Here is a 57,671-nt window from a genome sequence, read left to right as displayed (position 1 = left end):
CGAAGACCGGCAACAGCCTCAGGCGTTGCCGCCTGTCCAAGCAGGATTTCGGCGACATCGCCCGGGAGCATTTCCGTCGCAAAGAAAATCGTGAAAGCCACGATCAACAGCGTAACGATAGCAACGCCGATGCGCTTCACCGCTAGATTGAGAACTGGCGAGTTCATGACAAATCCTACCCGCTTAAATTAATAGGAGAAACCGACCGCCGCGATTTTTCACGGCGATCGGGTCAAACTAGGCCTTCTTTAAGCTTCAAGCCAAGCGTATTCGGCGAAGGAATAGCCAGCCATGCCGCCAAGCGGATTGGCCACAAGGCCCTTCAGCTTCGGAGAAACCGCGTCGACGTTCGACATGAAGACCGGAATGACGGTGCCTGCTTCATTGGAAACCATCGCCTGCATTTCGCCGTAGATTTCCTTGCGCTTCGCCTCGTCGAGCGAACCGCGGGCCTCGAGCAGCATGCTGTCGAACTTCTCCGACTTGTAGCCGCTTTCGTTCCACGCCGCATCCGACTTGTAGAGCAGCGAGAACAGGATGTCGGGCGTCGGACGCGCGTTGATATTGCCGAAATGCACGGCATCCTTGACCCAGTGATTTGACCAGTATCCGTCCGACGGAACACGATTAATGGCAACCTTCTGGCCGATCTGGCTGGCAGCCTGCTGCACGACCATCGCATAGTCGAGCGAAGAGGAAGCCGCTTCGGCTGCGGTGATGCGGATTTCCTGATTCAGGACACCTGCCTTCTCGAGAAGCGACTTGGCACGTTCAGGATCGTACTCGCGCTGCTTCAGTTCGGCATTGTGGTACTTATTCGTGTCGGGAACCGGGTGGTCATTGGCGATTTCGGCAAGCCCGCGCAGCACCGATTTCTGGATCGTTTCGCGGTTGATAAGATATTTGAAGGCTTCAGCGACGCCGGTCTTGTCGCCGGGTGCCATGTCCAAACGGATGTTCAAGTTCGTATAGGTGCCGAGCTTCGAGATAAAGAGCGCGGCGGCCGGATTATTCTCTAGAACGCGCAGCGAACGCGGATTCAGGTTCGCGCCCAGCTGGATATCACCCGAAAGAACGGCGTTCATGCGCGCGGTTTCGTCGGAGATTGCGAAGAATTCGAACGAATCCAGATTGGCCTTCTGGTCCTTCCAGTAATTCTCATTGCGCTTGACGATCGAGCGAACGCCTGGCTCGAACGTTTCCAGCACAAATGGGCCGGTGCCGTTGCCCTTGGAAAAATCAGTCGTGCCATCGGCCACGATCATGAAATGATGCAGCGCAAGAATGGTCGGAAGGTCGGCATTCGGTGCTTCCAGCGTGATCTCAACGGTGGATTCGTCGATCGCCTTTACGCTGGAGATCTGCTTGGCAATCGCATTGACCTTGGAGCCGACGGCTGGATCAAGATGGCGATTGAGCGAGAAGACCACATCTTCAGCCGTGAAGGACTTGCCATCGTGGAAGGTGATGCCCTTGCGCAGCTTGACGTTCCAGACCTTGGCGTCGGAGCTTTCAATGCTTTCTGCCAGCTCCATCACCGTTTCCCCCTGTCCATTGAGGAAGGTCAGGCGGTTATAGACGTTGCAGCAGCGAACATAATCGGTCGCGTTCGACGCCTTGGCCGGATCCAGCGTATCGGCGGTGGAGGCAGCAAATCCGGCAGCCTTGATAGAGCCACCCTTGACTGGCTCGGCAGCAAGCGCCGAGGTCGCGCGACCTAGAATCGCGGAACCTGCGGTCAGCGCGATGCCGCCCATAAGCATCATCTGTAGCAGTTCACGACGGCTGGCGCCGCGACGGATCGCATTCTCAACTATTGTATCGTCGTGCGAAGTCCAATTGGTAATATCACGCATTGCAGTTCCCCTTTACCCAAACGTTCCTGGATGGCCTGTTGTTTTGAATTAGGTTCATCCGGTTGCTCCTGAAAATCAGGCGTGGGCAGCCTCTTCGGCCGCCGCGGCGAGTTCCGCCATCGATGTGAAATGGTAATCTGGCCTGGTGAATTCGGCAGGCTCAATTGTGCCGCCATAGCCCTTCTGCGCGTGACGACGCTGGATCCAGCAATTGGTCATGCCAAGTTCCCGCGAAATGCCGATATCATGATACTGGCTCTGCGCGACGTGCAGAATATCATCCTTGGAAGCGCCCTCGCTCTCGACGAAGGCAAAGACCTGATGGAAGAAGGCGGGATCTGGCTTTTCAGTCCCGGTATCGTCGGCGGTGAAGCCTCTGTAGAAGGGATCGCCCAGTTCCTTGGAAAAATACTCGAAAGCCCAACGACGCGCATTGGTCATCGCGACCAGCTTGTAACGCTCGGCCAGACGCGCCAGAGCGGCGGCGCTGTCGGGAAAAGCCTTCCATTGACGAGCATCGTCACGCAGTTTTTCGCCGAAATGCTTTTCGGCGGGCAAGCCGAGTTCCGGCGCGATGGCGAGATAGACGCGAACCAGATCATCCGGGAAAAGCTCCGCATCCTCAGCATAACGGGCCTGACGATAGAGCGTCAGCGCTTCTTCGCCATCAACCTCGACCCCGGCTTGCTTGCCGATTTCGATCAGCGAGGTCTTGAGCCCGCCCTCGAAATCGATCAACGTGCCAACGACGTCGAACGTCAAATATTTGAACTCCGGCAGACCTTTGGTCACGGTCTATCTCCTCTTTATAAACCCCTTCAAGTTCCGGTGCGGCGTGGAGGTCTTTTTGTTATTGTCGCTCGACCGAACTTTTGTCTTCTAACGAAGCAGTTTGATGCTTCTGCACTATGTGTGGCGCTGAATTGCCGATGGATGACGGCACAAAATTGCGAATCTCAACGGGCCGCGACATATGTGGCTGAGCGTCTCGCGCCTTGCGCCAGAGATGGCAGGTGCGTGACGCATAAAGTCTGAAACTAATGCGCCGCAACTCTGCATTCATACCGAAGCACCGTCTTTTTATGTCCTCAGCCCTTCAAGGCGTCCCGCACGTCCTTGTCTTCCAGTGTCTGATCGAGTGTCTTCCTGGTGCGCTCGATAATTCCGTCAATGTCGTCGTCGGTGCAGCACAGCGGCGGCGCATAGCCCAGGACACCATTGCCGAAAGCACGTATGACGAGGCCGTTTTCCCAGGCGCGATCGAAGACGCGACGTGCCGGATCGGCCGCGGCAGGAAGCGGCGTCTTCTTCTCCTTGTCCACGACCATTTCGACTGCTGCCAACATTCCGCGACCACGCACATCCCCGACCAGCGGATGATCCTTGAGCGATTCCAGGCCGGCCATCAGGCGCTTGCCTGCCTTGACGCCGTTTTCGAGCAAGCCGTTCTCATAGAGACGGAGGCATTCGAGGCCAACCGCAGCACTGACGGGATGCGCCGAGTAGGTATAGCCATGACCGACTGCGGCCGAACCAGCGCCATCGGCGATCGTGTCATACACCTTGTCGGACATGAAAACGGCCCCCATCGGCACATAGCCAGAGGTCAGGCCTTTGGCCGTGGTAATGAAATCCGGAACAACATCATCTTCCGAACAGGCGAAAAGCGGGCCGGTCCGGCCAAAACCGGTAATGACCTCGTCGGCGATGAACAGCACGTCGTTTTCCTGGCAGACCGCGTGCATGGCCTTGAGCCAGCCTGTCGGCGGCACCAGAACGCCGCCCGACCCCTGGATCGGCTCCACATAAAAGGCGGCAACACGATCTGCGCCCAACTCATCAATCTTGGAGCGGAGAGCCGCAACCGAGGCATCGATGATTGCTTGCGGATCGGTGCCAACGGGATTGCGATAGGCGTAATGCGACGGAATTTTATGCTGCCAGTCGAATGGAACACCGAAACCGGCATGGAAGGCGGGAAGTGCCGTCAGGCCCGAACCGACCGTCGAGGAGCCGTGATAGCCCTGCTCGACGGAAATGAACTGGTCTTTTTGCGGCGTACCTTTGGCATGGTAATAATAGCGGATGAAGCGCACGGTGCTATCCACCGCATCCGAGCCGCCAAGCGTGAAATAGACATGATTGAGATCACCCGGCGCGCGATCCGCCAGTTCGGCAGCAAGACGAATGGCAGGCTCCGAACCAAGGCCGAAATATCCGGTAGCATATGGCAATTCGCGCAACTGCTTCGTGGCCGCTTCAACGATGCTGTCCTGGCCATAGCCGGCATTGACGCACCAGAGACCGGCGAACCCGTCGAGGAGCGTGTGACCGGAAGCGTCGGTCACCCTTGCGCCCCTGGCCGACTTGATGACGCGCACGCCGGCCTTTTCATGACCGCGATACGACGCCACAGGATGGATCAGATGGGCTCGATCCAGTTCGATCAGCGAATTGCTCAGCATTTCAGTCTCCAAATCAACCTAGCGCCTGATTGACCAGCGCAAAAATCTTGTAGGGCGAATGTCCATCCGTCGCCTCGCCGCGACGCATGGCAATGCCACCTCCCACATGTTTCAGTCCGCGTTCTTCCAGCCAGGATCCGAGACCTGTCGACGCCGAGGTATCGACGCGAACGAAAGCTCCCTCGTGTTTCGCCAGCATGAAATCAATAAGCGCCCTGGCCTCATCTCCGTCCCTGGCAATCACGGGACCTATTACGAGGCCGCGCCCGAACGCACGGGCACCTACTGCCGCCACGACCTGGTTGCCATCGCGAATGACAGCGAACTGCGCACGCTTCCGAAGCTCGCCCATCAGACGGTCACGCCGCCAACCGCTGGCCTGTAGATCGAGCGCCGCAATCGCCGCAAAATCTGCATCCGTCGCCCAGGCCACCGCCGCTGGCACCTCTACCTTGGGCGCGTGTCCCTGATGCTGGAGGATTTCGCCCGTCGCCACGAAGCCGAGCTTTTCGTAGAGTGGCAAGCCATCCTGCGTAGCCACCAGAATGCAGATCCGATCGCCCGCCTTGTCGAGCGCCGCGTTCATCAGCTTGCGACCGACGCCGCGTCCACGCATCGATTGATCAACGATCACCATGTTTATGGTTGCGACATTATCGCCATAGGGCGTCATCATCGTGGTCGCCACGACACGACCGGATTCCAGTGCAACGGTGCCCTCGCTCACCGCGAGCACCATTTCCCAGTCTTCACGGCGGTGCGGCCATTCGGCCTGGCGCGACAACGCGACTGCGCCGTCCAGATGGTCCGGCCCCATCGTCTCCAGCACAAGTTGTTCAGTCATTTGGCTCTTCCGGATCTCTGTTATTCTGCCATTGAAAGGTAACGCAGGAGAAAAAGCATTCCCTCCCGTAGCCGCGTTCGCACCGAGGCGTTTGCGCTGTCCCTACAGCCTTGCAAAGCATCTTATGCCGCTCCGCTCTTACGCGCGCGCGTCACGCGGATTAAAACGTCGGCAGCAGGGTTGTGACAGGCGCAACTCTCTGCCAAAGCCGCAATGGCATACGGAAGAATCTGCTTTCCAATTCACCGAATGCAGCGATTAGTCGGCCCGCACTGACACTATGATTAGCAGCGCGAGGCACGAGGGTGTGCCGGAGGATTTGCAAGGATTTATGTGACATGACCCAGTTTCGGCCGAAATATATCACCTTCGACTGCTACGGCACGCTAACCAACTTCCAGATGGCGGAAGCCGCTCGCGATCTCTACGGCGATCAGCTTTCGGAAGAGAAGATGCAGCAGTTCATCAAGAATTTCGCTGCGTACCGTCTCGACGAAATTCTTGGCGACTGGAAGCCTTATAACGAGGTCGTGCACAACGCCATCGAACGCACCTGCAAAAAGAACAGCGTGGCCTTCAAGGAAGAAGATGCCCGCATGGTGTATGAGCGCGTTCCGACCTGGGGACCACATCCGGATGTTCCAGCCGGCCTTGCCAAGGTCGCCAAGGAGATCCCGTTGGTTATCCTCTCAAACGCGATGAACGAGCAGATCCACTCCAACGTTGAAAAGCTGGGCGCGCCATTCCACGCTGTTTACACCGCGCAGCAGGCCCAGGCATACAAGCCGCGCTTTCAGGCGTTCGAGTACATGCTCGACCAGCTCAATGCCAACCCGGAAGACATTCTTCACGTCTCCTCCTCGTTCCGCTACGACCTCATGTCAGCACATGACCTCGGCATCAAGAACAAGGTCTGGGTCAATCGCGGCCACGAACCGGCCAATCCCTATTACGGCTACACCGAAATCAAGGATATTTCCGGTCTTGCGGGTGTCGTCGGTCTCTGATCGAAGGTTGAGATACAATGCAGTTCAAGCCCTACTGGCATGATACCACCCCTCCCTTTACCGGCGGCCAAACCGGCTCGGTCGAAGGTCATTACGACGTCGCGATTATCGGCGCGGGCTTCACCGGCCTCTCCGCCGCGCTTCGACTGGCCAGAGAGGGAGTCAAAGTCATTGTGCTGGAGGGCGGGACTGTCGGCTCTGGCGCTTCCGGGCGCAATGGCGGCCATCTCAACAATGGGGTCGCACATAGCTTCGTCGCAGCAAAATCGCATCTTGGCGCAGAGCGCGCCAAGATGCTCTACCGTGCCTATGACGCCTCGATCGATTCCATCGAGCGCATCATTGCTGAAGAAAACATCGATTGCGCCTTCCGTCGCGCCGGCAAGCTGAAACTCGCTTCCAAGCCTGCGCATTACGAATCGATTGCGAAAAATTTCGAAGTCGTGAACCGCGAGGTCGATCCGGACACTGCCCTTCTGCGCCGCGAGGAGTTGAAGAACGAAGTAGGGTCGAACTCCTTCCATGGTGCGATGCTTTCAAAGAAGAGCGCGATGATGCACATGGGCCGCTATGTCACCGGCCTGGCAGCAGCAGCAGTCCGGCATGGCGCGCTGATCTTCGAGAACACGCTTGTGACGGAGCGTCGTCAGCTCGCGGGCAAGACAGAACTCGTCACGCCGCGCGGTATCGTGTCGGCCAAGGACGTGATCCTCGCGACCGGCGCCTACACGACCGAAAGCTTTCCCTATTTCCGTCGGCGCATTATTCCGGTCGGCAGCTTCATCATCGCCACACGTCCTCTCACCGAGGCTGAAATCGCCGCGACGATGCCCGGTAACCGCACTTATGTCACCTCGATGAACATCGGCAATTACTTCCGCCTTGCGCCCGATAATCGCATGATCTTCGGCGGTCGAGCACGCTTTTCCGCCACATCCGACCAGCGTTCGGATTCCAGGAGCGGCGAAATCCTGCGCGCCGGCCTGACGCAGCTCTTTCCGCATCTTGCCAATGTGGAGATCGACTATTGCTGGGGCGGTCTTGTCGATATGACACAGGATCGTTTCCCGCGCGCGGGCTATGCCGATGGTGTCTGGTTCGCCATGGGTTATTCAGGCCATGGCGCACAGATGTCGACGCAGATGGGCATTTTCCTCGCCGACGAGATCATGGGCCGGGGCAGGAAGAACCCCATCGATGGTCTCGAATGGCCTACAATTGCAGGCTACTCCGGCAAGCCGTGGTTCCTGCCCATCGTCGGTATGTATTACAAGTTCCTGGACAAGATCCAGTAATATCAGGCGTAAAATACGCCTAGGCAAAAAGAGGTCTCCAGAGACCTCTTTTTTTGTTTATGGAGCTTGCGCTCAACCGAGACCGCCGACATGCAGCGTCTTGACCTCGAGATACTCCTCGATGCCCAGTTGCGAGCCTTCGCGGCCCATGCCCGATTGCTTGACGCCGCCAAAGGGCGCCACTTCCGTCGAGATGAGGCCGGTATTAAGGCCCACCATACCGAATTCCAATGCTTCACCGACGCGCCAGGAGCGGGCGAGATTCTGCGTATAGAAATAAGCTGCAAGACCGAATGGCGTACCATTGGCAATCTCGATGGCTTCTTCTTCGGTCTTGAAGCGGAAGAGCGGCGCAACCGGGCCGAAAGTTTCTTCCGAGGCGAGCAGCATATCGGTCGTGGCGTCCCCCAGCACGGTGGGCCTGGCGAACTGCCTGCCTTCGGGCATCTCCGCGGCCTGCGAAAGGATGCGCGCGCCCTTCGACACCGCGTCCGCCAGGTGGCGCTCGATCTTGTCGATAGCGGCAGCATTGATCATCGGCCCGATGGCAACGCCCTCGTCGGTCCCGACGCCGACCTTCATGCCAGAAACGCGTGTCGCCAGCTTTTCGGCAAAAGCATCGTAAATGCCATCCTGAACGAGAATACGATTGGAGCAGACGCAGGTCTGGCCGCCATTGCGGAACTTCGAAGCGATTGCGCCCTCCACCGCCTGATCGAGATCGGCATCATCGAATATGATGAACGGCGCATTGCCGCCAAGTTCGAGGCTCAGGCGCTTGATCGAGTCGGACGACCCGCGCATCAGCAACGCTCCGACGCGGGTGGATCCCGTAAAGGAAATCTTGCGTACCGTCTCGTTTGCCATCAGTTCATTGCCGATCTCCGTCGGCATACCGGTAACGATGTTGATGACACCGGCCGGAATACCTGCGCGTTCCGCCAGAACGCCAAGGGCCAGTGCGGAATATGGCGTGAACTCCGATGGCTTGATAACGACCGTGCAGCCCGCCGCCAGAGCCGGTGCGACCTTGCGCGTGATCATCGCGTTCGGGAAGTTCCACGGCGTGATGATGCCGCAAACGCCAACCGCTTCCTTCAGAACAAGAATGCGGCGATCCGGCGTCGGCGACGGGATCGTGCCGCCGCCAATGCGACGTGCCTCTTCGGCAAACCACTTGACGAAGGAGGCGCCATAGCGAATTTCGCCAATCGCTTCACTGAGCGGCTTACCCTGCTCGTGTGTCAGAAGCAGAGCAAGGTCCTTCTCATGTTGCATCATCAGCCCATACCAGGCTTCCAGAAGCGCTGCACGCTCGGCATGCGTCTTCTTCTTCCATAGCTTGAAGGCTTTGCTGGCGGCCTCGATTGCGGCCCTTGTTTCGGTGTTTCCCATATCCGGGATCGTGCCGAGCACCTGCTGGGTCGCTGGGTCGATGACATCGACCGTCTTGGCCGACCGGGCTGCGATCCACTCGCCACCGATCAAACCCTGTTCGCGGAAAAGCGCGTTGTCTTTCAAGTTCATCGTCTTTCTTCCTCAGAGAGCGGCCAGAATGGCATTGGTGATAGCATCGGTCCTGTCCTTACCCGGTACGGTACCAATGCCTTGCCCTGTCGCTGCTTCGATAGCAGCCATCACATCCCCTGCAGCCTCGGCTTCGCCCAGATGCTCCAGCATCATCGCGCCGGACCAGACCGCGGCAATCGGGTTGGCGATCTTCAGATGAGCGATGTCAGGCGCAGAGCCATGCACCGGCTCGAACATTGAGGGCGCAGTGCGATCCGGGTTGATATTGGCCGAAGCGGCGAAACCCAGGCCGCCTTGAATGGCAGCCCCCAGATCAGTCAGGATATCGCCGAACAGGTTGGACGCTACCACTACATCCAGCGTTTCCGGCGCCATGACCATGCGAGCCGTCATTGCATCAATATGGTAATGCGAAACTTCGACATCCGGATACTCCTTCGAGAGCTCACGCGTCACCTCGTCCCAGAAAACCATCGAGTACTTCTGGGCATTCGACTTGGTGATGGAGGCAAGCTTCTTGCGGCGCGCGCGCGCCTGCTCGAATCCGAAGCGAAGGATGCGCTCTACGCCCTTGCGGGTGAACACGGAAGTTTCCACCGCTACTTCGTCAGCCGTTCCCACATGGACGCGCCCACCAGCACCGGAATACTCGCCCTCCGTGTTTTCACGGATACAAAGAATGTCAAACTCGGTCTTCTTCAGCGGACCTTCGACGCCTTTCAGCATCCGGTGCGGACGGATATTGGCGTATTGGACGAAGGCTTTGCGAATAGGCAGAAGTAGGCCGTGCAGCGACACCGAATCCGGCACCTCTGCCGGCCAGCCGACAGCGCCAAGATAGATGGAGTCGAACTTGCGCAATGTCTCGATGCCGTCCGCCGGCATCATGGCGCCCGTCTCGTGATAGAACTTGCAGGACCAGGGGAACGTGGTGCCGTCAAGCCCGAAGCCACGCTTATCCGCTGCCTTTTGCAAAACAGTCCAGGCTGCGTCGGTCACGTCGAGGCCAATGCCGTCACCCGGAATGAGCGCGATGGAATATGTCTTCATTATTCTTCCCTCAGAGATCGATCAGAACGCTTTTTGATTTTCGGTTGGCGAGATAGGCCTCGCGCCCTAGATCCTTACCGATACCGGAACTCTTGTAGCCGCCGGTCGGAAGGATATGGTCGCGGGATCGGCCGTAGCGGTTCACCCATATCGTCCCCGCCTGCAACGCTTTGGTGAACCGGATTGCGCGTGACAGATCGCGGGTGAAGAGACCGGCGGCGAGGCCGTAGATCGGGTGGTCAGCCAGCGTCAACGCCTCCTCCTCGGTCTCGAAGGTTTGCATCGTCAGGACCGGGCCAAAGATTTCCTCTGTCACAGCCGGGGATTTGTCGTCCGTAACGCGCAACAGTGTGGGCGTATAGAAATAGCCCTCCCGGTCCATGATCGCTCCACCGGTGATGCATTCGGCGCCGTCACGAATGCTGGCCTGCACGATGGAATCGATGCGCCCGATCTGGCGGCGGGAAATGATCGGCGAATAATGTGTGGCCTCGTCCCAGGTCACGCCGGGCCGGATATTCTGCATATGCCGCACGATCGCCTCCGAAAGAGCTTCGGCAAACTTCGCTTCAACAATCAGACGCGACCCTGCAACGCAGGCCTGCCCCGCATTGGCGAGAATCCCGCGCGAAATCGCGGCAGCAGCCAAATCAAGGTCGGCATCGGCAAAGACGACCTGCGGACTCTTGCCACCCAGCTCCAGCGTCATCGGCTTGATGCCGGTGCGAGCGATGTTCTGCATGATGGCAGCACCAGCGCCGGTCGATCCGGTGAAGCTCACCTTGGAAATATCCGGATGACCGGTGATCGCATTACCGGTCGTCGGTCCATCGCCGAGAACGATGTTGATCATACCAGCCGGAATACCCGCCTTGATCGCCAATTCCGCCATGTAGAGCGTCGAGAACGGCGTCATCTCGGATGGTTTCAGCACCACCGCATTACCAGCCGCGAGCGCCGGGCCAAGCTTCCAGCCGGCCATGGATATCGGGAAATTCCACGGCGTGATCGCGCCGACGACGCCGTAGGGTTCTGTCAACGTCATGCCGAAGCTATTCGTGCTCGTCGGCACGACGTCCGAGCCTTCCTTGTCGGCAAATTCTGCGAAGAAGCGTATCTGCTCCGCCGTGACGGCAATATCGCCTTCGATCAGCTGGGCGATAGGCCGGGTAGAGGAAACGGCTTCGAGCTGTGCCAGCTCCAGCGCATTCTCCTCCATCAGATCAGCCCAACGCTGCATAGCCTTCACACGCTCGCGCGGGCGCGCATCCGCCCAGCCGCTTATCTTCGCCGCCTTCTTCGCAGCTTGCACGGCGCGGTCCACCAACGCCTCGTCCGCCACCGGACAATCGCCGAATACGCGGTCGTCGGAAGGGCGACGCATTTCCAGCCCGCCGCTCGCGGCAACCCGTTCACCATCGATGAAATGGTAGAAAGGTAGGGCGAGCTTTTCCGGATCGAAGCTCAAACTCATGGAACACCTCGTGCTGTCAATATTCAGCGCACTAGCCGAGCGCCCACCCTCCTTCAGGGAAGGCGGGCAACCGGCTTGCAAGCTCTGAGATCAGTCGTAGACGCAAACGTAGATCTTGCGCACGGTTTCGATCGTACGCCATACGCCAACGAAGCCAGGCTTCATGACAAAGCTGTCCCCTGCCTTGAAGGTCTGCGTTGCACCGTCCTTTTCCTCGATTTCTACATGCCCTTCGAGGATGTGGCAGAATTCGAACATCGTGCCCTTGATTGAATGCGTTTCGCCGGGCGTTGCTTCCCAGATGCCGGTCTTGACCTTTTCATCGCGGGAATCATCCTGCGCCCAGGTCTTGAAGGAGGGATTGCCGGAGATCAGGCGGTCCGGGGTCGGCAGCGCAGCTTTTGGCTCGAAGGTGGGGTTCGGGTCGATTTTGACGAGAAGCGACATTTCATTTTCCTCTAGAGTTTCAATATCCACGTGTCCGGTCGATGAGACCGACCAGTTCTTCCCCGGCACGGTGACGCCGGATGTTTTCGATGACGGCCTTGGCTGCCGTATGCGGTTGGGTGACGCTGGCAATATGCGGCGTGATCGATATTTTGGGATGCGCCCAGAGCGGATGTTCGCGCGGCAGCGGCTCCGGATCGGTCACATCGAGCACCGCGCCTGAAAGCTGTCCGGAATCGAGCGCTTCGATGAGCGCTTCCTGGTCGAGTTGCGGACCACGCCCGACATGGACCAGCGCTGCCCCCTGCGGCAACTTCGAAAAAAGGTCGGCGTTCAGAATGCCGCGGGTCTCGTCGGTCAGCGGTAGAAGACAGACGAGAATGTCGGACTGCGCGAGAAACGCGTCGAGCTGGCCGATGCCATCAAAGCCGGTCGCGCCATCAATATGCTTTGCCGAGCGACTCCACGTTGAGATCGGAAAGCCGAATGGCTTTATGCGTTCGATCGCAGCCTGCGCTAACATGCCCCGTCCAAGAAAGCCGACGCGGCGTTCATGCGCCTGACGAACGGGCACTGCCTTCCACAGGCCTTGCTTCTGATGCTCGCGATAGGCGATCGTCTCACGGTGAAGGGAGAGGACGCCCAGCGCCACATATTCCTGCATCATACGTACGATGCCATCTTCCACCATTCGCACGAGCTTCAGATGCGCCGGCACACTGCCCGGCTTGAATTGATCGACCCCCGCTCCGATAGAGAAAAGCACTTCGAGATTGGAATATTTCGCAATGTCGTCCGGAGCGACCCAGGTCAGGAGATAGCGAACCCTCTCCGGATCAACGTTTTCAGCGCCATGCACGAACTCCACGTCCGGCAGCTCATGCTCGAAGGCTTCGCGAAAAACCGCGGCGCGCGCTGCATCGGAGTTAAAGAGAAAAACCATGTCTGCTCCATTGTTTACACTGCAAGCCGCACGGCAAGCGCCTCAATCATCCGGTGACAGGCTTGAAGCTCGCCGCGCTCGATGAACTCGTCGGGCTTGTGCGCCCGCCCTATGTCACCGGGGCCGCAGATGATGGAATCAATACCCGCCTGCTGGAAAAGCCCGGCTTCTGTCCCGTAGCTCACCGCGGCCAGGGGTTCCGCGCCCGTAAGATCGCGCATGAGATCAACGAGCGGCGCTTCAACATTGAGCGAGAGCGCCGGATAGGACGAGAGCTGCTGCCATTCGACCTGGAAACCCTTGCCTCGAAGCGCCTCCAGATGCGCCCTCACCGGTTCAAGCAGAGAGGTCGGCGAGACGCCCGAAACACCACGCACTTCGATATCGGCATGACAACGGTCGGGAATGATATTCACCGCTTGCCCGCCGGAGATCAGCCCCACCTGCAAAGACGAGTAAGGCGGCTCGAAGTTCTCGTCGAACGGGCCGTTCTCCAGGGACTCGCCATAAGCGACCGCACGCGCGATGACACCTGCCATCGCATGTACGGCATTGAGACCCAGATCGGGGCGCGAGGAGTGTCCGGACTTGCCGATCACCTCGAGGCGCGCGGCAGCCTTGCCCTTGTGCGCGCGCACTGCCTGCATGCGGCTCGGCTCGCCTATGATAGCTCCTGCCGGTGTTGCGCACAGCTCCGGCAATGCCGCGATCAAATGCGGAACGCCACGGCAGCCAGCCTCCTCGTCATAGGAAAAAGCCAGATGGATTGGCTGCTCAAGGTTCATCGCCGCGATTTTTGGCAGCGCCGCAAGGGCGCAGGCGAGGAAGCCCTTCATATCGCTTGTGCCACGACCATAGAGCCGATCGCCGTCGGCACGCAGCACAAACGGATCGGCGGACCATTCCGGTTCGCCGGCGGGAACGACATCCATATGGCCGGAGAGAATATAGCCCGGCCTGTCGCGCGGCCCGATCGTCGCAAAAAGATTGGCGCGGTCGCCTTCCGGCCCGGTCAGTGTCGTAACCTGCGCTCCATGTTCGAGACAATAATCGCCGATCCACCTCACGATGGGTGCGTTCGGCGTTCCCACGACAGAGGGAAATCCAACCAGCCTTGCAAGTATGTCTTCGACAGTCACGGACAGCACACCATTCCTCGCGGTGCGCATGTCGCACCTTGAGCCTATACTAGATCGCCTGAAAAGCTTTCCCTGCCGAAAGCGGAAGCGGTTTGGCGCAAGATTTCGAATGAGAGCAGTTATGGAGTGGAAACTACCGCGCGCGCCATGCAAAGCTTGGCTCAAACAATATGTTTGGAGCCACATTGCGTTTGGCATCCGGATCGCAAAAACTAGTCGGTGCCAGCTTAGGGGTCACCAGGCCCAACAGGACATGAGCCAGCCATGCAAACTTCCGTACGTCTGCAATCTTTTGAGCTGTCCTCGCGCGACATAGCGGATGTCGATGTAGGGCTTTTGCATGCGCTTTCCATCGGCGTCGGCTGGCCCCATCGCGCCCATGACTGGGACATGCTGCGTGAAGCCGGCAAGGGTATTGTTGCCGTTGACGGCATCGGCCGTGTATTTGGTACCGCCATGTGGTTTCCTCATGGTGAGACCTTCGCAACGATCGGCATGGTCATCACCTCTCCACGCACGCAGGCACAAGGAAACGGTCGCTGGCTGATGGAACAGATCATGGAGCGCTGCGGCGACCGCGATCTGGCGCTGAACGCGACGCGACCCGCCGTCAATCTCTACCTCTCGCTAGGCTTCAACACGGAAGCCACCGTCTTCCAATGCCAAGGCGATGCCGCGAATGAAATCCCGCTGGCGCCTGCCATTGAGGGCGAGGTCGTCCCGCTCGCTCATGCAGATTTTGATGCAGTCGAGGCGCTCGATGGACGGGCCTTCGGAGCTGGACGCGTGCGCACGTTGATGATTCTGGCGCGCGAGGCGTCCATTCTCGGTATTCGTCGAAACGGTCGGATCGAAGCCTACGCCTTCTGTCGCAAATTCGGGCGCGGCCACGTTATCGGCCCTATCGTTGCATCGAACGATGCCGACGCCATCAATCTCGTCGCCGCACATCTGAAAACGCTTAAAGGCGCCTTTGCCCGCGTCGACACGCGCGAAAACAACGGCGCGTTCGTCACGTTCCTGCAGGCCTGCGGCCTCAGCGTCTTCGACACGGTCACCACCATGTCCAAAGGCCGCCCGTTCCTCAATCGCAAGACCGACGAACCTTGGGTATACGGCCTCTCCGTGCAGGCCTTGAGCTGATCACATAGACTCAAGATCTGTCCGGTACCCATGACACGAAAAAAGCGCCGGTTCCCCGACGCTTTTTCATTTCTCAAATCGCTGCGATCAGGCTTGCTGAATAGCCGACAAGGTCCACACACCGCCGCGCGGACGTACAAACGTCCACAATTCGGTGGTTTCGCTCGACATGTCCTCGCCTTCAACGATGGCGTCGGTCGACCGGTCTCGCATCACATCGACCGACGAGTAGCGCATTGCCGCAGTCGCATAGTCACGTTCGCCCTCGCGCCAGCTTTCGGCGATGTCGGCCTGGAGCAACTCAACGTCGCGCACATCATTGCGCAGGCCTTTCGTGGCGTTGTCAGCCAGCTCCTCGGAGAAGAAGGAGACCATTTCCGGTGTCGCGAGCTGCCGCAGGGCAGCGAAATCTTCACGCCCATAGGCTTCCTGCACTTCCGTGAGTCGCTGCTGGAAGGTTTCCAGATCGCTCTGTTCAAGGACGAAATCCTCGCCGGTTGATGCGGCCGCTGCGCCAGCCCCTACCCCTGCCCCTGTGCCGGAAAAATACGTGCTCTGCTGCTGGGGTTGCTCCTCACGCGGATTGACCACCGACCTTGGCATGCCAGCCGGAACAGGACGTTGATTGGCCTGCGAACCACGCATCAGGCGAACGACCAGATAAATTGCGCCGCCGATAAGCAGCACCTGCAAAAGCAGCCCCAGCATTCCGGCAAGCCCGCCAAAGCCCTGCCCCATCAGCAAACCAATAAGGCCGCCGAGCAGAAGCCCGCGCATCATCGCGCCACCGAAACCATTCATGAAACCGGGGCGTTGCTGGGCCGTTGCCGGGTTTTGCCGAGCGGCGGAATTCTGGTTTGTAGCCGGAGACATGGAGCGCTCGACCGGAGCGGTCTGCTGCGGCGCGGTGCGCGTAGGAGGCGGGGCCTGATATGTACGGGTGCCACGACTGCCGAAGCTGCCGCCACGACGCGCTTCAGCCTGATCGATCGCAACCAATGACAAGCTCAGGAAAAGACCAGCAAAAAGAACCGTGAGCCGGCTCCATCGCGAAGAAAACATGCAAACACTCCCCAACATAGATCCTGTCTAAACAGGCCATTTGCGCCGTTCTGGCATATATGGTCATGTTTCCAAACGCTTTTTAGTGCCGATCACGAAAGAGTTTATGATTCGGCGGGCGTCTCTTCCGGAGCGGGCAGCGTGCGCACTGGAAGTCTTGTCGGGTCGGGTCGATTTTCCTCGACAACGCGCCAGATAGTATATGCGATGGCGGAAAGAGCGATCAGTCTCAACATTGTCGGTATCCTGCGAGCTTCTTCGTTTAGTCTAAAACCTCCCGAACTCGCATTGGTTCCGGTGCCGAAAAATCAGACTCTATTAGTTTAGTGAACTCTAATACCAAGAACTTTCGATGAACATATCTAAAAATCAAGAGATCGTACCGGGAACATGATTATGGATCTTCAGATCCGTCGGTACAATAAGCTTTCACCCTACGCAGAAGTACAAATTCTGCCTTTTTATGCAGCCCCTTCGACTGATCTTCCGTACGTCCCAATGCGATAGGCGTGCAATAAACCGGAATTAACTGCAAACTCGCAGAAGAATCTCGTGTGAATAGAGGTGTGCACTTTAGATAGAGACCGTAAATTTGGATTCGACATTTAGGGCAGTCTCAAGTATTTGCCGGTGATTAAACGTTTAACCACCGCCGCAGGCGTACTCCATGCCCCGTTCAGGTCCACGTCTCTCCCGCATTGCGCAATCGCTCGGCGTCTCCGTTGCGACGGTTTCAAATGCGCTTTCGGGTAAGGGCCGCGTATCGGCGGAATTAAGCGCGCGCATCAAGAAAACCGCCGAAGAGATGGGCTACGTCCCAAGCCAGGCCGGGCGCGCCCTTCGCACCGGTCGAACTGGGGTTATCGGCTTAGTACTTGCCGACATCGCCAATCCGCTTTTCCCGCAGATAGCGCAAGCCATCGAGTTTGCAGCGTCGGAGGCTGGTTACGGCGTGCTGATTGCCGACTCGCGTGGGGCGTCCTCTCTGCAGATGGAGGCAATCGACAGGCTTCTGGAGCGTGGCGTGGATGCCATGATCGTCATTCCACGCCGCGGTACGCGTATCGGCGCACTTGGTTGTCCGGTCGCGTTGATCGACAGCCCCTCAACCCCCGGCAACTCGGTTTCCGCAGATCATTGGGAGGCTGGGCTTGCGATGGGGCAACATCTGCGAGAGCTGGGGCATCGCAAGGTCCTGCTGCTGGGATCGGGCTCTGAATCCAATGTTCAGAATGATCGTCTTGGCGGCATCAGGGCGGCACTTGGCAAGGAAGCCGTCTGCGAGACGCTTTGGATCGCCCACCGGAAACCACGCAATGGCGAGGATTTTTCCCTTGGTCTCGCTGGCTATTACGCGCGCGGCTTCACCGCATTCGCGACGACGTCCGATCTGCACGCTCTACGCGCGTTAAGCGAGTTGCAGCGCGCAGGCATCTCGATTCCGTCTCAGGCCAGCGTCACCGGCTTCGACGATCTGGCGCTTGCGGAAGTTACCTCGCCTCGCCTCACCACCATGCGCATGGATATGCCCCGTATCGCTGAGCTTGCCGTCAAGGCGCTGATCGAACGTCTCGACCTTCAGGATGTGGGTGAGAGGATGCCATCCTCATCGCCCGTCGAGGCCGCACAGGCGAAGGTCGCGATGCAGCTCGTCGTTCGCGATTCCACTGCGCCCGTGACACGCTCGCTACCCTATCAGGCAATTCAAGAAAATCCAGCAGGAGAACTCCGTCCATGAAGATCATCGCAACCGCTGCGCTCGCGCTTGGCCTTGGCACCACCGCGCTAGCCGCTCAGGAAAAGACCCTTACCATTTCGGTCTATGGCTTTGCCCAGGATGCTTATAAGGAAATCGTCTACGATCCTTTTGAAGCACAGTGCGGTTGCAAGCTCGTCGTGGAAACGGGCAATTCCGTCGAGCGTCTTGCAAAGATGGAGGCCAACAAGGCCAATCCGGTGATCGACATGGCCGTTGTCTCAATGGCGGACGCACTGGCTGCGGCGCGTTCCGATCTGATCGATACCGTCGACACCTCGAAGCTCTCCAATTTCGGCAAGCTCTACGATATCGCCAAGGACCCGAATGGCGACGGCAAGAGTGTCGGCTACACCTTCTATGCCACCTCGATCGTCTATCGTTCGGACAAGGTCGAAATCAATTCCTGGGCGGACTTGCTGAAAGATGACGTCGTATCCCACGTTGCCCTGCCCAATGTCTCGACCAATCAGGGGCCACCAACCCTTTACATGATCGGCGAAGCGCTCGGCGAGAACACGCCCGATCTCAAGAAGGCTATCGAAGCCGTTGGCGAAAAGCGCGACGAGATCGTCACCTTCTACGTCCGCGCCTCGCAACTCGTACAACTGATGCAGCAGGATGAAATCTGGGCAGCGCCCATCGGCCGTTTTGCCTGGGAAGGTTTCACCAAGCTCGACATGCCGATAAAATGGGCTAATCCCAAGGAAGGTCAGACGGGCGGCATGAATGTCATGATCCTGCCGAAGGGCGGCAAGAACCGCGACCTCGCCATGCAGTTCATGGATTTCTGGCTCTCCACGGAAATCCAGACGCAGCTTGCCGAACGTCTCGTCGATAGCCCCGCTAATAAGGAAGTCAAGGTTTCTGACGAGATCGCCGAGAATCTGACCTATGGCGACGAGACTGTGAAGGCACTCAAACTCATTCCTTCCGATGTCGCGCTCGACAATCGCGACACCTGGCTCAATGAATGGAATGCCAAGGTCGGCCAATAATTTTTGCCCCGCAGGCGGAATGGTATTTCACGCCGCCTGCTAATTTGCACTGCGACGGGAGCGTCGAATGTTTCAGAATCGCAGCGAGGCTCTCGCGCTTGCACTACCGGCAGCCGTCTTTGCCGGCGTGGTTTTTCTCGTGCCGGTCGTCGTCCTTTTGTCCGAAGGTTTTCGCATCAATGGCAGCTGGACCCTATCGGCCTATACGGACTTCTTTGCCAGTCCGCTCAATCGAACGGTCTTCTTCCGCACCCTGCGCCTCGGCTTCTGGGTAACGCTGGCCTCCGCGATCATCGGCTACGCCGCCGCGTTCGCGATCGTCAATATGGATCCACGCAGCAAGGGTCGCATGATCGGACTCATCACGCTCCCCTTGATGATCTCGTCGGTGGCGCGCACCTACGCCTGGTTGGTCATCCTCGGTCGCACCGGCATCGTCAATCAGATCCTTATGTTCCTCGGCCTCTCCGACGAACCTGTTCGGTTCCTCTTTACCGAAACCGCGGTCTTCATTGGCCTGTTGCAGCTCTTCCTGCCATTGATGATCCTGTCCCTCATCTCCGCGCTCGAGAACATGCCGAAGGACGCCATTCCGGCAGCCCGGGTGCTCGGCGCCAACTGGTTTCAGGTATTCTACAAGGTAATCCTGCCGCTGACCAAGGAAGGTCTCGTTATCGGCGGTACACTGGTGTTCGTCGGTTCGCTTACCGCCTACATCACGCCTGCAATTCTGGGCGGTTCGAAGGTACTGATGCTTGAAACACTACTCTATCAACGCGTTACTGTGGCCAATGATTTCGTATCCGCAAGCGTCATTGCCTTCATTCTTATCGCCATGAGCTTTGCTGCCAATCTCGTTCTCAAGAAGCTCGCCACCGCGAGGAACCGCAAATGACCCCGCGCCTCTTTACCCCTCTCGTCCTGACGGCTGTTCTGCTTTTCCTGATCGGACCGTTCTTCATCATTGTAGCGGCGTCGCTTTCTGCCGGCGAAACGCTCGTCTTCCCGCCGCAGGGCCTGTCATTCCGCTGGATTGTCAAGGTATTCGAGGTGCCTAGCTTCCGTGAAAGCTTTGCGATGTCGATGTTTCTGGCCATTGGCGGCACGTTTGCAGCGCTCGTTCTCGGTGTACCGGCAGCTTATGCGCTGTCGCGCTACAAGCTCCCCTTCGGCGAGACAATCCGCACCATCGTTTCCTCGCCGATCATCGTTCCAGGCATCATCGTCGGTCTGGCGCTGCTCCGCTACATTGTCGTGCCCTTCGGCGTTGGCATAACGGCGGCACTTTTCGTTGCCCACACGGCGCTCGTACTGCCCTATGCCGTGCGGGTGGTTTCTGCGAGCCTGAACAATCTGCGCTCGGACATGGAAGAAGCCGCCGTGCTGCTCGGATGTTCGCGTCTGGGCGCGTTTTTCCGCGTCGTGCTGCCCAATATTCGCAGCGGCATTCTGGCTGCCTTCATCCTCGGCTTCGTAACCAGCTTCAATCAGGTTCCTGTTTCACTTTTCCTTTCGGGACCGGGCGTGCGCACCCTGCCGATCGACATGCTTTCCTACATGGAGATCACCTATGATCCATCAGTCGCAGCCCTCTCCGCCCTTCTCGCTTTCATGTCCATGGCAATCGTGATGCTTGCCGAACGCTTCCTTGGGTTCTCCCGCTATGTCTGATGCAAACTATCTCTCGCTCGAAAAGCTGACACTCGCCTATGGCGATACTGTCGCCGTCGACAAGCTCGATCTTTCCATCGCCAAGGGAGAACTGCTGGCGCTGCTCGGCCCTTCCGGCTGCGGCAAGACCACGACCATGCGCGCCATTGCCGGTCTTCTGACGCCGGCATCAGGCACCATCCGTCTTGACAACGTCGACATCACCCGCGTCTCCGCCAACAAGCGTGCAGTTGGTCTCGTCTTCCAGTCCTATGCGCTTTTTCCGCATCTCTCGGTCTTCGAGAACGTTGCCTTCGGCCTGCGTCTCAAGGGCATCAAGGGCAGGGAACTGGAAAAACGTGTGGAGGCTGGCATCAAATCGGTCGGCCTCGCCAAATTTGTCAGCCGCAAGCCCGGCGAACTGTCCGGTGGCCAGCAACAGCGTGTGGCGCTGGCGCGTTCCATGGTGATGGAGCCGAAAGTGCTTTTGCTTGACGAGCCACTGTCCAACCTCGACGCACGTCTGCGCCTTGAAATGCGCACCGAATTGCAGCGCGTGCAGAAGGAAACGGGCGTGACCATGATCTTCGTCACGCATGATCAGGGTGAAGCCCTGTCACTGGCCGATCGCATCGTTGTCATGAATGGCGGGATCATCGAGCAGATCGGCACGCCGGAAGAAATCTACAATGCGCCCGTCTCCTCCTTCGTCGCGGATTTCGTCGGCTTCGAGAATATATTCGAACTGTCGGACGGTGCGCTGAAAACGCCGAGCGGCACGGCAATCCTTAAAACGGCAGCACCGTTCGACGCGAAAGGCCTTGCTTGGCGCCCCGCAAATGTAATGCTTGGCAGCGGCGCTTTCGAAGGCATCGTGCGCGGTACGTCTTTTGCGGGCAACACGCGCGAATATCTCCTCGATACGGACCTTGGTCCGATCAAGGCGGAAGTGCCCGCAAATCTCCCCGTCCATGCCATGGGTGAAACCGTTGCCTTCGACCTCCCGGTCAACAAGGCCGCTCCTTTGAATAAATTCGGGTAATGATGATGGGTGTGTGGATCGATACGGACATGGGTTTCGATGACATCGCCGCCATTTTGACGGTGATGCATGCGGGGCTGCAAATCGATGGCGTGTCCTTGTGCTTCGGCAACACGACCATTGATCAGGTGCAAGCCAACGCCGCCAGCGCTTCCGTAACATTCGACTGGCGCTTTCCGATTCACACGGGAAGCGCCAGCCCTGTTCTGGGTCAACTCGAAACTGCCCAGTCGATCCTCGGGTCGAACGGCATTCCAACACTTGGCGCTTCTTTTGCGTCTGCTCCGCCCTTGCGTTTCTCGCGCGCCTTTCCGGCACTCTGCCAGTGGCTGGAAAGCGAGCCGGCGGGTCCGCGCCGCATTCTGGCGCTTGGTCCGCTCACCAATATTGCAGCGCTCGCGCTTGCCCGTCCGGACCTCGCACAGACCATTGATGAGATTGTCTGGATGGGCGGCGGCGTGACCTCCGGCAATCACACGGCGTCTGCCGAATTCAACGCCTTTGCAGACCCCGAAGCGTTGGCCATCATTCTGGCAAACGGCCTTCCCCTAAAAATGATCGACCTCGATCTTTGCCGCAAGGTTCAGGCCTCTGCGGATGCTGCGGAACGCGTCCGTGCCTGCGGCGGAAAAAATGCGGAACTGCTTGCCGATCTGCTTGGCGGCTTCATTGCCATCGCTGTCCGTCAGGGACGCACCTCAATGGCCCTCTACGATCCAGTAGCAGCCATTGCATTTTCCTATCCTGATCTTGTTCGCTTTGCCGATGCACGTATCGACGCCGAACTTTCCACGGGTTTGACGCGCGGGCGCACGGTCGTTGAAACGCGTGTCCACAAGGCTGCACCCAACGCGGAATACGCCGTCGAAATCGATGGCGACACCGCGCTTTCCCACATTCTCGAAGCGCTTTGCGCAGAAGCCTCAAGATGAGCAAACGCTTTTCCGAACCCGACGATCTTGCCTCGCCGACGCTGCGACGTCGCGCCGTCGCGGCTGCTCGCGGGGAGGCGGACTTCGATCTCCTGATCACAGGCGGCACCCTTGTCGATATGGTGACGGGAGAACTGCGCAAGGCCGATATAGGCATCGTCGATGCCCTGATAGCGAGCGTTCATGAGCATGGCGCGTTTTCGCGCGCCAAATCAGTGATGAGGGTCGATGGGCAATTCATTACACCGGGTCTGATCGACACGCACATGCACATTGAAAGCTCGATGGTGACGCCGGAAACCTATGCGCGCGCCGTGTTGCCGCGCGGTGTCACAACCATCTGCTGGGACCCGCATGAGTTCGGCAATGTGCATGGGCTGAACGGTGTGCGCTGGGCTCTTGATGCAGTCGCCGACCTGCCCTTGCGTGTCGTGACGCTCGCTCCCTCCTGCGTTCCCTCCGCGCCGGGTCTTGAGCGCGCCGGAGCAGATTTCGGGCCGCGGGAAATGGCGGAAATGCTGTCATGGCCTGGCATTGGCGGCATCGCCGAAGTCATGAACATGCAAGGCGTGATCGAAGCCGATCCGCGCATGAGCGGCATCATCGATGCGGGACTAGCAAGCGGCAAGCTCGTTTGCGGTCATGCCCGCAGCCTCACCGGCTCGCGTCTCAACGCCTTCATGGCGGCGGGCATCACCTCCGACCACGAATTGACTTCTGCGGCCGACCTCCTGGAGAAGTTGCGCGCCGGAATGGCGATCGAGCTGCGCGGTTCGCATGATCATCTGCTACCGGAATTCGTGGACGTGCTGAACAAGCTGCCGCATCTGCCGCAAACACTCACGCTATGCACGGATGACGTCTTCCCTGACGATCTCCTGAACGCAGGCGGGCTGGACGATGTTGTGCGTCGCCTCGTACGCTACGGCCTGATGCCGGAATGGGCTTTGCGCGCCGCCACCTTGAATGCTGCGCGCCGCCTCAAGCGGGACGATCTGGGTTTGATAGCATCTGGCCGTCGCGCCGATATTGCGATTTTCGCTGATTTTTCCGAGTTCCAGTGCACATATACCATCGTGAATGGTCAGCTCGTTGCGCGCGATGGCCGCATGTTGCAGGCGCTGGCCGGCCACGATTGTTCGCCGTTGCACGGGAGTGTCCAGGTTCCACCGCTGGAAGCTGATGATTTCAAGGTCCGCGTGGAAAATGATCGCGCGCAAGTCGAGGTCGCGATCATCGACCGTCCGCGCTTTACGCAATGGGCAAGCGCACTCACCAAGGCTGAGGATGGCTTCGTAATTCCGCCGCCGGGCACGACGATGATCTCCGTTACCCATCGTCATGGCCAGGCAGAAGCGAGGCCAAAAACTGGTTATCTCGGCCAGTGGGGCGATTGGAAGGGTGCATTCTGCACCACGGTTGCGCATGATAGCCACAATCTTACTGTCTTCGGCGGCAACGAGGCCGATATGGCTCTGGCGGCCAACGCCGTCATCGAGATGGGAGGAGGCATGGCCGTGGCTCAGGGTGGAAAGATCCTCGCACGTCTTCCGCTTCCCGTGTCCGGACTCGTCTCAGAGGCGCCGCTCGATACTGTCGCGGAGGAATTCTCCAATATACGTACAGCGATGAACCAGGTCGTGGATTGGCAGCCCCCCTATCTGGTATTCAAGGCCTGCTTCGGTGCCACGCTCGCCTGCAACGCCGGCCCGCATCAGACGGACATAGGCATAGCGGACGTCGCGAGCGGCAAGGTTCTAGAGACGCCGGTTCTAAATTGAAGCAGCGAGGACCAGATCACTATGCATTGGGGATCAGCCCCCAGGCTTTGAGGCGAATTTTCCCCATCGCCCGAAATATGTCGATCTAGCCGGAAACCTGCTCATCAAGACGGTCGCCAGGCTTGAGTTGGACTCGAAAACCCTGACGAGCCCTTCGACACCGATGGGGACGATCGTCGTGTAACGATCTATGATCTCGCCGTTTCGTCAAAGTTAAATATCCTGATCGTCGCGCTTGAAGCAGTTGACAATGTTTGGCGAAACCAGCGCAAAATCCCGCCACGGCTCTCGCCGCGCGGTTGATAAGGAAGAAGATCGTCAGTTCCGGGAAAGCCGGTTCTCGCTTCCCCGGAAACTGCCGCATTTCATGAGGGGAAGAGCGCATGTGGCCCGTAATCTCATAAATTGCGTATGCTTCCACATGCGCTTTTGCAGGCCGGATGCGAAGATTTGTCACGTCCCGCAGCCACCGCCCACCGGAAGATCCCGGCAGACAGCTTGCCCTCGCGCCTTCGATGCCACGGGTGCGCAACCAAAGCCCCTCGACGCGTGAGAGAGATTATCCGCCAGCCATACCCGGGTGTGGACAGTTGCTGAGATCTTGCCGCGCAAGAAAACGACAAATGTTTGAATTCGTTCCAAGAATAAGTTCAAGAGAACGATTTTCATCCCCGCTTTGAATCATGTTTCCGGCGCGGCCAATTCCTGTTCGACTAGCGTCGTCCAAAATGCCACGCCATGCGCTATTGCCGCATCGTTGAAATCATAGGCTGTGTTGTGATGCAGCGCGCCATCAACCGCCGGACCATTGCCCAGCCAGACGTAGCAACCCGGCGCCTCCTGCGCAAAAAACGAAAAATCGTCACCGGCGGTAGATGGCGGGAAGCTGGTTCGCGTTTTCGCACCGAAAACAGATCGGGCCGCTTTCAGTGCACGCGCGGTCGCATCCGGCTCGTTGATGACGGGCGGAATGCGACGAATGAATTCATATTTGGCGACAATACCGAACATTTCCGCCGTACCACGTGCGAGGCGACCGATTTCTTCTTCCAGCTGATCGCGGACACGCGGCGAGTAGGCACGGGCCGTTCCGCCAATCTCGACGATATCGGGAATCACATTGAGCGCTTTCGGATCGCCCGCTTGCACAGAACAGGCGCTGACGACTGCCGGCTCCAATGGGTCCACTACGCGCCCCACAATAGTTTGGAGGCTGGCCAGAAAGGTACCCGCCGCCGTGATCGGATCCCGTCCGAGATGCGGCTTGGCGCCGTGCGTCCCGGTGCCGTGAAATGTAAGTTTCCAGCTATCGGAGGAAGCCAGCTGCGGACCTTCAACAACGGCCATCTCGTCCGGGTCGAGGCCCGGCATATTGTGCAGCCCATAGACGGCGTCGCATGGAAAGCGCTCGAAAAGGCCCTCTTCGACCATTCGTCTCGCCCCGCCCCTGCCCTCTTCGGCTGGCTGGAAAATGAAATGCACAGTGCCGGAGAAATTGCGCGTCTTCGCCAGATGACGCGCTGCGCCGATAAGCAGCGTTGTATGGCCATCATGGCCGCAAGCATGCATCTTGCCTGGAACCGTCGATTTATAGGGGCGCTCTGCCACTTCCGGCATGGCAAGCGCATCCATATCGGCGCGAAGGCCGATGGAACGGGTTCCGTTGCCCACCTGCAATGTTGCCACCACGCCGGTTCCGCCCAGACCGCGATCCACCGAAAGTCCTGCCTCTTCCATCAGTCTGGCGACGATCTCGCTGGTACGGAACTCCTCAAAACCGAGTTCAGGATACGCGTGCAAATCGCGGCGCAGTGTCGTCAGAAACTCGATGTCGTCGGCTATCATGTTTTGATCGGGCATAAACCATCCATGGGCCCGAACCTGGGTACATCCGGGCTTTCTTCTTTCCTGGCCTATCTATAAGGAATAAGAAGAGATTATGGGAGAAATTTCTCCGTTCTTTAAAGAAAATGACAGGGCGACGATGACAGAATTGCCGATGGACCCGCTCGATTTCTGGCAGGAAATATTCCCCCCGCACAGTTTCGATCCGTCAGCGTTGCATCGCAGTTTCTATCCGGCAACGCTCAATGATGCGCGGCAGATCAAATTGCCGATTCGCCCAATCGGCGACGGGCACAGTGCCCTCGCCTCTCTGATCATCAATCAGGCGAGCTTCACCGTGCAGGACGTTCTGGCGGAACAGCTCGCAGCGAAACTATCGGGGTTTCAGCCCGACATCGTGATCGGCCTGCCGACTCTTGGTCTAACGCTGGCAAGCCAGGTGGCGCGCAAACTCGGTCATAGCCGCTACGTGCCGCTCGGCACGTCCCGCAAATTCTGGTATGAGGATGCACTTTCAGTGCCGCTCTCATCAATAACCACCGCGCAGGTGAAGCAGCTCTACGTTGATCCGCGCATGCTGCCTCTGGTGAAGGGTAAGCGCGTCGCACTGGTCGATGACGTAATCAGCTCAGGTTCATCGATCCGTCAAGGAGTTGAACTTTTGCGCAAGATCGAGATCGAGCCGGTCGTGATCGGTTGTGCGATGCTACAAAGCGAACGCTGGAAGGACGAGCTGAGCGGCGTTGCGGATCGCATATGCGGCGTGTTTTCCACGCCAATCCTGTCGCGATCCGCAGACAATATGTGGGCGGCCTGAACTTTAAGCCGCATCCTCCGTGACGTCGCCACCATTCGTCCTGCCTTCGAGGGCCGCGAGAAATCCGTCCAGCCAGGAGCGGGCATCGAAATTGCGGATACTCACCATTAGATGGCGGTGACGCTCCTTGCGCTCCTCAAGCGGCATGGTAAGCGCCTTGTTGAGCTTGTTAGCCATTTCGTCAATGTCATACGGATTAACGATGAGCGCGGCGTTCATCTCTTCCGCTGCACCAGCAAATTGCGAAAGAACCAGAACGCCCGGATCCTCAGGATCTTGCGCTGCGACATATTCCTTAGCAACAAGATTCATGCCATCGCGCAACGGTGTGACGAAGCCGACCTGACTGCCGCGGAAAAGAGCAGCAAGTTTGTCGCGCGGCACGGATCGATGGATGTAGCGGATCGGCGTCCAGTTGAAATCGGAATATTTGCCGTTGATCGCTCCCGTAAGCGATTCCATTTCCTTGCGAATGACAGCATAGGCACTAACGTCCTCGCGTGTCGGCGGCGCGATCTGCAAGAAGGTGACGGCTTTTTCCGTCTGCGGAAACTTCTCAAGAAGACGCCCGAACGCCTGTACGCGCGCCGGCAATCCCTTCGAATAATCCAGCCTATCGACGCCGATGATCTGCTTTCGTCCAAGCACGCGGCGGCGCATTATGTCGATCTGCACGTCATCGGGGCTATTCTGGGCCATCTCCGCGAACACATCATTGTCAATGCCGATCGGGAAGCGGTCAATGCGCACCTCCCGCCCCTCAACGGTGATACGCCCATTCCCGTCCACCTCCGCATCGCTTGGATATTCGATGAGATACCGACGCAGATTGTGAGCGTCGGTGCTGGTCTGGAAGCCAATCACGTCATAGGCAAGCAGGCCGTTCACAAGCGCCTTGTGATTGGGAGATGCCGCCATGAGGTCCGGTGGGGGAAACGGAATATGCAGGAAATAGCCCATGCGCTGCTTGCAGCCGCGTTCTCGCAAAGCCTTCGCAAACAGGATCAGGTGGTAATCCTGCGCCCAGATCATGTCGTCGGGCTTTAGGAATGGCAGAAGCTTTTCCGCATAGAGCTGATTGACCCGGTTGTAACCATCGAAATAACTGCGACGATATTTGACGATGTCGAGCCGGTAGTGGAAGAGTGGCCAGAGGACGGAATTGGCATAACCCACGTAAAAATCGCCGTAGTCCTTCTTGGACAATGAAACGGCAATGCGTTCGACATTTCCATATTGCTCGACCTTCGGCTCTTCTTGCGCGGCCTTGTCGCTATTTTCGCCGCTCCAGCCGAACCATACGCCACCACGCTGGCGCAACGCATCGGCCAGTGCAACGGCCAAACCTCCTTGTTGGGCCGAAACCGTGAGATCGGCGACGCGATTGGAGACGACAACAAGTCTGCTCATGCGCCGATCCTCCGGCTATCGTACTCGCACGCAGATTCTTGTCCATCAGCTCGGTCGTTCATCATCGTCCCCACTTTATTTCAAATGCATCACGCCAAAGCGTTTTTCGCGGCAAAAGTTTCGGCCAGCCGCGTCATCCAGGCGTGAAATTCCGTAATATCCTCGCAGTGAAACTGCGCCTTCGTTTCCTCCTTTCCTATCTTCAGACCAATGCCACCCAGCCTGTTCACCGCGTCGAAGCCGAATTCGTCGGTGACATCATCGCCGGCAAAGAATGGTGTCCGGCCTTTAAAGGGCGCTTCACTCATGAAGCGCTCTATCGCATCGGCCTTGGTACGAACGCCCAGCTTGAACTCGAATACCATCTTGCCGGGCAGAACCCGAATGGCAGGATTTGCCCCAAGATCGGCTGCAAAGCGCGCACAAGTCTCGGCGAGATCAGACCGCGTGCGATAATGGAGCGCGACAGAACCGGGCTTCTCCTCAAAGAGCAACCCGGGATGGTGCGCGCAGAACCGCTCTACATTAGCGGACAGAGCCTGCAATGCAACCTCGTCAACCAACGCATTGTCGGATGATCCATCGCTCAAGCGTCGTTCCATCCCATGTACGCCCGCCAACGGAAGCACCACGGGGCTGAGAAAATTGTCCAGCATTTCTATGCTGCGCCCGGAAACGACGGCGACCGCGCCGCCGCTCGTTTCAGAAATAATTGCAAGCGCCCGCAAGATTTTTCCGGGAACCGCAGCCTTGGCGGGGTCTTCGACGATCGGCGCGAGCGTGCCGTCCAGATCGAAGAAGAAAGCCGTCTTTTCGGGAGGAAGAAAAGACGGCAAGCGTTCGATTGTCATGAAACCTGCCTTTTCAATGATCTTTCAACGCGCAAGGCGACGTGCCGTTGCACGCGTGCGGAACGGATTTCCCCGCACCGTGTTTCATCTTCATCATGTGAGGAGATAATGCAGCAACGAACGGCAGTCAAAAGTGCAAGCTTCTCCAAACTAGCGCGCGATACAGGTCGTGCCACCGGTGGCGCGATCGTTTTTTCACTTCCCATGCTGATGACGATGGAGATGTGGTGGCTCGGTTTTTACATGGACCGGCTGCGGCTGGTTCTGCTCCTGGCTCTTTCCTTTCCGCTCTTTCTCGCCCTTTCGAGCAAGATCGGCTTCGAACGCACCAGCGGCTGGATCGGCGATCTGGTGGACACGCTTTATGCCTTTACAGTCGGTGCGGTCGTCAGCGCGCTGATACTTCTTATATTCGGCGTTCTGACGCATGATATGGCCTTCGAAGAATGGACCGGCAAGATTGCTTTGCAGACCGTTCCGGCCGCGCTCGGCGCGCTTCTCGCCCGAAGCCAGCTTGGAACTGGAGACCGTGACGATCACGATGATGAAGAAGAGGAAACGCTTGCGAGCGAAGTACTTTTTATGGCGGTAGGCGCTCTGTTTCTCGGCTTCAACGTCGCACCCACCGAAGAAATGCTGCTGATTTCCTTCCAGATGAGCGAATGGCATGCACTGGCACTGATAGCGGCTTCTCTCTTGCTGATGCATGGCTTTGTTTTCGCGCTCGACTTCAAGGGCGGCACCGAAATCGGCGAAGGCCTGCACCACCATTCCTTCCTGATCTTCACCGTAACCGGCTATGTGCTGGCGCTTTTGATCAGCCTCTATTGCCTCTGGACTTTCGGACGGCTCGACGGATTATCCTTCGAGCAGGCCGTGATGGCCACAGTAGTGCTTGGTTTCCCGAGCGCGATCGGTGCGGCGGCCGCACGGCTTATTCTTTAAGGTGGAAATGATGAGTGCGACGCAAAACAAGGCTTCCAGAGCACACCCAGTCGAAGTGGTCGTAGCGGCGATTTCCGCCATGCTGCTGGTCGCACTCATCGTATATCTCACCTATCGCGGATTTCAGGGCGAAGGCGGCATTGCCGAACTTACCGCGACAGTGGAGCGCGTCGACCAGCGTCCTGCGGGTTATATCGCACAAATCCGCGTCGATAATGCGGGGGAGAAGACCGCGGCGACAGTAACGATCGAAGGCACTGCCGGCGGTCAAACCGGGCAGATCGAATTCGATTATGTTCCTGCCGGCTCTACTCGTCATGGCTCGATGCATTTCCGAGAGGATCCCGTCAATCTGGAACTCAATATCATGGGCTATAGCGAGCCCTGAGGCATGAAGGTCCGGGATGCAAGACGTGGCATCATGCGCCGGAAAAAGACGCTTCGCGCGCCCTGGAAGATAAGCATGGCCATCCACAGACCGTGATTGCCGAAGAAGGGCTGCAGAACCGCCCAGGCAGCCAGGTAAAGACCGAGCGAGAGAAGCATCATGTTGCGCATTTCGCGTGACCAGGTAGCGCCGATGAACACGCCATCCATCTGAAAAGCGATCACACCGACAAGCGGCAACACGACGACATAAGGCAGATAGATCATCGAGATGTCGATAATGACCTGATTGGGCGCGATCAGCGCGATGACCCAGAAGCCGATCAGAGCAAAGACAGCCGAGACAAGCGCGCCGAAAACGAAGCCCCAGATGGTCGTCAATTTGATGACCCGATCGAAGGCCGGTCGCCACTGCGCGCCGACTGCGCGTCCTGCCAATTGTTCTGCTGCCGTCGCAATCCCGTCCAGGAAGGCAACGCCTATGAAATAGAAGCGAATGAGAATCGTGTTGGCGGCCAGGATTTCGATGCCCAGCATACCGCTCTGGCGGGTGAAGAAGGAAATTCCGGCGAGCAACGCTATTGACCGGATCATCATGTCGCGATTGACCGAAAAAAGGCGCTTAAGCTGAACCGGCATGAGCGCAGCGCGCCAATCCCAGAGCTTCTTGTCGGTCCGCATGAGAATCAGCACGACTCCGACGAGGGCCGTAACTGCCTCGGCAATGAGGCTGGCGATAGCCGCGCCCGCAACCCCCCAATGAAGATGCAGCACGAGGAAAAAGCTGAGAGCAATATTGAGGCCATTGAGCAACGTTTGCAGAAGCAATGCCGCTAGCGCCTCCCCTCTCCCGATGATCCAGCCGAATGCCACGAAATTGAAGAAAACGAAGGGAGCCGACCAGATGCGCCAATCGAAATAGGCTTGCGCCGCTTGCGCCACGGCGCTGTCCGCACCCAGCAATGTCAGGCCGAGTGTGCCTATCGGGATGTGCAGGACCAGAATGAACAGCCCCGCGCCTAGCGCCAGAACGATCCCGCCCAGAAGCATGATCTGTTCCTGCCTTCGATCCGCTGCACCAACCGCCTGAGCGATAAAGCCCGTCGTCGCGCCGCGCAAGAAATTGAAGGAGAGAAAGATCACGTCGAAAATGACCGCAGCGAGCGCGACGCCGCCAATCAGCACCTCATCGCCCAACTGGCCAATGACGCCGGTCGCCACGAGACCGACGAGCGGCGTCGAGATGTGCGCGATCATCATTGGAATGGCGATGCGCAATATATCCCAATGACTGACATCGAAGGGACGCGGCGAAACACCTGCTCCAGGCACGTGGCTCTCAATTTTCATCGCAATTCCGGCCTCCTCCCATCGCTGGAATCGCGTGTCAGTCCTGTTTTCGGTGCGGCTCGCCAAGCGTATGCATCAGCCGGTTCGCCCAGCCGAAGATAGCGACCGAGTGGATAAGGTCGAGGATTTCCAGATCATCAAGCCCCTGCTGGCGCAGATGGTGAAACTGGTAGACGCCGACATTATCCGGATTGGCCGTCAGATCGACGCCGAAATTGAACAGTGCCTGATCATACTCGTCAAGATCGGCTTCAAGGCCGTTCCTGTAGATCTCGTCCACCACTTCCGGTCGCTTCTCGATCTGAATGAAGCGATTGGCATGGACGGCCGCGCAGTAGATGCACTTGTTGACGAAGGAGGCCGCAAGCGCGCCAAGCTCGCGTCCGCCGCGCGACAAGCCGCCTTCGGAATACATGATATCGTTGAAGAGCGGCGTGCGCTCGGCCAGCATCTCGGTTTCCTGCGCCAGCGTCAGAACGTAGGCGGAGACCTTCGTGTTGGACGGCGTTACCTTGAGAGCATCAAGCTGTTCCTGGGTCGCGCTCTGCAGATCGACAGGCGTGACGTAAGGCTGCCACTCCAGGGCATCGAGGGTGAATTCGTGAACGGCTTCAGACATATCAATGATCCCTCAGCATACGCAGGCCCGCAACGACCAGAATCTGGTAATTCACATAGGCGATGATCCCGGCGAGCGTGACGATGTCACGGTCATCGAGACCCACGACATAAAGCTTGTCGATATTCTCGCGTGTTGCTGCCCTGGGCTGCCGCGTGACCAGATCGACATGCGCGAGGATGGCGCGCAGCCGCGCATCATCTCCACCGTCGAAACTCTTGTCGGCAACCGGGCGCACCGCATCCGCCCCTCCGTGACTATCGAGCAGCGCCTGGTAATGCGAGACGAGCTCTTGCGTGTTCCAGAGTGCTGCCATGCGAGCGGCCAGCGCGGCACGCAACGCGTAGGAGAAATTGCGCGGTTCTTTCGGTAGAAGCGCTGCCTTGTAGCTCGTTTGCGTCAAATGCTTGATCTTCTCGCGCTTCTCCCGCAGAGCCATCAGCGCGGAACCGGGCTTAAGTCCAAGGACTTCGTCGATCACATCGGTTTGCGTATCAGCCATTGATCAAGCCCCCTTCGCCGACAATGCTTCGTCGAGGAAGTCGAGCCGGTCCTGCCCCCAATAGAGGACGTCTTCATAAATCCAGGTTGGCGTACCGAACACGCCGCGCGCCGTGGCTTCGGCATGGCTGTCATGCCAGGCCTGAACGATGTCGGGATCTTCCTCCATCGCCTGCAGTTTGGCGCCATCGAGGCCAAGGCGATTGGCAACCTCGATGCGAACCTCCGGCAATGTCACGTCGAGTTCCTCGCTCCACAATGCATGTAGAAGCGCGTGAGAAAGCTCCAGCGCCGGCAGGCCGAGCTTGTCGGCTGCAATCACCATGCGCGCGGAGAACTCGTTATTGGTCGGATAATGCGCCGGTTTCAGGACAAGCGGCATGTTCAGGCGCTTACGCCAACGGTCGAGCTCGACGGCATGATAATCCTGACGGGGCTGCGGACGCGAACGGAGGGGGACGCCGCCATTGTCAGGGACGATGCGCGTGGGACGCACGACAACATCAAGATCGTGCTTCTCGATCAACGCCTTGAATTTCGGCCAGCCAAGGTAGGCCCATGGCGAAGATAATGCGTGGTAATAATAGACTTTCTTCTTCGCCATGTTCTGGGTTCCTCAGACCGTTTCTTTATTTGGCTGGACAGCGTCGGCATCCGTCCATTCCGAGCCGTCAAGTTCGGGCTTCGCATAGGCAAGAAGCTCCTGCCAATGATGGTCGATGTCATAGATAAACAGACGCCCGGCAATGCCGCGTGCCAACCATTGCGCGCCTTCCGAAATCGCCGGAATGTCGCCACTGACCTTGCCCAGGCTCATGGTCGCGCCATAGTTGAAGCAATGAATATTCTTGAGCCACGGAGCCATACCCTCAACCTTTTCGGTGAAGGAGAAATCATCTGCGAGCCAGGGAAAGCGTCCTAGCCCCGGATTGGTCTCGTCTTCCGGCGGCGTGAAGCGGTCTTCCCAGCACGCGATCTTGTCCTGGAAAGGCGCAAGTTCCTCGCGCAATACCGGGTCGATGGTAAAGCCGGTACCAAGCATGACGAAATCAGTGCGGAAGATACGGCCCGTTACCGTCGTTATGACGATCTCGTCACCCTGCTTTTCCATCGACTGAATACCGCAGTTGAAATGGAAATAGGCGTTGGAATGGCGGCTGACGCGCAAGGTCGAGCCGTGCGGCGCGGGCGTCTGCTGGCGCACGGAATAGTTCATCATCCGCCAGCGCCATTGCGGGTCGATCATCGGGAAGCCGGCGGTCACCCCATAAGAGCCGATACCCATCAGCTTGTTGATGGTCGGCATCTCTTTTCGACGAATGAGCATACGTACTTCCGCCGCACCATGTTCCAACGCTTCGGCGGCGTTATCCACAGCCGAAGCGCCAACGCCGATGACGACAATGCGCTTACCCTTGAGCTTGTCGAAATCAACCGTATCGGCAGAATGCGCCCAGGTCTCATGGCGAGGCAAGTGCTTGATGAAATCGGGAATTTCAGGCGCGCCCATGCCGTCGCGACCCGTTGCCATGACGACTTTGCGCGTCAGGATCGGTTCCGCGATCCCGCCATCGATCTCCAGTTCAAGCAGACCGTCCTCCAGCGGGATGACCCGCGTGACGTGGACGCCATTCTCCACAGGGATCTGCATGACCTGACGATACCATGTCAGGTAATCCATCCACATCGGCCTGGGGATTCGATAAAGCTCCTCCCAGGCCTCCTCGCCGAACTGCGTCGTGTACCAGGCGCGAAACGTGAGCGACGCCATCCCCATGGCCGGTCCGGTCAGCGTTTTCGGCGAACGCAGCGTTTCCATCCGGGCGTACGTAACCCAGGGCCCTTCCTTGCCCGCCGCAGAGCGGTCGAGAATGCGCATATTGGCTATGCCGGCGCGACGCAACCCGAACCAGGCGGCGAGGCCACACATACCGCCGCCAATGATGACGACATCGCTGACCGGCCTGCCGGATGCGTGACTGGTCGGAGCGACCCAGTTGGCCGGAGGGAAGTTGAGATATTGGAGATCCTGGCGAACGCGCTGGTTGAGGATTTCCAGTTTCTCTGACGTGGTCATGTTACACCTGATTTCTTGACCTTGCGGCCTGTAAACTTAACGAGCGAGCACGACGGCATCGGTCGCGCGCCAGCCGACATTGACATGATCGCCATCGAGGCTCGACAGCGTCACCGGATCGATCTGAGCGTAGAGGTCGGATCCATCTTCAAGCGTTATGGTCAGAGTCGTGTGATTGCCCTTGAAGAGCCTATGGGAAACATGCCCCGGCAAGGTGGAGATGGCATCTGTGGAAGCGTCATAGCAGCGGATGGCCTCGGGGCGCACGGCCACCGTAACCTTCTGCCCCCCCGCGGGCGCTTCGCCAGTGTGCACGGCCTTCACCTTCTTGCCGTTCCATTCAACGATAACGGTGTCGCCTTCGACACCCGCAACCACGCCCTCGATGAAATTGCTCTCTCCGATGAAATTCGCCACGAAACGGCTTTTCGGCCGTGCATAGAGCGTGTGCGGATCGCCCATCTGCTCGATGCGCCCCTCATTCATCACGACGATGACGTCGGACATGGTCAAAGCTTCTTCCTGGTCATGGGTGACAAAGATAAAAGTCTTGCCGGTGGTGCGCTGGATCGATTTCAACTCGATCTGCATCTGCTGGCGCAGCTTCGCATCCAGCGCCGAAAGCGGCTCGTCGAGCAGCAGGACGTCGGGGTCGGGAGCAAGAGCACGCATCAAGGCGACGCGCTGGCGTTGACCGCCTGAAAGCTGTGCCGGCATACGGTCGCCGAAAGCCTGAAGCTGCACCAGCGAAAGAAGTTCGGATGTACGCTTATGGATATTGGCTGAAGCCATGCCCTTCAACTCGAGACCGAAAGCAATGTTCTTTGCAACGCTCAGATGCGGGAAGAGCGCGTAGTCCTGGAAAACAATATTCACATTTCGCCTGTTCGGCGGCAGGTGAGTAATGTCCCTCCCGTCAAGCTGGATCGCGCCGGAGGTCGGTGTCTCGAAGCCCCCCAGCATGCGCAGCGTCGTGGACTTGCCGCATCCCGAAGGACCGAGCAGCGTGACGAACTGACCCTGCCCTACTTCGAGATCGAGATTGTCGACTGCAATAGCCGAGCCGTATTTCTTGGTGATTTTCTGGAAATGGACGACGGGTTGCATGGTTCTTATTTCCTTGAACGACGCGTGAGGCGTTCGGCATAAAGCCCTACTGCGGAGGTCACGATGAGGACGAGCGTTGCCATGGCGTTGATTTCCGGAGACATGCCGCCCTGGACCTTGGCGAAGATCAGCATAGGCAAGGTTGGCTGGTAGCCGCCGAGGAAGAAGGTACGGACGAAATCATCGACGCTGGTGAGCGCGCAGAAGATCATGCCGCCGACGAGCGCCGGCCCGAGGAAGGGCAGCGTCACGCGGATGAAGGCAATGAAATTGTCGGCGCCGAGATCTCGTGCCGCATCGACGAGATTGTTCGGCATGGAGCGCAACCGCGTCAACACCATAATGACGACGAATGGCACAGCATGCACCACGTGACCCAGGATGATCGCGTTGGTTCCTGTCGGCATGTCGATGGAACTGACGAAGAGGCGCAGCGAAATCGCCGAGATCATGCCTGGAACGACGGCAGGCAGGCAGGCAAGTGCAAAAAGCACGCCCTTGGCCGGCATGGCATCATTGGCGATGACCAGTGCGATCCAGACGCCAATGACAGTGGCGATCAGGGTAACCGCGAGCGCGATCAGGACGGTATAGCCGACAGCGGAGAGAAATTGCTGGTCCTGCACCACCTGTTGGTACCAGGAGAGCGTATAGTTGCCGATTGGGAAGGCGATGAAGTTGCCATCCTTGAAGCTCATGGCCATCATCAGCGACAGCGGCAACATGAGATAGACGACAAAGAGCCAGTAGGATGCGCTGAGCGCTGTCTTCGGAAGGTCGTTGAAGGGGCTTCGCATCACATGAACCTCGTGGAACGACCGCCACCGACGATGCGCATGAACAGACCGGCGATCGAAAGCGCGGCAACCAGCATGATCATCGAGAAGGCAGCGCCAACGGGCCATTTGTCGGAGGCGCCGTGGAAGAAGGAAGAAATGATCTCCGGGAAGATCACCGTATTGGGACCACCCAGGAGCAGCGGGGAGGCGAAGACGCCGACCGAGGTGAGGAAGACAAGCGAGCACCCGGATACAATGCCATCTTTCGACAACGGCAGGATCACGCGGCGGAAACGTGTAAACGGCCCCGCCCCCAGGTCGGCAGCAGCATCGACAAGCGAATTCGGTATTTTCTCGATCGCCGAATAGAGCGGCAGGAGCATGTAGAGGGCGATCAGGTAGATGACGCCGAAGCTCAGGGAGAAATAATTGTAGAGAAGCGGGATCGGGCGATCGATGATGCCGAGCTCACGCAAGAGCACGTTCACTGCGCCGCGATTGGCAAGCAACATGATGACCGAAAATGTGCGGATCAGTTCGCCCGCCCAAAACGGCACCAGCAACAGAAGCAGCGCCTTCGTGCGATTTTTCGGCTGCACGACTTTCGCAACATAATAGGCAACCGGGTAGACGACGATCAAGGTTGCCAAAGTTACACAGAAGGCGAATACCAAGCTGCGCAGGAAGGGCGTGAAATAGAGGCTCTCCTGGAAGAAGAGCTTGTAATTGGCCAGCGTGTAGCTCGGCTCCGCATCGTTGATCAACGGATATTGCTGCAGGAAGCTGATCTTGGCCATCTGGTAGATCGGACCAATATGCAACGCAACCATCCAGAACAGCGGAAAGCTCAACAAGAGGATCAGTCTTGCCTTTGGATTTTCCGCCAGAAAGCCGATCGTGTACCGATAGAGGCGGGCGTTGACGATGCTACCGATCCAACCGGAATATCGTGGCGCAGCCACGCTCTTCGCGGCGGAGTGGGTCGTCAGACTTTCATCTGTCATGGAAGTGATTTCCGCGTCTCATCCCAAAATGCAGAGGGCCTTCGAGCCCTCCCGGTCGAGAGAACGGGGCCGTATGCGCGCGGCCCCGAAGCTGCCCCAATCAGGCAGCCTTGATCTCGGCGGTTGCGCGGTCGATCATCTCATTCTTCATGTCACGATTGACCGGCGAGAAGAACTGGATGCGCTGCACCTGCTCGTCAGGTAGAACCGAAGCCGCTTTTTCGCGATCGGTCAGCGCAGAATCGACGCCCGCAAATGTCGAGGCAAAGCCCGATTGGCGCACCATCTCCGCACCGATTTCCGGCGAGGCAAGAAGCGCGTCGAGGAATTTATAGGCATTGTCCGCGTTAGGTGCGTTCTCGACGACGTTGAAGGAGTAAAGGAAGCCATAAGTTCCTTCCTTCGGAACCGACAACTCGACAGGATGACCGTCCATGATGAGCTTTGCAGCCGGACCAGACCACGCCTGGGCGACATAGACGTCCTCGTTCACGAACATCTGCTGAATCTCGGACCCTGCATCATAGTACTTGCGCACCTGCGGCTTGTGCTTGATCAGGAAATCACGCGCTTCATTGGTGGCCTTCTGAGCTTCCTCACGCTTGTTCTCGTAGGTGACATAGTCGCCATCCGTGCCGAGATAGCGCATGGTGATCGAGAGGAAGTCGCTGATGATATAGGACGTCAGGCCTTTGAACTCCTCATCGAACATAATGGCCCAGCTATCGGTCTCTTTCGTATAGTCGGTGTTGCGCACCAGACCTTCGAAACCGGCAAGCAGAGGCAGACCATAGGTCGACCCGTCGACAGTAAGCTGCGGCGCATCCTTATAGGCCGGAGCCAGGTTACTCCAATTTTTCAGGCGGCCCGAATCGAGCTTGGCAATGAGATTGGACTTGAGAAACTGATTGAGCCGGTGACCGGTAACGGTGACGATATCGGTCGTGGGACTGGTCCCTTCGGCAGCCAGCGCATTGTACTGCTTGCCCTGATCGTCGGTCAGGCGCACGCGGATCTCGATGCCCGTGTCATTCCTGAACTGATCGATGAAGGACTGCGGAATGAACTTGTCGTAGGTGGTGACATTAAGCACGTTGCTTTGCGCGAAGGCCGGGCGAATGATCGCCGGTGTAGCCAAGGCACCTGCCCCCGCGCCGAGCATCTTCAGCGTCGAGCGACGGTTGATAAGCAGTCTGGTCATTTTATTTCTCCTCTGGCCTTGCCGCATTCCCCTGCGGCACGCTCATGCAAAAAGCTGTACATTTCACATTTTGCATTCACAAGTGTATCAAGTTGAACATATGTTCATATTTGTGAATATTGAAATGCAGCTTCAGCGTTCCCCATCACGGTATTTTATTTCATGACGTTCCGCATCTTGATGCGCAGAAATTCTTCCGCCATACTGGAATTTAAATCCTGTATATTGGATGATCAATCTCTGAAACCGAATTGTCAAGGCACTTAACGAATGCACGTGCAATTCCGAAAATTCCACAGGCGCCGCACTATGCGCAACAAGTTTTAATACTGGTCGCGAAACCCGGTATTTTCATGTCGCGTCTACCCCCCCCCCCGCGAAGCGCCTTAAAACAGCTTCTTCTCGCTCTCAATGAAAAACAAAAGCAAGGAACACTAAACTATGCAGGTCAGTATTCTCGGTGCAGGTTCGAACGCTTTCGGCGTCGCCGCCTTTCTCGCCAACCAGGGACACGCGGTAAAGCTCTGGTCGCCTTCGGGCAAACGCACCGAGCTTCTTGGAAAGGGTTCCCCGTTAAAAGCGACAGGCTTTTTCGAATGTGAACTGCCGGTCGGCGTCGCGGCAAGCGCGCAGGAAGCGGTTGAGGGGGCCGACGCTGTCATCCTCAACATGCCTGGCAATGGGCATAAGGCTGCACTTGATGCCGCCGCGCCATTCCTGAAGGACGGCCAGCCGGTCATCATCAGCTCGCACTCTTCCTTTGGCGCCCTCTATCTGTCGAAGCTGCTGGCCGCAAGGGGCGTGAGGCTTCCCATCATCGTCTGGGGAACCACGCTGCTGACCGGGCGGCAAAAAGCGCTCGACCATGTGCATATCGCCACTGTGCGCCAGAAGATCGACGTTGCAGCCGTTCCACACAGCGCGCTGGATGATGCACATGCACTATGCACCCAGCTTTTCGGCGACAGATTCGTCAAGCGTGACGGCATGATGGCGATCGCGCTTTCCAATCTCAACCCGCAGAACCATCTGGGCATCGCACTTCTCAACCTGACGCGAATGGAGAAGGGTGAAGAGTGGAGCCAGCCCGGCCATGTAACGCCTGCTGTCGGACGTCTGATCGAAGCGCTAGACCAGGAGCGCATCGCCATTGCCGAAAGCTTTGGCCTGAAGGTGCGAACTGTCTTCGAACATTTCTCGCTTTCCTTTCATGTACCGATGGGTAGCGTCAGCGAGATGAACCAGGCGATGTATGAGCGCGACGGTGGTGGCAACGGCCCCGCGACCATCGAAAGCCGATACATTCTGGAAGACGTTCCATTCGGACTGCTCCCCACGGCACTGCTCGGTCGCCTCGTCGGAAAACCAGCCCTTCTCCACGAATCCGGCATCGAGATTTTCTCCGCGTCCTATGGTCGCGATCTCAAGGCCGACAATGACCTGCTCCCGGCGCTCGGCCTCGAAGCAATGAGCCTCGCCGAGCTGGAAAAGCTCTGCCGCAACGGGTATAGCGCCTGAGGCTGGAACCTTTGCGCCTGCGTGCGTGTTGCCCGTTGCCATGAGCGACGAGACCGAGATGACCGCAGGCGCAGGACTGATCTATGCAAGTGATTCCGAGCCGGGCATCACGCGAAAGCGCGCAGGCAAGGGCTTCTACTACCTTTCCGACAAGGGCATCCGCATCACCGACGAGGAAGTGCTGCTGCGCCTGCGCACGCTGGCAATCCCCCCGGCCTGGAAGGACGTGTGGATCGCCGCGGACGAGAATGCACATTTGCAAGCGACCGGCCGCGACGAGAAAGGCCGCAAGCAATATCGCTATCACCCCGCCTGGACCGCCGAACGCGGCGAGGCGAAGTTCCAGAACCTCGTCCCCTTTGCACATAAGCTCGCCACCTTGCGAGAGGCAGTGGACGCGGATCTGCGCAAACGCGGCCCGGCGCGCGAAAAAGTTATCGCCTCGGTCGTCTGGTTGCTCGACAATGCGCTGATCCGTATTGGCAATGAGATTTATTCCAAGCAGAACAAGAGCTACGGTCTGACGACGCTTCGCTCCAAACATGTAGAGATCGAGGGTTCGAGGCTGCGCTTCTCCTTTCCCGGCAAATCCGGCAAGCAATGGGAATTGAAGATCACCGACCGGCGCTTAGCCAAAGCCTTGCGTTCGGTACAGGAACTTCCTGGGCAGAATCTATTTCAGTATATCGACGAGGATGGCGAACGCCGGCCCCTGCGCTCACAGGATGTCAATCTCTATATCCAAGAGGTTATTGGCCCGGAATTCAGCTCCAAGCATTTCCGCACATGGGGCGCGACGACACAGGCCGCTTTCCTTCTTTCCGAGGTGGAGCGCCCCGATACGGTGCATATGCGCAAGCGTGTCATCAATCAGGTGATCGACAAGGTGGCGCGTCAGCTCAATAATACGCGCGCAGTCTGCCGCTCCAGCTACATTCATCCGGCGGTGATTGAAGCATTCGAAGCAGGATCTCTCGGGACAACCATTGCCGAGATGCGCAAGCGGTACCGCAAGCCGCTCAAGGGGCTAGAGCTGGACGAGTCGATTGTCCTGCGCTGGCTCGAAGCTTTATCCTAATCCTCGCGGTCTCGCATTGACGCAACGGCCCCAAGCCCTTAACTCATGATGCATCATAAGCGATGCCATCTGGGCTGAGAATTTCTGAGAACGAGAGGTCGAGCAATGTCGAATTATCCGGACGTCAAACTTTTCATCGACGGCGAGTGGAAAGACGCGAAAGATGGCAAGACGATTGATGTCGTCGATCCGGCCACCGGCGAAGTGATAGGTCAGGTCGCACACGCCTCCAGGCCCGATCTCGACGATGCGCTCGCCTCCGTCGCGAAAGGCTTCGACATCTGGAAGCAGGTCTCGCCGTTCGAGCGTTCCAAGATCATGCGCCGCGCCGCCGATCTGCTGCGCGAGCGCAAGGACAAGATCGCCGCTGTCATGACGGCCGAACAGGGCAAGCCGCTGGAGCAGTCGACGATGGAAACGGTCGGCGCTGCCGACACGATCGACTGGTTCGCCGAAGAAGCGCGTCGTACTTATGGCCAGATCATTCCGGCGCGCACCAGTGGCGTCACGCAGCTCGCCTACAAGGTACCGGTCGGTCCGGTCGCCGCTTTCACGCCCTGGAACTTCCCGATCAACCAGGTGGTGCGCAAGCTCTCCGCGGCCCTCGCCACCGGCTGCTCGATCATCGTCAAGGCTCCGGAAGAAACCCCCGCCTCGCCTGCCGAACTGATCCGCTGCTTCATCGATGCCGGCGTTCCGGCCGGCGTGATCAATCTGGTCTACGGAATTCCGGCGGAAATCTCTGAATATCTCATCCCTCATCCGGTAATCCGCAAAATTTCCTTTACCGGATCGACGCCGGTAGGCAAGCAGCTCGCCGCACTGGCCGGCCTGCACATGAAGCGCGCCACCATGGAACTCGGTGGTCACGCGCCCGTGATGATCTTCGATGATGCCGACGTCGACAGCGCGCTCAAGATCATGGCCGGGTCGAAATTCCGCAATGCCGGCCAAGTCTGCGTTTCGCCGACGCGCTTCCTCGTGCAGGAAGGCATTGCTGACCGCTTTGTCGATGGTTTCGTCGAGGCAGCCAAGGCCATAAAGGTCGGACCTGGCACGGAAGAAGGGATTGGCATGGGGCCGCTCGCGAATGAACGCCGCATTCCTGCGCTCGAAACCCTGATCAACGACGCTGTTTCCAATGGCGGCGAGTTGAAAACCGGTGGCCGCCGCATCGGCAACAAGGGCAATTTCTTCGAGCCCACGGTTCTAGCAAATGTGCCGACCAAGGCGCGCATCATGAATGAAGAGCCGTTCGGGCCCGTGGCCATCATCAACCGGTTCAAGAGCCTCGATGAAGCCGTTACAGAAGCAAACCGCCTACCCTTTGGGCTTGCCTCCTACGCCTTCACGAAGTCGACCACGACTGCGCAGACACTTTCAGCCCGCGTCGAAGCCGGCATGCTGACCATCAACCATAATGGTCTGGCTCTACCGGAAGTGCCGTTCGGCGGCATCAAGGATTCCGGCTACGGCACTGAAGGCGGGTCGGAAGCAACCGAAGCCTATCTGGAAACCCGCTTCGTCACTCAGATGAGTTGATTTTCCGGTCGTGACCACTATTCGAGAGGCGGCTCATTCGAGCCGCCTCTCTTGCAATACAGGCAATCTCCATATGTCCCCCTTTTCGGCAATCGAACGAAAGATCGCCGCCAGCGGCAGGATCTAGTGCTCGAATAGACAGAAAAATCTCCGGCACACGTCTTGTGGAAGTGAGTATCTCAGTGCCTGGAGAGATCACCGGGACAGACGAGGCGGCAGGCTGGCGCGAAAAGCCTTGAACCTGTCAAGCGCTGAGAGAGATTTGCCTTCGTCGATCGAGGCGAGATCGAGAATTATGGCATTGGCGATGGTCATCGGAACCACGAGGGACTGTGACTGGCCGACCCCGCCGCGCGAAACCGAGATATGGAAATCGCCGGGCGGATCGATGCGCGCCCCATTCACGTCACTGAGAATCAAGGTCTTGGCGCCTTTAAGCGCGGCAGCGCCCCGGATATCGACAATGACGGGCGACGGGCTGCGGAACGAGAGAAGCCACACCACATCCTTGTCCGTCAAAATGCTCAGCATTTCCGGGAGAATATGCAATTGCGAACTTAGATCGGTCGCATCATACCCCGAGCGCCTAAGCCGCAGGGCTATCAGCGAAGACAGGGCCGCGGCATGGCTGCGGCCGAGGACGAAGATCCGGCGGGCATCACGCAAGACTTCGGAGAATGCTCTAATGTCTGTGTCGCTCACCGAAGTGCGGACCTGCTGGAGCGCAGCGATCTCACTGTCAAGAATGGTCGAGAGCAGCTTGCCCTCTTCCGCCCGGATGAGGCGGGCAGCCATGCGGGCGGCGGGATTTTCGAAGTCGCCGGTGCCAGTGTCGACCAGATTGTTCTGCAGGAACGTGCGAAATTCCGGATAGCCGGCAAAGCCCAGCCGACGCGCCAGCCGCACCGCCGACGCTGGATGCACGCCGGCGCGAGAGGAGACTTCCTTGCCATTCTCCATCGCCGCGCGCACCGGATCGCTCATCAGCACTTCGAGAAGCCGTGCATCGGCTTCCGTCAGCTTGGAGGAATTCAGGGCGATGAGATCGGCGAGAAAGCGCGGCACGTCAGGCTGCTTATCAATCTGATTTTCTAGCCGTTCCTTGTTCACGCCGCTCTCCGTGGTATCATCCATGCTTACTGCCCTGGCCAGATCGCATTGCCCGTGTGCGCGTCGAAAAGCAACGCATCTTCCGGGGCATAGCCGACCCAGAAATTGTCTGGATCAGAGGGCAAATCCTTGCGCGCGATCGAAAGGCTAAGCCTTCCCACCGGCGTCTCGCAATGCAGAATGGCGTCCGCACCCGTCATTTCCGAGAGGAGCGCCCTGGCTGGCCAGGAGAATTCAGCAGGTTGCTCACGATGAGCCGAAAGGGCTTCGGGGCGGAAACCGGCGATGATGTCCCGCCCCTGCATCAGTCCCTCCAGGTGATCGCCGGCCACAAAATTCATTGCCGGCGCGCCCAGGAAACCAGCGACGAACTGGTTGCTCGGACGGTCGTAAATGGCTTCGGGCGTGTCGAACTGCAACAGCTTGCCATCCTTGAAAACGGCGACCCGATCGGCCAGCGACAGCGCTTCGGTCTGGTCATGTGTCACATAGATGATCGTGGCGCCCAACTGGCGATGGAGCTGCTTGATCTCGGTGCGCATGGCAACGCGCAGGGCGTTATCCAGATTGGACAGGGGCTCGTCCATGAGGAAGGTCGATGTGTTGCGCGCCATGGCCCGCCCCATGGCGACGCGCTGACGCTGACCTCCCGAGAGCGCACCGGGCTTGCGGTCAAGATAGGGGTCCAATTGCAGGGTTCTGGCAACGGCTTCGGCTCTCTCATGGCGCTCGCGCCTGGGCATACCGCGCAACTCGAGGCCGAAGGCGATGTTCTCGCGCACCGTCATATGCGGATAGAGCGCGTAATTCTGGAAGATCATTGCGATGTCACGGTCCTGCGGCGGCAGGTCGTTGGCTCGCCGGCCGTCGATGATGATCTCGCCCTCGGTGCAGGTTTCCAATCCGGCAATCAGGCGTAGCAGAGTCGATTTTCCGCATCCCGACGGCCCCACGATGACGATAAACTCGCCCGGCTCGATGGTCATGTCGATGCCGTGCAGTATCTGGGACCCGCGCCCATAGCTCTTGCGTATATCGCGGAGAATGATGCCTTTCACGATCTCACCTCTTCTGCAATGGCGGGTTGCCTGAGTTTGCGCCGCTCAATGGCGAGGCTGGGACGGTCGGTGGTGAAAACCTTGACCTCCAGATCCAGAGCCTTGTCTATCTGCTCGACACTATGGGCAGCCCAGCAACCAAGCTCCAGACCAGAGGCGTTGACCTGAGCCATCAGCTCGACGGTGACCAGATCCACATGAATGCCCAGTTCGGGGATCTGGTGCGATCGGGCGATCTCGATGACTTTGGCGATGTCCCATTTCTCCAAGATGGCCGGGCTGACCAGCCAAAGCCGGGGGCGGTCGCAAGCCTGGGCGATGGCATCGAGGCTTTCCACCTGAAACGAGGAAAAGCGGCTTGTGGAGAGCCTGCCGCATTCCGTGAGTGCTTCAACCACCCGAGGCACGAAATCCCGATATGGCCTGCCATCGACACCGGGCTTGATCTCGCAGCGGAAGACGACGTGGCTTTCCGCATAAAGAGCGCAGAGCTCCTCGAGAAGAAGCGGGTTGCCGCCCTGCCCGCTCTGGATCGATGCGGCGAGCACCTCAGATGCCGTCATGGTGGCGATGGTGCCGGAGCGGTCCGTGGTGCGATCGAGGGTGGGATCGTGATGGACCACGATTTGTCCGTCGCGGGTAGGATGGACGTCGAACTCCACCTCCTCAAGTTCCATTTTTGAGGTTGCCAGAAATCCGGCCGGCGTACTGTCGCCAAATTCGAGTGTTCCGCCACGATGAGAAGCGATGCGAGTCAAAGTTTTTCCTTTTCTTGTTGTCATCATTTGACCGCGCCCATGGTCATGCCGCGGACCAGATGACGCTCGACCAGCACGAAGCCGAGTATCACCGGCAGAATGGAGATGGCTGAAGCTGCCATCACCAGAGGCCAGTCGACAGCGCCCTCACCCGGGTTGATACGATAGAGTCGGGCGAGGCCGAGCTGGAGCGTGTAAAGGTCCTGCTGATTGACGGCGACGAGCGGCCAGATGTAGCTGTTCCATTCGGCGATGAAGATATAGAGGCCCATGGACATGATGGCGGGCCGCGCCAGCGGAATGATGATCCGCCAGAGCACCTGGTGGGGTTTGGCACCATCCATATAGGCCGCCTCATCGAGCGCACGGGGAATGCCGCGGATATATTGGCGCAGGAAGAAGGCGGCAAAGCCATTGGAGATCGCCGGCAGCACCAGCCCCGCATAGGTATCGAGCAGCCCCACATTGGCGAGGGTGAGATAGTTGGGGATGAGGCTGATATGGCTGGGGATCATCAACGTCGCCACGGTCAGCCCAAAAAGCAAATTGCCGCCGGGAAAGGTGAAACGGGCAAAGGCGAACGCCGCGAGCACGGCAACGGCGAGCCCCACAATAGTCACCATTCCGGAAACAATCACGCTGTTGAGCAGATAACGGGCGAAATTGTACTGCCCGATAGCGCGCACATAATTATCGAGGGTGAACTCCAGCGAGCCGGTGTAATAGGCACTGGCCGTCTGGAAGGACATCCAGATCGAATATAGGATGGGCGACAGGAACAGAAGGCCACCAGCAAGCGCCAGGACCGAAAGCATTCGGTTTTCAGGAAGCATAATGCACCTTCCTGCCCAGGACCCTCGATTTTACGAATGCAAGCACAACGAGGATCACGAACAGCATCACCGCGAGGGCAGAGCCTTGCCCGATATCGAAGAGCGAGAAGCCGATACGATAGAGCAGGGTAACCAGCATAGTGGTGCCGCCGGCGGGACCGCCGCGCGTCATGACGTCGACAATGGTGAAGACTTGAAAAGCTTCGATGACCGACACGATCAGCAGGAAATAGGTAGTGGGCATGACGAGCGGGAAGGTCACCCGCCGGAACACGTGAAACTTGCGCCCGCCATCAACCGAGGCAGCATCGTAAAGCTCGTTGGGAACGGCCTGGAGCGCAGCGATATAGATGATAATATCGTAGCCTAGCTGCTTCCAGGTATTGACAATAATGAGGACGGCGAGGGCCAGCGAAGGCGTCTGCAGCCATTGCACCTTGGAGCCACCCAGAGCCTGGATCAATCCGTTGGCCATGCCGTGATCGGTGGCAAATACCCAGGAAAAGACCACGGCGATGGAAACAGTAGAGGTGACCGAGGGCAGGAAAAATGCGCCGCGCAGGATACGTGACGCCTTCGTCTCGCGGATGAGAAGGCTCGCCAGGGCCAAAGCCAGCGCCAGCCGCAGCGGGACCGAGATGACCGTAAAGATCGTCGTAACCCGAAGTGCGTTCCAGAACTCATGCGAACCGAGAACGAGATCGTAGTTCTTCAGCCCAACAAATGGCTTGTCGGGCGAGAGAAAATCCCAATCGCGAAAGCTCAGATCGACGCTAGTAAGAATGGGAATGTAGGTGAAAACCGCGATGAAGGCGATCATCGGGGCCACGAAGAGATACGGTATGAGTTTGCGAGACATGGACCCAGCCATAGGCGGACCTCCCGTATGAGAGGCCCGCCAGGTGTTGAAAGATTGAGTTCAATGCGTCAGGCGCGCGGCCTCGGTACGGGTGCGCGCGGCAAAATCGGTGAGCGCCTCCGTCACCTTGCGCTGCCCCAGGGCGGTGGCTTCCCAAAGATCGTATTCGCTGGTGCGCATCCAGGTTACGACCGGCGGACGCGGACGGCCTTGCGCATAGTCGAGTTGCTTAATTGCCACGTCGATGCCCGGCTGGGTTTCCAGCGCTTCGATCGCGACGGGGTGATCGGGGGTGTGCCGGTTGATCGGCATATAGCCGGTCGCGGCGAACCAGATGGCGTTTGCTTCCGCGGAAGCGGCAAAGCTGATGAACTTATAGGCCGCATCCTGCACTTCCTGCTCGGAACTGGCGAGAATGCCGATGCCGGCACCGCCAATGGGAACGGAGCAGGCCTTGTTGCAAGGCATTGGACGCACCACCAGATCTTCGCCCACCGCAGCACGCGAACTGGTATAGTTGCCGGTGGAATTGAACATGATACCTACATTGCCGGCATAGAATGCGTCACGACCGTTATTTTCGGCTGTAACGGCATCGACCGAGGCTAGCCCGTGCTCGTAAACGAGCGAAGACATCCATTCATAGGCCTCGATCGTTTTGGGCGAATCAAGCAGGATATCGCCGGTAGCCGGATCGATGAGATTGCTGTCATTGCCCATGACCAGACCCCAGCGGGCGAACTGACCGGGGGCGGCGATGCCGAACACGCCCTCATCGCCCAGGTTTTCCTGAATCTGGCGCGCAACCGCTTCGACTTCCTCGAAGGTGGTCAGCGACGGCTCGCCCTCGATACCGGCACGCTCGAGAATGGCGCGATTATAATAGAGAACCGGCGTCGAGGAATTGAAGGGGATGATATAGTTTTTGCCCTCGTAGACGCCTACTTCCCGCGCATAATCATAAAGATCGTCGCGTAGCGGATCAGCATCAAGATAGGATGTAAGATCGACCAGTACATCCCGTTCAGCAAAGAGGCCATAACGGGTGACTTCCAGAATAACTGCGTCAGGAGCGCGGCGGGCCGGAATCGCCGCCTGGAGACGGGTTATGATATCTTCGTAATTGCCTACATGTTCAGCCTCGATCTTTATACCGGGATTTTCAGCTTCAAACAGCGCGATGATCTCGGACAAAGCCTTGCCGGAAGAACCGCCAAAACTATGCCAGAAATCCACGGTAACTTCCGCATTCGCCGGGGCTAGACTCCCCAGCAACGCTACGACACTGACGGCCAGACAACTCTGCAATTTCTTTAGCATCTCTGTAAATCCTGCAATTGAGATTGCAGGCAACCTACAAAGCTTCCGTGTCGGTTTGTTGAAGCGAGGATGAAGGTTTGATGACGCAGCCGAATGGCATCGGTCGGGCGCAGGCCGTCAGGCAACTCCGGATAGTATGAAAGACGGACACAAACCCGCGCCAGCCGCCCATCTTCACAATGCTTTTAGCCAAAGTTTCGAACTTTATCTTTCAAAATACAGTTTGATTATTGACAGTTTCGCGTGCGCCGCTCAGGTGCTTGCGCATCAGAACAGCTGCCACCTCATTATCCCCCCTCTCCAGCCTGTCGAGAATTTCCAAGTGCTCCCGGCAGGTGACCGCAACGCGATCCGAACCGTGTTGCCAATTATAGTTTGAAAGGCGGCGCAACTGATTTTGGCGGTTCATTGCTTCTTCAATGTAACGATTACCGGAGGCAGCGCTGATGCCAAGATGGAACGCCGCATTCATCTCGAAAAGCGTGACGCTCGAGGTTTCCGTCCACGGACTGGCAAGGATCGCATTATGTTGCGCTTTCATTGAGGCGATCCACTCTGAAGAAAGCGAGAATGCGGGGGAAAGGATTGCCGCCGTTTCGATCAGCAAACGAAAATCATAGCTCTCTTCCCGCGCCCGCTTATCGCGCACAGGGTCGAAAAATTGCCATCCATAGCCCTTCCGGCGCTGTATTACGCCCAGGCCTTCGAGTTTGATAAGCGCTTGGCGGACAGGTGTCCGTTCCCGCCCAGTTAAACGCATCAGCTCCAGTTCCGCAAACTGCTCCGGCAGCTTTCCCTCGCGCCGCAATCTGGCGATAGCGACCAGAATCTCCTCATCAGCTGGTGGCCCGGCTTGCACTTTGACACGGGGCGGCACAGAAACGAGCATCATCCCGCGATTGGGATCATGGCGCACGAAACTCTGCGCTTCCAACAGCTCAAGCGCCATCCTTACGGGCGTCCTCGATACGCGCAGCCGCTCTGCAAGCTGGCTCTGCCGCAGCCTTGCTCCCGGCTCCAGTTTATCCTCGTGGATAATCTCGATGATACGACGCATTAGATCCTGCTGTAGAGGCGTCCCAGCATCCGACATTTTCTTCTTGCCCTCGCTGCAATTTTGGTTTTTATTTTATGAAGTACTTTCTTGACGGATGCAAACAAAACCACCCGTCGATCATCATCCGGAACAGTGTCATGAATTTGCCTCTCCCCTGCCCGCTCATCGAGATTTCTGGCACCCCGTTTGAACGCGGTCAACAATATGGCGAACAGGCATCCGAACGCATCCTCAAGGGTATTGACCATTATAAGAGCCAACTGCACTCGTCCGGCCTCAAGGATGACGATCTCGCGACGATGATCGACCGTTTTGCCGGCGCGATCGAAGACTACGGCAGCCAATACATTGAGGAAATGAAAGGTATCGCGCATGCGGTAAACGAGGAGCTTACCGCAATCCTGCTGCTGAATGCCCGGACGGAAATCCTCAAGCTGGCGCGGCGTCGGGAAACAGGCCAGGAGGATTTCATTCAGTCCGATGGCTGCACCGGCGTTTTCATCATGCCCTCTGCCAGCCAAGACAACACGTTCATTCACGCCCAGAACTGGGACTGGAAGGCAGAATGCGCAGAGACGGCGGTCGTGCTCAAGGTCAAGCGTGAGGATGGCCCCGACTTCATCACCTTCACGGAAGCAGGCGGCCTCGCCCGCACCGGCTTCAACTCCGCCGGCATCACAATCAGCGGCAATTATCTGGAGACCGAACGCGATTATCGGGAATTAGGCGTTCCGCTCGCCATCATCCGTCGCAGGGTGCTCGAACAAGACCAGCTGGCCATGTCGATGCAAGCCGTCTACGGGACACGCAAGTCTGCATCAAACAATATGATGATCGGCCACGCACACGGTATCGCTATAGATTTCGAATGCGCCCCTGACGAGACTTTCCTCGTCCATCCGGATAATGGCATACTCGTTCACGCGAACCACTTCCAGAGCCCGGTCGCCCTGTCAAAGCTGCTGGACAAGGGCGTCTTCAACATGCCTGACAGCCTGTATCGGGACCTGCGCGTGCGCCAGTTACTGGAACCGCATAATGGGCAGATCAATACAGATACCGTCAAGAACGCGCTGTCGGATATGTTCGAGACACCCTACTCGGTATGCCGTCCGCCGCGAAAATCGCCGCTTTCCAACAATCAGTCAGCCACGGTCGCCATGATCATCATGGTCCCTGGTGAAGGTCAGATCGAAGTTGCGCTGCTTCCGGCCCTCGGTGCTCATTTCTGGAGATATAGCCTCGACATGCAGGTGAAGCCGATCCAGCAGCCTTCTCAGGCACGAACGAACGCGGCCTGATCAAAAAACTATAAGGGAACAAAAACGGGAGCTTCCGATGAAATACCTCAACTTTCTGACGATGACTGCAATAACGGCAGCGCTGGCTACAATGACGGTGAGCGCGTCGGCTCAGGACAAAATGCTGCGCGTGCGGTTGAACGCGGACATTCGCTCGACCGATCCGGGGGTAAACCGTGACGCGAACAGCGATGCTGTCGTTCTTCACATGGTCGAGGGCCTTGTGGGATACCGCGACGACGCATCTGTTGCCCCACTCCTCGCAAAATCGATCGAAATTTCGGAAGACGGTAAGACATACACATTCAAGCTGCGAGAGGACCTCAAGTTCAGCAATGGCGAGACGCTGACCTCCGCCGATGTGCTAAGCTCCTGGCAGCGCTACACGGATCCCAAAACCGCCTGGCGCTGCCTCAAGGACGTTACTGGCTCAGGCGTTGCCAGCGTCACCAATGTCGCGGCTCCGGACGCATCGACCGTCGTCTTCACCCTGGAAAAGCCGACGGCACTTTTCCTGACAACGTTGGCGCGTACCGATTGTGGCGGAACCGGTATCTACCACAAGAGTTCGCTCGACGCCGAAGGCAAGTGGGTGAAGCCGGTAGGCACCGGGCCCTTCATGCTGCAGGAATGGCGCAGTGGCCAGTATGTGCAGCTTGCCGCCAATCCCAACTATCAGTCTCCCGGTGGTGAACGCACCGGTTATGTCGGCGATAAAGCGCCCAAGGTGGATGCTGTTCGCTTCATGATCATCCCCGACGATGCCGCGGCGAAGGCGGCTATCTCCTCCGGAGACATCGACGTGCTGGCGGATGTCAACAATGCCGACATCGACGAGATGACGTCGAATGGCAATATTAAGGTGGACAAGGTTGCCGCCATGGGCCTGACCGCGCTTCTGTTTCAGACACGCGACCCGCTCCTGCAAGACGCGCGTATCCGTCAGGCAATCATGTTATCGCTCGATATTCCGCAAATCACCGAGGCCCTGACGAACGGTCAGTCGGCCGCAAGTGCATCCGTCATACCTGTGCCGAGCCCATATTACGGCTCAGTCCAAAAGGAAGTGCCCGGGCGCAATATAGACGAAGCCAAGAAACTTCTTGCCGAAGCAGGCTATAGCGGCCAACCGATAAAATGGCTCGCCACCAAGCACTACCCGTCACTCTTCGACGCAGCAGTACTCGCTCAAGCCATGGCGCAGGAAGCCGGGATCAATATCGAGGTGGAAACACTCGACTGGGCGACTTTGCTCGACCGGTACACAACCGGCAATTACAGCGCCATGTCGTTCACCTATTCCGCACGTCTTGATCCTTCTCTGTCATATGACATGGTCAGCGGCAACAAGGACAAGAGCGCCAACAAGGTCTGGGATAATCCTGAGGGCCTGAAATTGATCGCGGAAAGCACCTCGATCACCGACAAGGCAGACCGCCAGGCGATTTTTGACAAGCTTGAAGGCATGATCCGGGCCGATCTTCCCATCATTCCGCTCTATTCCGGTACTCGTATCGGAGCGGTTCGGTCGAATGTGGAAGGCTACAAGACCTGGCCCGTTGGCTACGCACGCTTGTGGGGCGTTTCCTTCACCCAGGGCAATTAAGTCCATGAACGCTCTTGGGAAATATATCGGCAAGCGTCTGTTATGGACGCTTCCGACCTTGCTGCTCGTGGCGTTGATGGTGTTTTTCCTGGTCCGGATGATACCCGGCGACCCCGCACTGCTCATCCTTGGAGACGATGCAAGCGCCGAAGAAATTGCCTGGTTGCGCGCCAGCCTTGGCCTCGATCAGCCGGTACCACTTCAGTTCCTGTATTGGCTGGGTAATGTTGTTCAGGGGGATCTAGGAAACTCGATTTCCAACGGCGCTCCGATCCTGCCGCTGATGCTCGATCGTTTTCAGGTCAGCGCCACTATCGTGCTTGTCGCCGTTGGACTTGCGACGCTTATCGCCATCCCGGCCGGCCTGATCGCCGCGTGGCGCCAGAACGAGCATCTGGACGTGGTGATCGTCGCCGTCTCGACATTACTAATGTCGGTCCCGAGTTTTTGGCTGGGCCTTGTGTTCCTTTTGATATTTGGCCTCAATTTCGGCTGGCTGCCGGTTGTCGGTTTTGTCCCATTCAGCGAGAACCTCTGGGCTGCGATCACCTATGTGATTTTGCCTATCATGACGCTGATGCTGATCGAAGTCGGCGTTCTGACACGCATGATGCGTGCCAGCGCCATCGAAATCCTGCGGCTCGAATATGTCATGCACGCCCGCGCCAAGGGCCTCTCGGAGCGCAGGGTCCTGCTCCGCCACGTGTTACCCAACGCGTTCGCACCGACCTGGACGATGATTGGTCTCGTTCTCGGTGGCCTGCTGGGCGGGATCGCCGTGCTGGAAACCGTCTTCACCTTGCCGGGGCTAGGCCGCCTGCTCGTCGACGCGATCTTCGCGCGCGACTATCCGGTGGTACAGGGATGTCTGTTGTTCACTGCCGTGATCTACGTAATCGTCAATCTGATCGTCGATCTCTGCTATCCACTATTCGATCCGCGGGTAACAGCGTCATGATCAGGAAGCCTGCAAACATGATCATCGGGGCTGTCCTGCTGATTTTCATCGGCGGCACGGCGCTCGTCGCCCTCTTCTGGACACCGTATGATCCGGCCGCAATCAAGCTCGCCTCCCGCTTGAAGCCGCCGTCGGCGCAATTCTGGCTCGGCACTGATGAATTCGGCCGAGACGTCCTCTCGCGCTTGATGACCGGAGCCGTGCAGAGCATGACTGTCGCCATATTGACTGTTGCATTTGCTATTATTGTCGGAACTATCACCGGACTCATTGCCGGGTACACGCGAGGCGTAGTGGACCGGATACTTATGGTATTCAGCGACGCACTTCTTGCCTTTCCCGGGACGCTCCTGGCACTGGGCCTGATGGTGATCTCGGGCCCTAACAAATATGGCATCATCCTGGCCCTGGGCATTGCCTTTGCCCCCTCGGTCTTGCGCGTGGTTCGCGCCAGCGTTCTGTCTGCGCGCGAGCGGGAATATGTCGAGGCCTCCCGCGTTATCGGCAACTCCGAGATCGCCACCATGTTTCACCATGTACTGCCCAACTGCACCGCACCGATCGTGGTTCTCGCCACCTCGATGTTCGGATGGGTGGTTCTGGCAGAAAGCGGCCTTAGCTTCCTCGGCCTTGGCGTGCCGCCACCTGCGCCGACCTGGGGCAACATGCTCTCGGCCGCCCGAACCTATATCGAAAGAGCACCCTGGCTCGGTCTCGCCCCTGGCATCTGTATCTCTCTAACCTTGCTCGGCATCAACCTGCTCGGAGACGCCCTGCGTGATCGCTTCGACCCGAGAATGGAGCAAAAGTGATGACTGTAGACACCTCCCCTCCACTGCTTAGCGTCCGAGGCTTGCATATCACCACCTCAAGCGGCTTCCCGATCCTGCAAGACCTCTCGTTCGACGTCGAGGCCGGCAGCATCGTTGCGCTCGTCGGCGAAAGTGGAAGCGGCAAGACCGTGGCAGCCCGCGCTTCCATGCGACTTCTGCCCAAGGCAATCAAAGCTACGTCCGGGGAGATAATATTCCAGGGTCGCGACGTGCTGAAAATGTCGGATACAGAAATCCGCGGACTCCGGGGCGCGGAGATCGGCATGGTCTTTCAGGAGCCGATGGTGTCCCTTAACCCGGCGCTGACGATCGGCGCCCAACTCATCGAGGGACTGCGACTGCACGAGAAGATCAGCGTCAAATCGTCGCTAGAGCGCGCCACTGAAATGCTGGCGCGGGTCAGTATCCCGAATCCTGAAGCTTGCCTTGCCGCCTACCCGCATCAGTTTTCCGGCGGCATGCGCCAGCGCATCATGCTCGCCTCAGTCATGCTCTTAAGGCCGAAGCTTCTTATCGCGGATGAACCGACGACAGCTCTCGACACACTGACGCAGCGAGAAGTCATGGAAACCATGGTCGATTTGACCCGCACCTCTGGAACTGCGGTTCTTTTGATCACCCATAATCTTGGCCTCGTTGCCCAGTATGCAAAAAACGTCATTGTTCTTGAGCGTGGCAAATTGATCGAAAGGGGTTCGGTTGAAGAGGTTCTCCGTCGCCCCAAGGAACAATATACACGCACCCTGATCGAGGCGTTGCCGAAGCGCGATCATGAACGTCAACCGCTGGCCTACAGGCCACCGTTGATCGAGGCCCGTAATGTGGAAGTGACCTTCTCCGGCGCCGGCAACATGTTCAGTGCAGCCGAGAAGAAGCTTGCCGTAAAAGGAGTGTCTCTTGGCGTGCAACCGAGTGAGGTCGTCGCTTTAGTTGGCGGCTCGGGCTCGGGCAAGACGACGCTTGGGCGAGCGATGCTCGGCCTGCTTCCCCTCTCGGGCGGAGACATTTATTTCCGTGATCGGTCCATGGCGTCTGCCGACAAAGCAGCCGCGCGTGATTTTCGACTACAATGCCAGCTAATCTTCCAGGATCCCTATTCCTCGCTCGACCCGCGCCAAACGATTTTCGACATAGTAGCCGAACCGTTGAAACATGGCCCAAAGCTTGGTCGCTCCGAAAAGGCAGAACGAGTAAAGGAGATGCTAAACAAGGTTGGCCTGGCCGCCCTCGCCGATCGCTATCCCCATGCCTTGTCAGGCGGGCAACGGCAACGGGTGGCGATCGCTCGCGCCGTCATTCGCAATCCCGCATTTGTCGTTGCGGATGAACCTGTCTCGGCCCTCGACATGACGATCCAGAAACAGGTTCTCGATCTTTTACGCCGGTTGCAGGAAAATCATGGCTTTGCCTGCCTCTTCATAAGTCATGATCTCGGCGCTGTATCCCGCATCGCCGACCGCATCATCGTCTTGCAGCAAGGTCTGATCGTTGAGGAGGGGAGCACGGGCAACGTTCTGGATAATCCGCAACATGCGTATACGCAGGCCTTGCTCGAGGCAACGCCGACGCTCCGCATCGCTGCATGAGCAGGCGCTGGCGCGAAAGGATCCATCATGAAAAACGCTGAAACGGTATGGGCCATCGTCGACGAAAAAAGCCCGGCCTTCTTTGATCTCAGCGACCGTGTGTGGGACATGGCGGAAATCAACTATGAGGAAGTCAGGTCCTCGGGGGAGCATCTGCGCCTGTTGGAGGCAGAAGGTTTCCGGATCGAGCGAGGCGTTGCCGGCATTCCGACCGCGATCATGGGCGAGGCCGGCGAAGGTGGCCCTGTCATCGCGATCCTGGGCGAGTATGATGCCTTGCCGGGCTTGAGTCAGGAGGCGGGGGTTGCCGAGCAACGCCCGCTCATTGCCGGAGGTCATGGTCATGGGTGCGGCCACAACCTCCTTGGGGCTGGCTCCATGCTGGCAGCCGCCGCGGTGAAGGACTTTCTGGCGGCAGGTGGTCTGGCAGGACGCGTGCGCTACTATGGCTGTCCGGCAGAGGAAGGCGGTTCCGCCAAGGGCTTCATGGTCCGAGCCGGGATCTTCGACGACGTCGATATCGCCATGTGCTGGCACCCAGCGGCGTTTACCGGCGTCAACAACCCGGTCTCACTGGCCTGCAGCGAAATGAATTTCCATTTTTCCGGGCGAGCATCCCATGCAGCCGCGACGCCCCATCTTGGCCGAAGCGCCCTTGACGCAGTGGAACTGATGAATGTCGGCATCAATTTTCTGCGCGAGCACATGCCCACGACTGCCCGCATTCATTATGCGATTACCGATGCAGGCGGCTCGGCCCCGAACGTGGTGCAGGCGAACGCCACCGTTCGTTATCTCGTGCGCGCCAGAAAGCTTCCCGAGCTTCTTTCCCTGGTCGCTCGCGTCAAACGCGTGGCGGAAGGTGCAGCCTGGATGACCGAAACGACCATGCGGCAGGAAATCATTTCGGGGGACGCGAACCTGATGGGCAACGAGCCGCTAGAAAG

General features: G+C 58.1%; 54 protein-coding genes (2 of these 54 running past the window's edge). 22 read left to right on the top strand and 32 right to left on the bottom strand.

The annotated features are described in order from the left end of the window. The 5 genes from IE151_RS10755 to IE151_RS10735 form a co-directional block, all read right to left on the bottom strand. Positions 1-167, bottom strand: partial view of an ABC transporter permease gene (locus IE151_RS10755; RefSeq protein ID WP_189490004.1) — the 5' portion only. 784 nt of this gene lie to the left of the window's left edge; only the first 167 of its 951 coding nucleotides appear in the window; its start codon is at positions 165-167; its stop codon lies beyond the left edge, outside the window. An 81-nt stretch (positions 168-248) separates the two neighbouring features. Continuing rightward, entirely contained in the window at positions 249-1,856 is a 1,608-nt protein-coding gene (locus IE151_RS10750) for an ABC transporter substrate-binding protein (protein WP_189490003.1), read from the bottom strand. Between the two features lie 75 nt (positions 1,857-1,931). Further along, positions 1,932-2,648 carry an HAD-IA family hydrolase gene (locus IE151_RS10745; protein WP_189490002.1) on the bottom strand — a complete coding sequence of 239 codons (717 nt, stop codon included), beginning with the start codon at positions 2,646-2,648 and terminating at the stop codon, positions 1,932-1,934. Between the two features lie 296 nt (positions 2,649-2,944). Next, entirely contained in the window at positions 2,945-4,321 is a 1,377-nt protein-coding gene (locus IE151_RS10740; protein WP_189490001.1) for an aspartate aminotransferase family protein, read from the bottom strand. 13 nt (positions 4,322-4,334) lie between these two features. Further along, a complete protein-coding gene (locus IE151_RS10735; RefSeq protein WP_189490000.1) occupies positions 4,335-5,165 on the bottom strand; it encodes a GNAT family N-acetyltransferase in 831 nt (276 codons plus the stop codon). A 338-nt stretch (positions 5,166-5,503) separates the two neighbouring features. On the opposite strand from IE151_RS10735, the gene IE151_RS10730 reads away from it, so the two are divergent. Both IE151_RS10730 and IE151_RS10725 read left to right on the top strand, forming a co-directional pair. Next, entirely contained in the window at positions 5,504-6,172 is a 669-nt protein-coding gene (locus IE151_RS10730; protein ID WP_189489999.1) for a haloacid dehalogenase type II, read from the top strand. Positions 6,173-6,189: 17 nt separating this feature from the next. Beyond that, positions 6,190-7,467, top strand: coding sequence for an NAD(P)/FAD-dependent oxidoreductase (locus IE151_RS10725; RefSeq protein WP_189489998.1), 1,278 nt, complete (start codon positions 6,190-6,192; stop codon positions 7,465-7,467). A gap of 72 nt (positions 7,468-7,539) precedes the next feature. Here IE151_RS10725 and IE151_RS10720 read toward each other — a convergent pair whose 3' ends face one another. The 6 genes from IE151_RS10720 to argE form a co-directional block, all read right to left on the bottom strand. Then, a complete protein-coding gene (locus IE151_RS10720; RefSeq protein ID WP_189489997.1) occupies positions 7,540-8,994 on the bottom strand; it encodes an NAD-dependent succinate-semialdehyde dehydrogenase in 1,455 nt (484 codons plus the stop codon). A 12-nt stretch (positions 8,995-9,006) separates the two neighbouring features. Next, complete coding sequence (locus tag IE151_RS10715; RefSeq protein ID WP_189489996.1) at positions 9,007-10,047, bottom strand: tartrate dehydrogenase; 1,041 nt, start codon at positions 10,045-10,047, stop codon at positions 9,007-9,009. Positions 10,048-10,057: 10 nt separating this feature from the next. After that, on the bottom strand, positions 10,058-11,521 hold the full coding sequence (locus IE151_RS10710; protein WP_189489995.1) for an aldehyde dehydrogenase family protein: 1,464 nt from the start codon (positions 11,519-11,521) through the stop codon (positions 10,058-10,060). Positions 11,522-11,611: 90 nt separating this feature from the next. Continuing rightward, positions 11,612-11,968 (bottom strand): cupin domain-containing protein, encoded by a 357-nt coding sequence (locus IE151_RS10705; protein WP_189489994.1) that lies wholly within the window; start codon positions 11,966-11,968, stop codon positions 11,612-11,614. A gap of 19 nt (positions 11,969-11,987) precedes the next feature. Continuing rightward, positions 11,988-12,911: a 2-hydroxyacid dehydrogenase gene (locus IE151_RS10700; RefSeq protein ID WP_189489993.1), complete on the bottom strand. Its 924-nt coding sequence runs from the start codon at positions 12,909-12,911 to the stop codon at positions 11,988-11,990. A gap of 14 nt (positions 12,912-12,925) precedes the next feature. Further along, the gene (argE, locus tag IE151_RS10695) at positions 12,926-14,080 is read right to left on the bottom strand and encodes an acetylornithine deacetylase (RefSeq protein WP_382344737.1); all 1,155 of its coding nucleotides are present in this window, start codon (positions 14,078-14,080) and stop codon (positions 12,926-12,928) included. A gap of 234 nt (positions 14,081-14,314) precedes the next feature. Here argE and IE151_RS10690 point away from each other — a divergent pair, with 234 nt between their 5' ends. Next, complete coding sequence (locus IE151_RS10690; RefSeq protein WP_189489992.1) at positions 14,315-15,193, top strand: GNAT family N-acetyltransferase; 879 nt, start codon at positions 14,315-14,317, stop codon at positions 15,191-15,193. Between the two features lie 87 nt (positions 15,194-15,280). Here the strand turns inward: IE151_RS10690 and IE151_RS10685 are convergent, their stop codons facing one another. Next, on the bottom strand, positions 15,281-16,255 hold the full coding sequence (locus tag IE151_RS10685; RefSeq protein ID WP_189489991.1) for a Tim44 domain-containing protein: 975 nt from the start codon (positions 16,253-16,255) through the stop codon (positions 15,281-15,283). 104 nt (positions 16,256-16,359) lie between these two features. Further along, complete coding sequence (locus IE151_RS17830; protein ID WP_280517247.1) at positions 16,360-16,491, bottom strand: hypothetical protein; 132 nt, start codon at positions 16,489-16,491, stop codon at positions 16,360-16,362. Between the two features lie 431 nt (positions 16,492-16,922). Here IE151_RS17830 and IE151_RS10680 point away from each other — a divergent pair, with 431 nt between their 5' ends. From IE151_RS10680 to IE151_RS10650, 7 genes are all read left to right on the top strand, one after another. Next, complete coding sequence (locus IE151_RS10680) at positions 16,923-17,993, top strand: LacI family DNA-binding transcriptional regulator (protein WP_189489990.1); 1,071 nt, start codon at positions 16,923-16,925, stop codon at positions 17,991-17,993. After that, positions 17,990-19,009, top strand: coding sequence for an ABC transporter substrate-binding protein (locus tag IE151_RS10675; protein WP_189489989.1), 1,020 nt, complete (start codon positions 17,990-17,992; stop codon positions 19,007-19,009). The genes IE151_RS10680 and IE151_RS10675 overlap by 4 nt, the downstream gene beginning before the upstream one ends. Positions 19,010-19,076: 67 nt before the next feature. After that, positions 19,077-19,904: an ABC transporter permease gene (locus IE151_RS10670; RefSeq protein WP_189489988.1), complete on the top strand. Its 828-nt coding sequence runs from the start codon at positions 19,077-19,079 to the stop codon at positions 19,902-19,904. Then, on the top strand, positions 19,901-20,680 hold the full coding sequence (locus IE151_RS10665; protein WP_189489987.1) for an ABC transporter permease: 780 nt from the start codon (positions 19,901-19,903) through the stop codon (positions 20,678-20,680). The genes IE151_RS10670 and IE151_RS10665 overlap by 4 nt, the downstream gene beginning before the upstream one ends. Next, positions 20,673-21,701 carry an ABC transporter ATP-binding protein gene (locus IE151_RS10660; protein WP_189489986.1) on the top strand — a complete coding sequence of 343 codons (1,029 nt, stop codon included), beginning with the start codon at positions 20,673-20,675 and terminating at the stop codon, positions 21,699-21,701. The genes IE151_RS10665 and IE151_RS10660 overlap by 8 nt, the downstream gene beginning before the upstream one ends. 5 nt (positions 21,702-21,706) lie before the next feature. Further along, positions 21,707-22,633 (top strand): nucleoside hydrolase, encoded by a 927-nt coding sequence (locus IE151_RS10655; protein WP_189490030.1) that lies wholly within the window; start codon positions 21,707-21,709, stop codon positions 22,631-22,633. Then, entirely contained in the window at positions 22,630-24,414 is a 1,785-nt protein-coding gene (locus IE151_RS10650) for an adenine deaminase (RefSeq protein ID WP_189489985.1), read from the top strand. Before IE151_RS10655 ends, IE151_RS10650 begins: the two co-directional genes overlap by 4 nt. A gap of 681 nt (positions 24,415-25,095) precedes the next feature. Here the strand turns inward: IE151_RS10650 and IE151_RS10645 are convergent. After that, positions 25,096-26,274, bottom strand: a complete 1,179-nt coding sequence (locus IE151_RS10645; RefSeq protein WP_189489984.1) for a M20 aminoacylase family protein — start codon at positions 26,272-26,274, stop codon at positions 25,096-25,098. 124 nt (positions 26,275-26,398) lie between these two features. On the opposite strand from IE151_RS10645, the gene IE151_RS10640 reads away from it, so the two are divergent. After that, the gene (locus IE151_RS10640) at positions 26,399-27,076 is read left to right on the top strand and encodes a phosphoribosyltransferase (protein ID WP_189490029.1); all 678 of its coding nucleotides are present in this window, start codon (positions 26,399-26,401) and stop codon (positions 27,074-27,076) included. A gap of 3 nt (positions 27,077-27,079) precedes the next feature. Here the strand turns inward: IE151_RS10640 and otsA are convergent, their stop codons facing one another. Beyond that, positions 27,080-28,486 carry an alpha,alpha-trehalose-phosphate synthase (UDP-forming) gene (gene otsA, locus IE151_RS10635; protein ID WP_189489983.1) on the bottom strand — a complete coding sequence of 469 codons (1,407 nt, stop codon included), beginning with the start codon at positions 28,484-28,486 and terminating at the stop codon, positions 27,080-27,082. Between the two features lie 89 nt (positions 28,487-28,575). Beyond that, positions 28,576-29,337: a trehalose-phosphatase gene (gene otsB, locus IE151_RS10630; protein ID WP_189489982.1), complete on the bottom strand. Its 762-nt coding sequence runs from the start codon at positions 29,335-29,337 to the stop codon at positions 28,576-28,578. Positions 29,338-29,445: 108 nt separating this feature from the next. Between otsB and IE151_RS10625 the strand changes: the two genes are divergently transcribed. Further along, complete coding sequence (locus IE151_RS10625; RefSeq protein ID WP_189489981.1) at positions 29,446-30,282, top strand: TIGR02587 family membrane protein; 837 nt, start codon at positions 29,446-29,448, stop codon at positions 30,280-30,282. A gap of 10 nt (positions 30,283-30,292) precedes the next feature. Further along, on the top strand, positions 30,293-30,670 hold the full coding sequence (locus IE151_RS10620) for a hypothetical protein (RefSeq protein WP_189489980.1): 378 nt from the start codon (positions 30,293-30,295) through the stop codon (positions 30,668-30,670). Here IE151_RS10620 and IE151_RS10615 read toward each other — a convergent pair. From IE151_RS10615 to IE151_RS10575, 9 genes are all read right to left on the bottom strand, one after another. Beyond that, positions 30,655-32,019 (bottom strand): MATE family efflux transporter, encoded by a 1,365-nt coding sequence (locus IE151_RS10615; protein WP_189489979.1) that lies wholly within the window; start codon positions 32,017-32,019, stop codon positions 30,655-30,657. The genes IE151_RS10620 and IE151_RS10615 overlap by 16 nt on opposite strands. 37 nt (positions 32,020-32,056) lie before the next feature. Further along, a complete protein-coding gene (locus IE151_RS10610) occupies positions 32,057-32,638 on the bottom strand; it encodes a peroxidase-related enzyme (protein WP_189489978.1) in 582 nt (193 codons plus the stop codon). Between the two features lies 1 nt (position 32,639). Next, positions 32,640-33,140 carry a CMD domain-containing protein gene (locus tag IE151_RS10605; protein WP_189489977.1) on the bottom strand — a complete coding sequence of 167 codons (501 nt, stop codon included), beginning with the start codon at positions 33,138-33,140 and terminating at the stop codon, positions 32,640-32,642. A 3-nt stretch (positions 33,141-33,143) separates the two neighbouring features. Further along, positions 33,144-33,743: a 2-hydroxychromene-2-carboxylate isomerase gene (locus tag IE151_RS10600; RefSeq protein ID WP_189489976.1), complete on the bottom strand. Its 600-nt coding sequence runs from the start codon at positions 33,741-33,743 to the stop codon at positions 33,144-33,146. Between the two features lie 12 nt (positions 33,744-33,755). After that, a complete protein-coding gene (locus IE151_RS10595; protein WP_189489975.1) occupies positions 33,756-35,216 on the bottom strand; it encodes an NAD(P)-binding domain-containing protein in 1,461 nt (486 codons plus the stop codon). 36 nt (positions 35,217-35,252) lie between these two features. Continuing rightward, positions 35,253-36,323: an ABC transporter ATP-binding protein gene (locus tag IE151_RS10590; protein WP_189489974.1), complete on the bottom strand. Its 1,071-nt coding sequence runs from the start codon at positions 36,321-36,323 to the stop codon at positions 35,253-35,255. A gap of 5 nt (positions 36,324-36,328) precedes the next feature. After that, positions 36,329-37,120, bottom strand: coding sequence for an ABC transporter permease (locus IE151_RS10585; RefSeq protein ID WP_189490028.1), 792 nt, complete (start codon positions 37,118-37,120; stop codon positions 36,329-36,331). Beyond that, positions 37,120-38,106 carry an ABC transporter permease gene (locus IE151_RS10580; RefSeq protein ID WP_189489973.1) on the bottom strand — a complete coding sequence of 329 codons (987 nt, stop codon included), beginning with the start codon at positions 38,104-38,106 and terminating at the stop codon, positions 37,120-37,122. The genes IE151_RS10585 and IE151_RS10580 overlap by 1 nt, the downstream gene beginning before the upstream one ends. Before the next feature lie 100 nt (positions 38,107-38,206). Next, positions 38,207-39,307, bottom strand: coding sequence for an extracellular solute-binding protein (locus IE151_RS10575; protein WP_189489972.1), 1,101 nt, complete (start codon positions 39,305-39,307; stop codon positions 38,207-38,209). 441 nt (positions 39,308-39,748) lie between these two features. Here IE151_RS10575 and IE151_RS10570 point away from each other — a divergent pair, with 441 nt between their 5' ends. The 3 genes from IE151_RS10570 (at position 39,749) to IE151_RS10560 (ending at position 43,445) form a co-directional block, all read left to right on the top strand. Further along, positions 39,749-40,825: an NAD/NADP-dependent octopine/nopaline dehydrogenase family protein gene (locus tag IE151_RS10570; protein ID WP_189489971.1), complete on the top strand. Its 1,077-nt coding sequence runs from the start codon at positions 39,749-39,751 to the stop codon at positions 40,823-40,825. Between the two features lie 58 nt (positions 40,826-40,883). Continuing rightward, on the top strand, positions 40,884-41,903 hold the full coding sequence (locus IE151_RS10565) for a DNA topoisomerase IB (protein WP_244636705.1): 1,020 nt from the start codon (positions 40,884-40,886) through the stop codon (positions 41,901-41,903). Between the two features lie 105 nt (positions 41,904-42,008). Further along, positions 42,009-43,445, top strand: a complete 1,437-nt coding sequence (locus tag IE151_RS10560) for an NAD-dependent succinate-semialdehyde dehydrogenase (RefSeq protein WP_189489969.1) — start codon at positions 42,009-42,011, stop codon at positions 43,443-43,445. A 195-nt stretch (positions 43,446-43,640) separates the two neighbouring features. Here the strand turns inward: IE151_RS10560 and IE151_RS10555 are convergent, their stop codons facing one another. The 7 genes from IE151_RS10555 to IE151_RS10525 all read right to left on the bottom strand — a co-directional run bounded on the left by IE151_RS10555 (position 43,641) and on the right by IE151_RS10525 (position 50,476). Next, positions 43,641-44,579: a MurR/RpiR family transcriptional regulator gene (locus IE151_RS10555; RefSeq protein WP_308430497.1), complete on the bottom strand. Its 939-nt coding sequence runs from the start codon at positions 44,577-44,579 to the stop codon at positions 43,641-43,643. Positions 44,580-44,581: 2 nt separating this feature from the next. Continuing rightward, positions 44,582-45,613: an ABC transporter ATP-binding protein gene (locus IE151_RS10550; RefSeq protein WP_280517246.1), complete on the bottom strand. Its 1,032-nt coding sequence runs from the start codon at positions 45,611-45,613 to the stop codon at positions 44,582-44,584. Further along, on the bottom strand, positions 45,610-46,371 hold the full coding sequence (locus tag IE151_RS10545; protein WP_244636704.1) for a glycerophosphodiester phosphodiesterase family protein: 762 nt from the start codon (positions 46,369-46,371) through the stop codon (positions 45,610-45,612). Before IE151_RS10545 ends, IE151_RS10550 begins: the two co-directional genes overlap by 4 nt. 23 nt (positions 46,372-46,394) lie before the next feature. After that, a complete protein-coding gene (locus IE151_RS10540) occupies positions 46,395-47,204 on the bottom strand; it encodes a carbohydrate ABC transporter permease (protein ID WP_189489967.1) in 810 nt (269 codons plus the stop codon). Then, a complete protein-coding gene (locus tag IE151_RS10535) occupies positions 47,194-48,063 on the bottom strand; it encodes a carbohydrate ABC transporter permease (RefSeq protein ID WP_189489966.1) in 870 nt (289 codons plus the stop codon). The genes IE151_RS10540 and IE151_RS10535 overlap by 11 nt, the downstream gene beginning before the upstream one ends. 60 nt (positions 48,064-48,123) lie before the next feature. Next, positions 48,124-49,383, bottom strand: a complete 1,260-nt coding sequence (locus tag IE151_RS10530; protein ID WP_189489965.1) for an ABC transporter substrate-binding protein — start codon at positions 49,381-49,383, stop codon at positions 48,124-48,126. A gap of 211 nt (positions 49,384-49,594) precedes the next feature. Next, a complete protein-coding gene (locus IE151_RS10525; protein WP_189489964.1) occupies positions 49,595-50,476 on the bottom strand; it encodes a GntR family transcriptional regulator in 882 nt (293 codons plus the stop codon). 101 nt (positions 50,477-50,577) lie between these two features. On the opposite strand from IE151_RS10525, the gene IE151_RS10520 reads away from it, so the two are divergent. The 6 genes in view from IE151_RS10520 to IE151_RS10495 are tightly spaced (at most 37 nt apart) and all read left to right on the top strand, a layout consistent with a single transcriptional unit that may run on beyond the window. Further along, positions 50,578-51,741: a C45 family autoproteolytic acyltransferase/hydrolase gene (locus IE151_RS10520; RefSeq protein WP_189489963.1), complete on the top strand. Its 1,164-nt coding sequence runs from the start codon at positions 50,578-50,580 to the stop codon at positions 51,739-51,741. A 37-nt stretch (positions 51,742-51,778) separates the two neighbouring features. After that, entirely contained in the window at positions 51,779-53,347 is a 1,569-nt protein-coding gene (locus tag IE151_RS10515; RefSeq protein WP_189489962.1) for an ABC transporter substrate-binding protein, read from the top strand. A 4-nt stretch (positions 53,348-53,351) separates the two neighbouring features. After that, positions 53,352-54,305 carry an ABC transporter permease gene (locus IE151_RS10510; RefSeq protein ID WP_189489961.1) on the top strand — a complete coding sequence of 318 codons (954 nt, stop codon included), beginning with the start codon at positions 53,352-53,354 and terminating at the stop codon, positions 54,303-54,305. After that, positions 54,302-55,117, top strand: a complete 816-nt coding sequence (locus IE151_RS10505) for an ABC transporter permease (protein WP_189489960.1) — start codon at positions 54,302-54,304, stop codon at positions 55,115-55,117. Before IE151_RS10510 ends, IE151_RS10505 begins: the two co-directional genes overlap by 4 nt. Next, on the top strand, positions 55,117-56,724 hold the full coding sequence (locus IE151_RS10500; protein ID WP_189489959.1) for a dipeptide ABC transporter ATP-binding protein: 1,608 nt from the start codon (positions 55,117-55,119) through the stop codon (positions 56,722-56,724). Before IE151_RS10505 ends, IE151_RS10500 begins: the two co-directional genes overlap by 1 nt. Positions 56,725-56,751: 27 nt before the next feature. Next, positions 56,752-57,671 carry the 5' portion of a M20 family metallopeptidase gene (locus tag IE151_RS10495; RefSeq protein ID WP_189489958.1) on the top strand. Its footprint extends 511 nt past the window's final position, so only the first 920 of its 1,431 coding nucleotides appear in the window; the start codon lies at positions 56,752-56,754; the stop codon falls past the right edge of the window.

This window comes from Limoniibacter endophyticus, assembly GCF_014652835.1.
Lineage (GTDB): Bacteria > Pseudomonadota > Alphaproteobacteria > Rhizobiales > Rhizobiaceae > Limoniibacter > Limoniibacter endophyticus.
Note: the sequence above shows the minus strand (reverse complement) of the source record. Positions and strands in the feature narration are given on the sequence as shown.

Bases quoted from the DNA above. Each gene is read 5' to 3' on its own strand.
- IE151_RS10600 (WP_189489976.1), bottom strand. From the start codon at position 33,743: ATGGCGAAGAAGAAAGTCTATTATTACCACGCATTATCTTCGCCATGG.
- IE151_RS10570 (WP_189489971.1), top strand. From the start codon at position 39,749: ATGCAGGTCAGTATTCTCGGTGCAGGTTCGAACGCTTTCGGCGTCGCC.
- IE151_RS10530 (WP_189489965.1), bottom strand. From the start codon at position 49,383: ATGCTAAAGAAATTGCAGAGTTGTCTGGCCGTCAGTGTCGTAGCGTTG.
- IE151_RS10585 (WP_189490028.1), bottom strand. From the start codon at position 37,120: ATGCGAAGCCCCTTCAACGACCTTCCGAAGACAGCGCTCAGCGCATCC.
- IE151_RS10705 (WP_189489994.1), bottom strand. From the start codon at position 11,968: ATGTCGCTTCTCGTCAAAATCGACCCGAACCCCACCTTCGAGCCAAAA.
- otsA (WP_189489983.1), bottom strand. From the start codon at position 28,486: ATGAGCAGACTTGTTGTCGTCTCCAATCGCGTCGCCGATCTCACGGTT.
- IE151_RS10660 (WP_189489986.1), top strand. From the start codon at position 20,673: ATGTCTGATGCAAACTATCTCTCGCTCGAAAAGCTGACACTCGCCTAT.
- IE151_RS10595 (WP_189489975.1), bottom strand. From the start codon at position 35,216: ATGACCACGTCAGAGAAACTGGAAATCCTCAACCAGCGCGTTCGCCAG.
- IE151_RS10715 (WP_189489996.1), bottom strand. From the start codon at position 10,047: ATGAAGACATATTCCATCGCGCTCATTCCGGGTGACGGCATTGGCCTC.
- IE151_RS10540 (WP_189489967.1), bottom strand. From the start codon at position 47,204: ATGCTTCCTGAAAACCGAATGCTTTCGGTCCTGGCGCTTGCTGGTGGC.
- IE151_RS10700 (WP_189489993.1), bottom strand. From the start codon at position 12,911: ATGGTTTTTCTCTTTAACTCCGATGCAGCGCGCGCCGCGGTTTTTCGC.
- IE151_RS10590 (WP_189489974.1), bottom strand. From the start codon at position 36,323: ATGCAACCCGTCGTCCATTTCCAGAAAATCACCAAGAAATACGGCTCG.
- IE151_RS10650 (WP_189489985.1), top strand. From the start codon at position 22,630: ATGAGCAAACGCTTTTCCGAACCCGACGATCTTGCCTCGCCGACGCTG.
- IE151_RS10615 (WP_189489979.1), bottom strand. From the start codon at position 32,019: ATGAAAATTGAGAGCCACGTGCCTGGAGCAGGTGTTTCGCCGCGTCCC.
- IE151_RS10730 (WP_189489999.1), top strand. From the start codon at position 5,504: ATGACCCAGTTTCGGCCGAAATATATCACCTTCGACTGCTACGGCACG.
- IE151_RS10645 (WP_189489984.1), bottom strand. From the start codon at position 26,274: ATGCCCGATCAAAACATGATAGCCGACGACATCGAGTTTCTGACGACA.
- IE151_RS10720 (WP_189489997.1), bottom strand. From the start codon at position 8,994: ATGAACTTGAAAGACAACGCGCTTTTCCGCGAACAGGGTTTGATCGGT.
- IE151_RS10515 (WP_189489962.1), top strand. From the start codon at position 51,779: ATGAAATACCTCAACTTTCTGACGATGACTGCAATAACGGCAGCGCTG.
- IE151_RS10655 (WP_189490030.1), top strand. From the start codon at position 21,707: ATGGGTGTGTGGATCGATACGGACATGGGTTTCGATGACATCGCCGCC.
- IE151_RS10625 (WP_189489981.1), top strand. From the start codon at position 29,446: ATGCAGCAACGAACGGCAGTCAAAAGTGCAAGCTTCTCCAAACTAGCG.
- IE151_RS17830 (WP_280517247.1), bottom strand. From the start codon at position 16,491: ATGTTGAGACTGATCGCTCTTTCCGCCATCGCATATACTATCTGGCGC.
- IE151_RS10750 (WP_189490003.1), bottom strand. From the start codon at position 1,856: ATGCGTGATATTACCAATTGGACTTCGCACGACGATACAATAGTTGAG.
- IE151_RS10670 (WP_189489988.1), top strand. From the start codon at position 19,077: ATGTTTCAGAATCGCAGCGAGGCTCTCGCGCTTGCACTACCGGCAGCC.
- IE151_RS10640 (WP_189490029.1), top strand. From the start codon at position 26,399: ATGACAGAATTGCCGATGGACCCGCTCGATTTCTGGCAGGAAATATTC.
- IE151_RS10675 (WP_189489989.1), top strand. From the start codon at position 17,990: ATGAAGATCATCGCAACCGCTGCGCTCGCGCTTGGCCTTGGCACCACC.
- IE151_RS10560 (WP_189489969.1), top strand. From the start codon at position 42,009: ATGTCGAATTATCCGGACGTCAAACTTTTCATCGACGGCGAGTGGAAA.
- IE151_RS10680 (WP_189489990.1), top strand. From the start codon at position 16,923: ATGCCCCGTTCAGGTCCACGTCTCTCCCGCATTGCGCAATCGCTCGGC.
- IE151_RS10740 (WP_189490001.1), bottom strand. From the start codon at position 4,321: ATGCTGAGCAATTCGCTGATCGAACTGGATCGAGCCCATCTGATCCAT.
- IE151_RS10575 (WP_189489972.1), bottom strand. From the start codon at position 39,307: ATGACCAGACTGCTTATCAACCGTCGCTCGACGCTGAAGATGCTCGGC.
- IE151_RS10605 (WP_189489977.1), bottom strand. From the start codon at position 33,140: ATGGCTGATACGCAAACCGATGTGATCGACGAAGTCCTTGGACTTAAG.
- IE151_RS10555 (WP_308430497.1), bottom strand. From the start codon at position 44,579: ATGGATGATACCACGGAGAGCGGCGTGAACAAGGAACGGCTAGAAAAT.
- IE151_RS10565 (WP_244636705.1), top strand. From the start codon at position 40,884: ATGACCGCAGGCGCAGGACTGATCTATGCAAGTGATTCCGAGCCGGGC.
- IE151_RS10725 (WP_189489998.1), top strand. From the start codon at position 6,190: ATGCAGTTCAAGCCCTACTGGCATGATACCACCCCTCCCTTTACCGGC.
- IE151_RS10535 (WP_189489966.1), bottom strand. From the start codon at position 48,063: ATGTCTCGCAAACTCATACCGTATCTCTTCGTGGCCCCGATGATCGCC.
- IE151_RS10735 (WP_189490000.1), bottom strand. From the start codon at position 5,165: ATGACTGAACAACTTGTGCTGGAGACGATGGGGCCGGACCATCTGGAC.
- IE151_RS10500 (WP_189489959.1), top strand. From the start codon at position 55,117: ATGACTGTAGACACCTCCCCTCCACTGCTTAGCGTCCGAGGCTTGCAT.
- argE (WP_382344737.1), bottom strand. From the start codon at position 14,080: ATGCGCACCGCGAGGAATGGTGTGCTGTCCGTGACTGTCGAAGACATA.
- IE151_RS10685 (WP_189489991.1), bottom strand. From the start codon at position 16,255: ATGTTTTCTTCGCGATGGAGCCGGCTCACGGTTCTTTTTGCTGGTCTT.
- IE151_RS10710 (WP_189489995.1), bottom strand. From the start codon at position 11,521: ATGAGTTTGAGCTTCGATCCGGAAAAGCTCGCCCTACCTTTCTACCAT.
- IE151_RS10580 (WP_189489973.1), bottom strand. From the start codon at position 38,106: ATGACAGATGAAAGTCTGACGACCCACTCCGCCGCGAAGAGCGTGGCT.
- IE151_RS10520 (WP_189489963.1), top strand. From the start codon at position 50,578: ATGAATTTGCCTCTCCCCTGCCCGCTCATCGAGATTTCTGGCACCCCG.
- IE151_RS10505 (WP_189489960.1), top strand. From the start codon at position 54,302: ATGATCAGGAAGCCTGCAAACATGATCATCGGGGCTGTCCTGCTGATT.
- IE151_RS10620 (WP_189489980.1), top strand. From the start codon at position 30,293: ATGAGTGCGACGCAAAACAAGGCTTCCAGAGCACACCCAGTCGAAGTG.
- IE151_RS10610 (WP_189489978.1), bottom strand. From the start codon at position 32,638: ATGTCTGAAGCCGTTCACGAATTCACCCTCGATGCCCTGGAGTGGCAG.
- IE151_RS10510 (WP_189489961.1), top strand. From the start codon at position 53,352: ATGAACGCTCTTGGGAAATATATCGGCAAGCGTCTGTTATGGACGCTT.
- IE151_RS10690 (WP_189489992.1), top strand. From the start codon at position 14,315: ATGCAAACTTCCGTACGTCTGCAATCTTTTGAGCTGTCCTCGCGCGAC.
- IE151_RS10525 (WP_189489964.1), bottom strand. From the start codon at position 50,476: ATGTCGGATGCTGGGACGCCTCTACAGCAGGATCTAATGCGTCGTATC.
- IE151_RS10665 (WP_189489987.1), top strand. From the start codon at position 19,901: ATGACCCCGCGCCTCTTTACCCCTCTCGTCCTGACGGCTGTTCTGCTT.
- otsB (WP_189489982.1), bottom strand. From the start codon at position 29,337: ATGACAATCGAACGCTTGCCGTCTTTTCTTCCTCCCGAAAAGACGGCT.